The 56060-nt window shown below is 72.3% G+C and carries 52 protein-coding genes (2 of these 52 cut by a window edge); 18 read left to right on the forward strand and 34 right to left on the reverse strand.

Annotated features, from left to right (window positions below; all coding sequences use genetic code 11):
- The 3 genes from OG522_RS05240 to OG522_RS05250 all read left to right on the forward strand — a co-directional run.
- Positions 1-979, forward strand: partial view of an excinuclease ABC subunit UvrA gene (locus OG522_RS05240; RefSeq protein WP_329461741.1) — the 3' portion only. The gene continues 1364 nt to the left of window position 1, outside the view; the window shows 979 of its 2343 coding nt (coding positions 1365-2343); its start codon lies off the left edge, out of view; its stop codon occupies positions 977-979.
- A gap of 154 nt (positions 980-1133) precedes the next feature.
- Positions 1134-2882, forward strand: a complete 1749-nt coding sequence (locus tag OG522_RS05245) for a carbohydrate binding domain-containing protein (protein ID WP_329461742.1) — start codon at positions 1134-1136, stop codon at positions 2880-2882.
- A 264-nt stretch (positions 2883-3146) separates the two neighbouring features.
- Entirely contained in the window at positions 3147-3824 is a 678-nt protein-coding gene (locus OG522_RS05250) for a hypothetical protein (RefSeq protein WP_329461743.1), read from the forward strand.
- A 63-nt stretch (positions 3825-3887) separates the two neighbouring features.
- Here OG522_RS05250 and OG522_RS05255 read toward each other — a convergent pair whose 3' ends face one another.
- The 3 genes from OG522_RS05255 to OG522_RS05265 are packed head-to-tail and all read right to left on the reverse strand — an operon-like array spanning position 3888 to position 7296.
- The gene (locus OG522_RS05255; protein WP_329461744.1) at positions 3888-4643 is read right to left on the reverse strand and encodes a succinate dehydrogenase/fumarate reductase iron-sulfur subunit; all 756 of its coding nucleotides are present in this window, start codon (positions 4641-4643) and stop codon (positions 3888-3890) included.
- The gene (locus tag OG522_RS05260) at positions 4640-6589 is read right to left on the reverse strand and encodes a fumarate reductase/succinate dehydrogenase flavoprotein subunit (protein ID WP_329461745.1); all 1950 of its coding nucleotides are present in this window, start codon (positions 6587-6589) and stop codon (positions 4640-4642) included. Before OG522_RS05260 ends, OG522_RS05255 begins: the two co-directional genes overlap by 4 nt.
- Before the next feature lie 2 nt (positions 6590-6591).
- Positions 6592-7296: a succinate dehydrogenase gene (locus OG522_RS05265; RefSeq protein ID WP_329461746.1), complete on the reverse strand. Its 705-nt coding sequence runs from the start codon at positions 7294-7296 to the stop codon at positions 6592-6594.
- An 83-nt stretch (positions 7297-7379) separates the two neighbouring features.
- Between OG522_RS05265 and OG522_RS05270 the strand changes: the two genes are divergently transcribed.
- Positions 7380-8315, forward strand: a complete 936-nt coding sequence (locus OG522_RS05270; RefSeq protein WP_329461747.1) for a LysR family transcriptional regulator — start codon at positions 7380-7382, stop codon at positions 8313-8315.
- Between the two features lie 120 nt (positions 8316-8435).
- On the opposite strand, the gene OG522_RS05275 is transcribed toward OG522_RS05270, so the two are convergent.
- The 3 genes from OG522_RS05275 to OG522_RS05285 all read right to left on the reverse strand — a co-directional run bounded on the left by OG522_RS05275 (position 8436) and on the right by OG522_RS05285 (position 12628).
- Positions 8436-10610: a putative bifunctional diguanylate cyclase/phosphodiesterase gene (locus tag OG522_RS05275; protein ID WP_329461748.1), complete on the reverse strand. Its 2175-nt coding sequence runs from the start codon at positions 10608-10610 to the stop codon at positions 8436-8438.
- Positions 10607-11419 carry an SAM-dependent methyltransferase gene (locus OG522_RS05280; protein WP_329461749.1) on the reverse strand — a complete coding sequence of 271 codons (813 nt, stop codon included), beginning with the start codon at positions 11417-11419 and terminating at the stop codon, positions 10607-10609. Before OG522_RS05280 ends, OG522_RS05275 begins: the two co-directional genes overlap by 4 nt.
- A gap of 255 nt (positions 11420-11674) precedes the next feature.
- Positions 11675-12628 carry an SCO0930 family lipoprotein gene (locus tag OG522_RS05285; RefSeq protein WP_329461750.1) on the reverse strand — a complete coding sequence of 318 codons (954 nt, stop codon included), beginning with the start codon at positions 12626-12628 and terminating at the stop codon, positions 11675-11677.
- Positions 12629-12855: 227 nt separating this feature from the next.
- On the opposite strand from OG522_RS05285, the gene OG522_RS05290 reads away from it, so the two are divergent.
- The 3 genes from OG522_RS05290 (at position 12856) to OG522_RS05300 (ending at position 14982) form a co-directional block, all read left to right on the forward strand.
- On the forward strand, positions 12856-13440 hold the full coding sequence (locus tag OG522_RS05290; RefSeq protein ID WP_329461751.1) for a hypothetical protein: 585 nt from the start codon (positions 12856-12858) through the stop codon (positions 13438-13440).
- A gap of 24 nt (positions 13441-13464) precedes the next feature.
- Positions 13465-14226 carry a bestrophin-like domain gene (locus OG522_RS05295; RefSeq protein ID WP_329461752.1) on the forward strand — a complete coding sequence of 254 codons (762 nt, stop codon included), beginning with the start codon at positions 13465-13467 and terminating at the stop codon, positions 14224-14226.
- Between the two features lie 192 nt (positions 14227-14418).
- Positions 14419-14982, forward strand: coding sequence for a hypothetical protein (locus OG522_RS05300; RefSeq protein WP_329461753.1), 564 nt, complete (start codon positions 14419-14421; stop codon positions 14980-14982).
- 92 nt (positions 14983-15074) lie between these two features.
- On the opposite strand, the gene OG522_RS05305 is transcribed toward OG522_RS05300, so the two are convergent.
- A complete protein-coding gene (locus tag OG522_RS05305; protein ID WP_329461754.1) occupies positions 15075-15566 on the reverse strand; it encodes a hypothetical protein in 492 nt (163 codons plus the stop codon).
- 331 nt (positions 15567-15897) lie between these two features.
- On the opposite strand from OG522_RS05305, the gene OG522_RS05310 reads away from it, so the two are divergent.
- Entirely contained in the window at positions 15898-16554 is a 657-nt protein-coding gene (locus tag OG522_RS05310) for a class F sortase (RefSeq protein ID WP_329461755.1), read from the forward strand.
- A 33-nt stretch (positions 16555-16587) separates the two neighbouring features.
- On the opposite strand, the gene OG522_RS05315 is transcribed toward OG522_RS05310, so the two are convergent.
- Both OG522_RS05315 and lysX read right to left on the reverse strand, forming a co-directional pair.
- Positions 16588-17451 carry a polysaccharide deacetylase family protein gene (locus OG522_RS05315; protein ID WP_329461756.1) on the reverse strand — a complete coding sequence of 288 codons (864 nt, stop codon included), beginning with the start codon at positions 17449-17451 and terminating at the stop codon, positions 16588-16590.
- Positions 17452-17637: 186 nt separating this feature from the next.
- Entirely contained in the window at positions 17638-20910 is a 3273-nt protein-coding gene (gene lysX / locus OG522_RS05320; RefSeq protein WP_329461757.1) for a bifunctional lysylphosphatidylglycerol synthetase/lysine--tRNA ligase LysX, read from the reverse strand.
- 71 nt (positions 20911-20981) lie between these two features.
- Here lysX and OG522_RS05325 point away from each other — a divergent pair, with 71 nt between their 5' ends.
- Positions 20982-21461, forward strand: coding sequence for a universal stress protein (locus OG522_RS05325; protein ID WP_329461758.1), 480 nt, complete (start codon positions 20982-20984; stop codon positions 21459-21461).
- A 158-nt stretch (positions 21462-21619) separates the two neighbouring features.
- On the opposite strand, the gene OG522_RS05330 is transcribed toward OG522_RS05325, so the two are convergent.
- Positions 21620-22813, reverse strand: a complete 1194-nt coding sequence (locus tag OG522_RS05330; RefSeq protein WP_329461759.1) for a CapA family protein — start codon at positions 22811-22813, stop codon at positions 21620-21622.
- Positions 22814-23089: 276 nt separating this feature from the next.
- Here OG522_RS05330 and OG522_RS05335 point away from each other — a divergent pair, with 276 nt between their 5' ends.
- Positions 23090-23710: a sigma-70 family RNA polymerase sigma factor gene (locus OG522_RS05335; protein WP_329461760.1), complete on the forward strand. Its 621-nt coding sequence runs from the start codon at positions 23090-23092 to the stop codon at positions 23708-23710.
- Here the strand turns inward: OG522_RS05335 and OG522_RS41200 are convergent.
- On the reverse strand, positions 23611-23997 hold the full coding sequence (locus OG522_RS41200) for a zf-HC2 domain-containing protein (RefSeq protein WP_385517153.1): 387 nt from the start codon (positions 23995-23997) through the stop codon (positions 23611-23613). The genes OG522_RS05335 and OG522_RS41200 overlap by 100 nt on opposite strands.
- Between OG522_RS41200 and OG522_RS05345 the strand changes: the two genes are divergently transcribed.
- On the forward strand, positions 23940-24434 hold the full coding sequence (locus tag OG522_RS05345) for a hypothetical protein (protein ID WP_329461762.1): 495 nt from the start codon (positions 23940-23942) through the stop codon (positions 24432-24434). The genes OG522_RS41200 and OG522_RS05345 overlap by 58 nt on opposite strands.
- Positions 24435-24441: 7 nt before the next feature.
- On the opposite strand, the gene OG522_RS05350 is transcribed toward OG522_RS05345, so the two are convergent.
- From OG522_RS05350 to OG522_RS05365, 4 genes are read right to left on the reverse strand one after another with little or no spacing between them, the layout of a single operon-like run.
- Positions 24442-25623: a sensor histidine kinase gene (locus tag OG522_RS05350; RefSeq protein WP_329461763.1), complete on the reverse strand. Its 1182-nt coding sequence runs from the start codon at positions 25621-25623 to the stop codon at positions 24442-24444.
- Entirely contained in the window at positions 25620-27299 is a 1680-nt protein-coding gene (locus tag OG522_RS05355) for a sodium/solute symporter (protein WP_329461764.1), read from the reverse strand. The genes OG522_RS05350 and OG522_RS05355 overlap by 4 nt, the downstream gene beginning before the upstream one ends.
- Positions 27296-27673 (reverse strand): hypothetical protein, encoded by a 378-nt coding sequence (locus OG522_RS05360; RefSeq protein WP_329461765.1) that lies wholly within the window; start codon positions 27671-27673, stop codon positions 27296-27298. Before OG522_RS05360 ends, OG522_RS05355 begins: the two co-directional genes overlap by 4 nt.
- 44 nt (positions 27674-27717) lie before the next feature.
- Positions 27718-28467, reverse strand: a complete 750-nt coding sequence (locus OG522_RS05365; RefSeq protein ID WP_329461766.1) for a LytR/AlgR family response regulator transcription factor — start codon at positions 28465-28467, stop codon at positions 27718-27720.
- 71 nt (positions 28468-28538) lie between these two features.
- Between OG522_RS05365 and OG522_RS05370 the strand changes: the two genes are divergently transcribed.
- Positions 28539-29159, forward strand: coding sequence for an anti-sigma factor family protein (locus OG522_RS05370; protein WP_329461767.1), 621 nt, complete (start codon positions 28539-28541; stop codon positions 29157-29159).
- 18 nt (positions 29160-29177) lie between these two features.
- Here OG522_RS05370 and OG522_RS05375 read toward each other — a convergent pair whose 3' ends face one another.
- The 7 genes from OG522_RS05375 to OG522_RS05405 form a co-directional block, all read right to left on the reverse strand.
- A complete protein-coding gene (locus OG522_RS05375) occupies positions 29178-30038 on the reverse strand; it encodes an Fpg/Nei family DNA glycosylase (protein WP_329461768.1) in 861 nt (286 codons plus the stop codon).
- Positions 30039-30067: 29 nt separating this feature from the next.
- Positions 30068-31402: a wax ester/triacylglycerol synthase family O-acyltransferase gene (locus tag OG522_RS05380; protein ID WP_329461769.1), complete on the reverse strand. Its 1335-nt coding sequence runs from the start codon at positions 31400-31402 to the stop codon at positions 30068-30070.
- Between the two features lie 152 nt (positions 31403-31554).
- Positions 31555-33555 carry a SpoIIE family protein phosphatase gene (locus OG522_RS05385; protein ID WP_329467496.1) on the reverse strand — a complete coding sequence of 667 codons (2001 nt, stop codon included), beginning with the start codon at positions 33553-33555 and terminating at the stop codon, positions 31555-31557.
- 263 nt (positions 33556-33818) lie between these two features.
- Positions 33819-35018, reverse strand: coding sequence for a DUF6777 domain-containing protein (locus OG522_RS05390; protein WP_329461770.1), 1200 nt, complete (start codon positions 35016-35018; stop codon positions 33819-33821).
- A gap of 96 nt (positions 35019-35114) precedes the next feature.
- Positions 35115-37469 (reverse strand): alpha-L-fucosidase, encoded by a 2355-nt coding sequence (locus tag OG522_RS05395; protein ID WP_329461771.1) that lies wholly within the window; start codon positions 37467-37469, stop codon positions 35115-35117.
- A 130-nt stretch (positions 37470-37599) separates the two neighbouring features.
- Complete coding sequence (locus OG522_RS05400) at positions 37600-39621, reverse strand: S9 family peptidase (protein WP_329461772.1); 2022 nt, start codon at positions 39619-39621, stop codon at positions 37600-37602.
- Between the two features lie 207 nt (positions 39622-39828).
- Entirely contained in the window at positions 39829-40002 is a 174-nt protein-coding gene (locus tag OG522_RS05405) for a hypothetical protein (RefSeq protein WP_329461773.1), read from the reverse strand.
- Positions 40003-40342: 340 nt separating this feature from the next.
- On the opposite strand from OG522_RS05405, the gene OG522_RS05410 reads away from it, so the two are divergent.
- Positions 40343-40915, forward strand: coding sequence for an inositol oxygenase family protein (locus OG522_RS05410; protein ID WP_329461774.1), 573 nt, complete (start codon positions 40343-40345; stop codon positions 40913-40915).
- A 64-nt stretch (positions 40916-40979) separates the two neighbouring features.
- On the opposite strand, the gene OG522_RS05415 is transcribed toward OG522_RS05410, so the two are convergent.
- The 4 genes from OG522_RS05415 to OG522_RS05430 form a co-directional block, all read right to left on the reverse strand.
- Complete coding sequence (locus tag OG522_RS05415) at positions 40980-42506, reverse strand: SDR family NAD(P)-dependent oxidoreductase (RefSeq protein ID WP_329461775.1); 1527 nt, start codon at positions 42504-42506, stop codon at positions 40980-40982.
- 265 nt (positions 42507-42771) lie between these two features.
- Complete coding sequence (locus OG522_RS05420) at positions 42772-43317, reverse strand: Clp protease N-terminal domain-containing protein (protein ID WP_329461776.1); 546 nt, start codon at positions 43315-43317, stop codon at positions 42772-42774.
- A 2-nt stretch (positions 43318-43319) separates the two neighbouring features.
- Complete coding sequence (locus OG522_RS05425) at positions 43320-43562, reverse strand: hypothetical protein (RefSeq protein WP_329461777.1); 243 nt, start codon at positions 43560-43562, stop codon at positions 43320-43322.
- Positions 43563-43627: 65 nt separating this feature from the next.
- Entirely contained in the window at positions 43628-44365 is a 738-nt protein-coding gene (locus OG522_RS05430; RefSeq protein ID WP_329461778.1) for a (2Fe-2S)-binding protein, read from the reverse strand.
- Positions 44366-44680: 315 nt separating this feature from the next.
- On the opposite strand from OG522_RS05430, the gene OG522_RS05435 reads away from it, so the two are divergent.
- Entirely contained in the window at positions 44681-45610 is a 930-nt protein-coding gene (locus tag OG522_RS05435; RefSeq protein WP_329461779.1) for a DMT family transporter, read from the forward strand.
- Here OG522_RS05435 and OG522_RS05440 read toward each other — a convergent pair.
- On the reverse strand, positions 45580-46767 hold the full coding sequence (locus OG522_RS05440; protein ID WP_329461780.1) for a transglycosylase family protein: 1188 nt from the start codon (positions 46765-46767) through the stop codon (positions 45580-45582). The two genes, OG522_RS05435 and OG522_RS05440, sit on opposite strands and share 31 nt — an antisense overlap.
- Before the next feature lie 229 nt (positions 46768-46996).
- Here OG522_RS05440 and gndA point away from each other — a divergent pair, with 229 nt between their 5' ends.
- Complete coding sequence (gndA, locus tag OG522_RS05445) at positions 46997-48439, forward strand: NADP-dependent phosphogluconate dehydrogenase (protein ID WP_329461781.1); 1443 nt, start codon at positions 46997-46999, stop codon at positions 48437-48439.
- A 628-nt stretch (positions 48440-49067) separates the two neighbouring features.
- On the opposite strand, the gene OG522_RS05450 is transcribed toward gndA, so the two are convergent.
- From OG522_RS05450 to OG522_RS05470, 5 genes are all read right to left on the reverse strand, one after another.
- A complete protein-coding gene (locus OG522_RS05450; protein WP_329461782.1) occupies positions 49068-49700 on the reverse strand; it encodes an aspartate/glutamate racemase family protein in 633 nt (210 codons plus the stop codon).
- A 151-nt stretch (positions 49701-49851) separates the two neighbouring features.
- Complete coding sequence (panD, locus tag OG522_RS05455; RefSeq protein WP_329461783.1) at positions 49852-50283, reverse strand: aspartate 1-decarboxylase; 432 nt, start codon at positions 50281-50283, stop codon at positions 49852-49854.
- A gap of 204 nt (positions 50284-50487) precedes the next feature.
- Positions 50488-51018: a DoxX family protein gene (locus tag OG522_RS05460; protein WP_329461784.1), complete on the reverse strand. Its 531-nt coding sequence runs from the start codon at positions 51016-51018 to the stop codon at positions 50488-50490.
- Between the two features lie 424 nt (positions 51019-51442).
- A complete protein-coding gene (locus tag OG522_RS05465; RefSeq protein ID WP_329461785.1) occupies positions 51443-52384 on the reverse strand; it encodes a M56 family metallopeptidase in 942 nt (313 codons plus the stop codon).
- Complete coding sequence (locus OG522_RS05470; protein ID WP_443074663.1) at positions 52381-52776, reverse strand: BlaI/MecI/CopY family transcriptional regulator; 396 nt, start codon at positions 52774-52776, stop codon at positions 52381-52383. The genes OG522_RS05465 and OG522_RS05470 overlap by 4 nt, the downstream gene beginning before the upstream one ends.
- A 123-nt stretch (positions 52777-52899) precedes the next feature.
- Here OG522_RS05470 and OG522_RS05475 point away from each other — a divergent pair, with 123 nt between their 5' ends.
- From OG522_RS05475 to OG522_RS05485, 3 genes are read left to right on the forward strand one after another with little or no spacing between them, the layout of a single operon-like run.
- The gene (locus tag OG522_RS05475; RefSeq protein WP_329461786.1) at positions 52900-53574 is read left to right on the forward strand and encodes a DedA family protein; all 675 of its coding nucleotides are present in this window, start codon (positions 52900-52902) and stop codon (positions 53572-53574) included.
- Positions 53574-54155 carry a phosphatase PAP2 family protein gene (locus OG522_RS05480; RefSeq protein WP_329461787.1) on the forward strand — a complete coding sequence of 194 codons (582 nt, stop codon included), beginning with the start codon at positions 53574-53576 and terminating at the stop codon, positions 54153-54155. The genes OG522_RS05475 and OG522_RS05480 overlap by 1 nt, the downstream gene beginning before the upstream one ends.
- Positions 54152-54820, forward strand: a complete 669-nt coding sequence (locus tag OG522_RS05485; protein ID WP_329461788.1) for a phosphatase PAP2 family protein — start codon at positions 54152-54154, stop codon at positions 54818-54820. The genes OG522_RS05480 and OG522_RS05485 overlap by 4 nt, the downstream gene beginning before the upstream one ends.
- 174 nt (positions 54821-54994) lie before the next feature.
- Here the strand turns inward: OG522_RS05485 and OG522_RS05490 are convergent, their stop codons facing one another.
- Both OG522_RS05490 and OG522_RS05495 read right to left on the reverse strand, forming a co-directional pair.
- A complete protein-coding gene (locus OG522_RS05490) occupies positions 54995-55189 on the reverse strand; it encodes a hypothetical protein (RefSeq protein WP_329461789.1) in 195 nt (64 codons plus the stop codon).
- A 281-nt stretch (positions 55190-55470) separates the two neighbouring features.
- Positions 55471-56060, reverse strand: partial view of a hypothetical protein gene (locus OG522_RS05495; protein WP_329461790.1) — the 3' portion only. 646 nt of this gene lie beyond the right edge of the window; the window shows 590 of its 1236 coding nt (coding positions 647-1236); its start codon lies beyond the right edge, outside the window; its stop codon occupies positions 55471-55473.

Here is a 56060-nt window from a genome sequence, read left to right on the forward strand (position 1 = left end):
CGACCGCTCCCCCGCGCCACGGCGCACGGTCCGCGCGCCGCGCGGCCGGCTGGAGCTGACCGGGATCACCCGGCACAATCTGCGCGGCGTCGACGCGGCGTTCCCGCTCGGCGTGTTCACGGCCGTGACCGGCGTGTCCGGCTCCGGCAAGTCCACCCTGGTCGACGCCCTGAGTGAGGAACTTCCCGGCGTGGAACGGCTGGTGAGGGTGGATCAGAAACCGATCGGCCGCACTCCCCGTTCCAACCTGGCGACCTACACCGGCCTCTTCGACGTCGTACGCAGACTCTTCGCCGCGACCTCCCAGGCGCGAGAGCGCGGCTACAAGGCGGGGCGGTTCTCCTTCAACGTGGCGGGCGGGCGGTGCGAGACCTGCCAGGGCGAGGGTTTCGTGTCGGTGGAGCTCTTGTTCCTGCCGAGTACGTACACCCCCTGCCCGGACTGCCGGGGCGCGCGCTACAACCCCGAGACGCTGGAAGTCACCCTTGAGGGCCGGACCATCGCGGAGGTTCTGGACCTGACGGTGGAGACCGCGTCCGAGGTCTTCGCGGACACCCCGTCCGCCGCCCGCCCGCTGCGCGCCCTGCTCGACGTGGGGCTGGGTTATCTGCGTCTGGGCCAGCCCGCCACCGACCTCTCGGGCGGCGAGGCCCAGCGCATCAAGCTCGCCACCGAGCTCCAGCGGGTACGCCGCGACCACACGCTGTACGTCCTGGACGAGCCGACGACGGGACTGCATCCGGCCGACATCGAGATCCTGCTGCGCCAGTTGCACGGTCTGGTCGACGCGGGCCATTCGGTGATCGTCGTGGAACACGACATGACGGTGGTCGCGGGCGCCGACTGGATGCTCGACCTCGGTCCGGGCGGCGGCGACGAGGGCGGCCGCATCGTGGCGGCGGGGCCCCCGGCCGAGGTCGCCGACGCCGGGACGGGCCGCACCGCGCCCTACCTCGCGAAGGTCCTGGCCGGGAAGTGAAAACCGTCGCCGGGCTCCGACTCGCCCCGCTCTCAGGGTAGTTGGCCCGATCGGCAAACAGCGCGGAATGAATTGGCCTAGACCCTTGACCGGTTGATGGTCCAGACCAATCATGGGGCGTCCGCACTCTCACCCATCTCGCTGGGAGCCCCCGATGAGACGCCCGAGATCCGTCCGCGCCCTTCTCGCCACGCTCAGCACAGTCGCCGCGTCCGCCGGCCTCGTCATCGGGGCCGGCGGCGCCGCGCACGCCGCGGCTCCCCTCCCCGCCCACGTCTTCGCGCCGTACTTCGAGGCGTACTCCTCCGACAGCCCGGCCGACCTCGCGCAGAAGTCCGGCGCCAAGTACCTGACCATGGCCTTCGTCCAGGCGGAGGCGAAGGGCTCCTGCACCCCGTACTGGAACGGCTCGACGAGCCAGCCCATCTCCTCCGCCGTCTTCGGCGCCGACATCTCCACCATCCGCTCGCGCGGCGGGGACGTCATCCCGTCCTTGGGCGGGTACGCGGCGGACAACGGCGGCACCGAGATCGCGGACAGCTGCACCAGCGTCGACTCGATCGCGGCGGCGTACGAGAAGGTCATCACGACCTATGACATGTCCCGGCTCGACATGGACATCGAGGACAACTCGCTGACCAACCAGGCGGGCATCGACCGCCGCAACCAGGCGATCAAGAAGGTGCAGGACTGGGCGGCGGCCAACGGGCGGTCGGTGCAGTTCTCCTACACCCTGCCCACCACGACCGGCGGGCTCGCCGACAGCGGTCTCGCGGTGCTCAGGAGCGCGGTGAAGTACGGCGCGAAGGTCGACGTCGTGAACATCATGACCTTCGACTTCTACGACGGCGCCACGCACAACATGGCGAACGACACCCAGTCCGCCGCCACCGGCCTCTACAACCAGCTGGCCTCCCTCTACCCCGGCAAGACGTCCGCCCAGCTGTGGGGCACGATCGGCGTCACCGAAATGCCGGGCATAGACGACTACGGCCCGGCCGAGACCTTCACCACCGCCGACGCGACGGCCGTCTACAACTGGGCAGCCTCCAAGGGCATCAACACCCTTTCCTTCTGGGCCCTCCAGCGTGACAACGGCGGCTGCCCCGGCACCGGCGGCCAGGACACCTGCTCGGGAGTCGCCCAGGACCCCTGGTACTTCAGCCACGCCTTCGAGCCGTTCACCGGGGGTGGCGGGCCGGTCCAGGACGACTTCTCGGTGGCCGTCGCACCCGGCTCGGCGTCCGTCGCGCCCGGCGGGTCCACCTCCGCCAAGGTGAGTACGGCGGTGACCTCCGGCAGCGCCGAGCCCGTGGCGCTGACGGCGACCGGCGCGCCCGCCGGAGTGACGGCCGGCCTCAGCCCGGCCTCCGTCACCGCGGGCGGCTCGGCACAGCTCACGCTCGCCGCCTCGGCCTCGGCCGCGCCCGGCACGTACCCCATCACCGTGACGGGAACGGCCGGCACGATCAGCCACTCCACGACCTTCGCGCTCACCGTGTCAGGCCCCGGCGGCGGCACCGGCGCGCTCGTCAACGGCGGTTTCGAGAGCGGCGCCCTCGCGCCCTGGACCTGCGAGAGCGGCGCCGGCGTGGTGTCGGGTCCGGTGCACGGCGGCTCCTACGCGCTGCGGACCACACCCACCTCCGCGCAGACCGGCGAGTGCACACAGACGCTCACGCTGACCCCCAACACCCAGTACACACTGAGCGGTTGGGCGCAGGGCAGCTACGCCTACCTCGGCGTGCGGGGCGGCGCGACGGGTAGCACCTGGACCAACTCGACCGGCTGGTCCAAACTCACGGTGCCGTTCACGACGGGCGCCTCGGGCACCGTGACCGTCTATCTGCACGGCTGGTACGGACAGGGCGCGGTGTACGGAGACGACCTCTCCGTCAGCTGAGCGCCGCGCGGGTCGCCTTCGGGGTGACGTCGCCGTTCGACGTCAATATGCCTCTGAATGGCGGTAGATGACGAAGTATCAGACTGGCTCGCGGCTTGCTGACGATCTGTAGCACAACAGAGTCCGCCGACAAGCTGATGACTCGTCAAATTACTGGCGAGGAGCCCCCTTTTCGCCCTTGTGGCGCGGACCTACTCTCAAGTCACCCCCGTTCCTCCTCGCTCATCCCCCCACCATCGAATCCGTTCGACCGAGGAGCCCCCCATGGCAGTCCGCAGTTCCCGCGCGCTCGCACTACTCGCTCCGGTCGCCGCCGCGGCCCTGGTGCTCGGCAGCACGCCGGCGAGCGCCGAGTCCGCTGCCGGTCCGACCACCGTGGCCCCGGCCGGCCACTCCTTCGCGGCCCAACTGACCGGCCAGGCCACCTTCAAGGCCGGGTCCACCACCATGACCTGTACGGTCTCGGCGTCCGTCCCCACCACGGGCACCAACAACCAGATCCCTGCCGCCCCCGGCAACCACAACGACGCGGGCCAGGTGTCGGACACCATCAACCCGCCCACGTTCAGCGGCTGTTCGACCAGCATCGGCGGAGTCGGCGTCACCGCCGAGGCCAACGCGGACAACGGATCCTGGAGCATCTCCGTCCAGAACGGCGCACCCATCGCGGCCGGGCTGACCATGCCCGAGGGCGGGTTCGTCCTCAAGACCAGCGGTCTGGCCAGCTGCACGATCACCGCGTCACCGACCGGCCCCACCACCGCGCCCGGCACCTGGACCAACGGCGCGCCGTCCGCACTGGTCATCGCCGACGCGCCCGTGGCCGCCACCGTGACCGGCGGTTTCTTCTGTCCGACGGGCGACCAGAGCGCCACCTTCTCGGCCACGTACAACATCACGGACACGACCGACTCGGCACAGCAGATCACCGTGACCGGCTGACGGCAAGAGCGAGTTGGGCGCAGGGACGTGCCCCCGGGTGGCACCCGGGGGCACGGGCGCGCCTCAGCGGCCGGCCCGCTTCGCCTTCCGCGTCGCCCGCAGCCACTCCTTGTTCATGGCCGCGATCGACGGCAGGGGGATGCCCTTGGGGCAGGCCGTCGCGCACTCCCCGGTCAGGGTGCACCCGCCGAAGCCCTCGTCGTCCATCCGGCCGACCATGTCGAGGACCCGCGTCTCGCGCTCGGGCGCGCCCTGTGGCAGGACGTTGAGATGGTTGATCTTGGCCGAAGTGAACAGCATCGCCGAGCCGTTGGGGCAGGCCGCCACGCACGCGCCGCAGCCGATGCACTCGGCGTGCTCGAACGCGAAGTCGGCGTCCGGCTTCGGCACCGGGGTGGCGTGCGCCTCGGGCGCGGCTCCGGTCGGCACGCTGATGTAGCCGCCGGCCTGGATGATCCGGTCGAACGCCGAGCGGTCCACCACGAGGTCCTTGACCACCGGGAACGCCGCCGCGCGCCACGGTTCGACATCGATGGTGTCCCCGTCGCTGAAGGACCGCATGTGGAGCTGGCAGGTCGTGGTCCGCTCGGGGCCGTGCGCGTCGCCGTTGATGACGAGCGAGCACGCGCCGCAGATGCCCTCGCGGCAGTCGTGGTCGAAGGCGACTGGTTCCTCGCCCTTGAGGATGAGCTCCTCGTTTAGGGTGTCGAGCATTTCGAGGAACGACATGTCCGCCGAGATGCCCTCGACCTCGTAAGTCGCCATGGCACCGGGCGAGTTGACGTTCTTCTGGCGCCAGACGCGCAGGGTGAGCTTCATGCGTAGCTCCGCTGGGTGGGGTGGACGTACTCGAAGACGAGGTCTTCCTTGTGCAGGACGGGGGCTTCGCCGGTGGCCGCGAATTCCCAGGCGGCGGCGTACGAGAACTCCTCGTCGCGGCGTTCGGCCTCGCCGTCCGCGGTCTGGGACTCCTCGCGGAAGTGGCCGCCGCAGGATTCGGCGCGGTGCAGGGCGTCGAGGCACATCAGCTCGGCGAGCTCCAGGTAGTCGACGATGCGATTGGCCTTCTCCAGGGACTGGTTGAACTCCTCGCCGCTGCCCGGCACCTTGATCCGGCGCCAGAACTCCTCGCGGATCTGCGGGATCCGGTCGAGTGCCTTGCGCAGGCCCTCCTCGGTGCGGGCCATCCCGCAGTACTCCCACATGAGTTCGCCGATCTCGCGGTGGAAGGAGTCGGGCGTGCGGTCGCCGTCGACCGAGAGGAGCAGGTTCAGGCGGTCCTCGGTTTCGGCCACCGCATCGACAACTGCCGGATGTTCAGCGCTCATTGACTCCAGCCTCGCGTTGCGGGCCAGGTAGTCGTTGATGGTCGACGGCAGGACGAAGTAGCCGTCGGCGAGGCCCTGCATCAGCGCGGAGGCGCCGAGGCGGTTGGCGCCGTGGTCGGAGAAGTTGGCCTCGCCGATCGCGAACAGGCCCGGGACGGTGGTCTGGAGGTCGTAGTCGACCCACAGTCCGCCCATCGTGTAGTGCACCGCCGGGTAGATCCGCATCGGCGTCTCGTACGGGTTCTCGGCGGTGATCCGCGCGTACATGTCGAAGAGGTTGCCGTACTTCTCCTCGACCTTGGCGCGCCCCATCCGGGCGATGGCGTCCGCGAAGTCGAGATAGACGCCCTGGCCGCCGGGGCCGACCCCGCGGCCCTCGTCGCACACGTTCTTGGCGGCACGCGAGGCGATGTCGCGCGGGACCAGATTGCCGAACGCCGGATAGATGCGCTCCAGGTAGTAGTCGCGCTCGTCCTCGGGGATCTCGCGCGCGGGCCGCTGGTCGCCCTTGGCCTTCGGCACCCAGATGCGGCCGTCGTTGCGCAGCGACTCGCTCATCAGCGTGAGCTTGGACTGGTGCTCGCCGGTGCGCGGGATGCAGGTCGGGTGGATCTGGGTGAAGCAGGGGTTCGCGAAGTACGCACCGCGGCGGTGCGCCCGCCAGATGGCCGTGGCGTTGGAGTTCATGGCGTTGGTCGACAGATAGAAGACGTTGCCGTAGCCGCCGCTCGCGAGGACCACGGCGTCGGCGAAGTACGTGTCGATCTTCCCGGTGACGAGGTCGCGGGCGACGATGCCGCGCGCCTTGCCGTCCACCACGATCAGGTCCAGCATTTCGGTGCGGGCGTGCAACTCGACGTTGCCCGCGGCGATTTGGCGCGACAGCGCCTGGTAGGCGCCGAGCAGCAGTTGCTGGCCGGTCTGGCCCCGGGCGTAGAACGTGCGGGAGACCTGGACGCCGCCGAAGGAGCGGGTGTCGAGCAGTCCGCCGTACTCACGGGCGAACGGCACGCCCTGGGCCACGCACTGGTCGATGATCTCGACGGAGATCTGTGCGAGGCGGTGGACGTTGGACTCCCGCGCCCGGAAGTCGCCGCCCTTGACGGTGTCGTAGAACAGCCGGTGGACGGAGTCTCCGTCGTTGCGGTAGTTCTTCGCGGCGTTGATGCCGCCCTGTGCGGCGATCGAGTGGGCGCGGCGGGGCGAGTCCTGGAAGCAGAACTGCACGACGTGGTAGCCCTGTTCGGCCAGCGTCGCGCCCGCCGAGCCGCCCGCGAGCCCGGTCCCGACGACGATCACCGTGTGCTTGCGGCGATTGGCCGGGTTGACCAGCTTGGCCTCGAAGCGCCGGGTGTCCCAGCGCTCGCTGATGGGCCCCTGGGGCGCCTTGGCGTCGGCCACCGCACTGCCCACGGTGTACTCGGTGTACGAGGTCATGCTCAGCTCACCACTTTGGTCATGACGGCGACGGGTACGGAGATGAAGCCGGCGAACAGCACCAGCGCGAGGGCGTTGGCGAGGAACTTGAGGGCCCGCTCGCGCGACGCGCTGCCCACACCGAGGGTCTGGGCGGCGCTCCAGAAGCCGTGCCGGACGTGGAGTCCGAGTGCGGCCATCGCCACGATGTAGACGACGTTCCCGTACCAGGTCGAGAAGGTGTCCACGACGTTCTGGTAGGGGTGTCCGGGCCGGAAGCCGGAGTGCACGGTGCCGGTCGTCAGGTCCAGGATGTGCCAGACGATGAACAGGGCGAGGATGATGCCGCCCCAGCGCATCGTGCGGGTGGCGTAACTGGCGCCGCGCCGGCGGTGGACGTACTTGCTCGGCCGCGCCCTGATGTCGCGCCGGCTGAGCTGGTAGGCGCAGACCGCGTGTGCGACGACTGCGGCGACCAGCACCACGCGGATGAGCCACAGGGCCCACTCGTAGTGCAGGAAGGGCTCGCCGAGGGTGCGCAGCCAGTGGGCGTACGCGTTGAACTGGCCCGCCCCGAAGAAGATCTTCAGGTTGCCCATCATGTGAACGACCAGGTAGAGCAGCATGATCAGACCACTCACGGCCATGACCGTCTTCTTGCCGACGGTCGAGTCCCAGAGTGTGCGCGTCATGGACGGCCGTTTGTCCGTCCGCGTTGCCAGAGCCATGCCATAGACGCTAGGGGCGGAAGGCCTGAGAGGTCCAAGACATGGTTCAGCTCATCTTCATAGTGATGGCCTATCGTGGAGACATGCAGTTCCAGCAGCTCCTCTACTTCGTGGCGGTCGCCGAGACCCGGCACTTCACCCGGGCCGCCGAGCGCGTCCATGTCTCGCAGCCCTCGCTCTCCCAGCAGATCAAGGCGCTGGAGAACGAACTGGGCGCGGAGCTGTTCAGCCGCGCCCGCGGCAACATCGCGCTCACCGACGCGGGCGAGGCACTGCTCCCGCTGGCCCGGCGCATCCTGGCGGACGCCGACACCGCGCGGATCGAGGTCCAGGAGCTGGCCCAGCTGCGCCGCGGCCGGGTGCGGCTCGGCGCGACCCCTAGCCTGTGCACCGGTCTGCTGCCGGACGTGCTGCGCTCCTTCCACGACCGCCACCCCGGGATCCAGCTCCTCATCGAGGAGGGCGGCTCCCACGATCTGGTACGTGAACTGGCGCGCGGCGCGCTGGACTTGGCGCTCATCGTGCTGCCGCTCCCGGCTGCGTCGCCCGCCCTCACCACGATCGAGCTGCTCCAGGAGGACCTGGTGGTCGTCTCCTCACCCGCCGAACCAGCGCTCGGCTCCGGGCCCCGGGTGCGGGTCGCCGATCTGCGCGAGGCGCCGCTCGTGATGTTCCGGCACGGCTACGACCTGCGGGAGCTGACGGTGGCCGCCTGCCGCGCCGAGGGCTTCGAGCCCGCGTTCACCGTCGAGGGCGGCGAGATGGACGCGGTGCTCGGGTTCGTACGGGCCGGGCTCGGCGTGGCCGTGGTGCCGAGCATGGTGGCGGCGCGGGCCGGGGACCTGCGGGTGACCCCACTGGCCCGGCCGGGCCTGCGCCGCACGATCGCGCTGGCCCACCGCAGCGACGTGGACCCGCCACGCGCGGCCCGGGAGCTTCAGCGGGTGCTGATGAGCATTGGTACGGGGCAGCGCGGGACGAACCCGCCCGGCGCCGCTCCCGGCCCTTGCGGGGTCTGAGGAGCGGGGACTCTGGGGGGAGCGCCTTCGAACCCGGTCCGCGGACGGCCGGCACGGGCCGCGCCCGGGTGCGGCCCCCGGCGCAACGAAAGCGCCGGGTACCAGGGCCGCCCCGCGAGGTCACACCGCGTCGACCAAGGCCAGCGAGTGGATCCGGTCCGGGGCGCCCGGCCTGGCGTAGTACCAGCCCTGCGCGGTGTCGCAGCCCAGCTCCTTCAGCTGCTCGGCCTGCGCCCCCGTCTCCACGCCCTCCACCGTCACCGCGAGGGACAGGCTGTGCGCGAGGGACACAATCCCCTCCACGATCTTGATGTCCACCGGATCGGCGGGCAGTTGCTGCATGGACTGGGTGAAGGACCGGTCGAGCTTGAGCACGCTCACCGGGAGCCGCCGGAGGTTGGCGAGGTTGGAATAGCCCGTTCCGAAGTCGTCCAGGGCTATGTCGACGCCCATCTCGGCGAGCTGGCGCAGCGGCTTCAGGAGGTCGTCGTCGGCGCCGATGAGCGCCGACTCGGTGACCTCCAGGCACAGCGCGCCGGGCACCAGCCCGGTGCGCTCCAGCATCTCCACGGTGTCGGCGACGAGGCCGGGGTGGTGCAGCTGGGTCGGCGACAGGTTGACGTTGATGCGCAGCGGGCCGCCGTCGGTGGCCCCGGGGTGGGCCTCCTGCCAGGCCCTGGCCTGGCGTACGGACTCCTGCATCACCCAGCGCCCCAGCGGCACGATGAGCCCGGTGTGCTCGGCCAGCGGGATGAACCGGTCGGGCCCGAGCACTCCGTGCTGCGGATGCGACCAGCGCACCAGGGCCTCCGCGCCGTGCACGCTGCCGTCGCCGAGGTGCACCAGCGGCTGGTACTCGATGAAGAACTCGCCGCGCTCCAGGGCGGCCGGCAGCGCGTTGGTCAGCCCGTGCCGGGTGATCGCGCGGGCGTCGGCCTCCGCGTCGGCCCACTCGAAGCGGTTGCCGCCCGCCGATTTGGCCCGGTACATCGTGATGTCCGCGCTGCGCAGCACCTCGGCCGGGCTGCGCTCGCCCGCCGGGCCCTCGACAACGCCGATCGAGCCGCGCACGGTCAGTTCGCGGCCCTCGATGCGGATGGGGGTGGCGAGCGTGTTCAGGATGCGCGAGGCGAGTTCGTCGGCCTCGAACTCGGTGTCCGGGCCCGTGGTGAGCGCGACGAACTCGTCGCCGCCGAGCCGGGCCACCATTTCGCCGGGTCCGGTCGCGCAGCTCTGCAACCGGTCGGCCACCTCCACCAGGAGCCGGTCACCGGCCGAGTGGCCGAGGCTGTCGTTGACCGCCTTGAATCCGTCGAGGTCGAGGTAGCAGAGCCCGAACCGCTTGCCGTCGCCCGGGGCGAGGGCCTTTTCCAGCCGCTCGAAGAACAGGGTGCGGTTGGGCAGCCCGGTGAGGGCGTCGTGGGTGGCCTCGTAGCGTAGCCGCAGGTTGAGCAGCCGGCGTTCGGTGGTGTCCTCCATCAGCGCGAGCTGGTACTGCGGCCGCCCCTCGGCGTCGCGGAGCAGCGAGACGGTGAGGTTGGTCCACAGGACGGTGCCGTCGCCGCGGTAGTAGGGCTTCTCGACCCGGTAGTGGTCACGCTCGCCCCGGACGAGTTCCTCGTACAGCCGCCAGACCTGCGGGGCGTCCTCGGGGTGCACCCACTCGCTGACGTTGCGGCTGCGGATCTGGCCCTCGATGCCGCCGAACATCCGGGTGAGGGTCTCGTTCACCTCCAGGACGTGGCCCTCCAGGTCCGCGATGCCGATGCCGATCGCGGCGCCCTCGAAGACCGCGCGGAACCGGGTCTCGGTGGCGTGCAGGGCGTCCAGGGCGGCGCTGCGCGCCGACATCGCGGAGCGGGCGATGGCTTCCTGCTCGACCAGGGTGCGTTCGCGCAGGGCCGCCGCGAAGCCGGCCGCGAGCGCGTGCTGGAGCCGGGCGCAGCGGGCCCGTGCCTCGTCTGCGGCCAGTTCGTCGCCCGCGTGGCAGTACAGGACGAGGTAGGAGTCGACCACGCCGAGGCTGCGGCTCAGGGCGTCGGGGTCGGTGCAGTGCACGGCGACGAGGGCGGCGCCGACCTCGTGGGCGGGCGTCGGATCGAAGTGCCGCGCGTGCAGGGCGTGGATGAGGCGGCGGGCCAGCGGCACGAGGTGCTGCTCGAACTCGGGACGGGTCAGCGAGGTCGCGGTCACCGGGAATATCGCCCGGCTCCAGATCGTCGCGAACCGTCTGAGTCTGTCCTCGGGGCCGTCCGGCTCCACGTCCGGGCGCTGCGCCTGGGGCGGGATGCTCACGCCTTGCGCCCCACAGCGGCGAAGCCCGAGAAGGCGTACGGATCTTCCTGGTCGGGCTCGTTCTCCGGTCGCCACAGCGGCATCGACACCAGCCCCGGCTCCACCAGTTCGTACCCGTCGAAGAACCCGGCTATTTCCTCGCGGTCGCGCATGACCAGCGGATTCTTGATGTCGCGGTAGACGCCCACCGTGCCGCCGGCCTCTTCCTCGCTGAGCGGGATGCCCTCGTAGGAGGCGTGGGTGAGGACGAGGAGGCTGCCGGGGGCGAGCGCGTCGCGCAGTTCCGCCACGGCGGCGTAGGGGTCGTCCTGGTCCTCCACGAAGTGCAGCACGGCGACCAGGAGGAGGGCCATCGGGCGTGACAGGTCCAGGAGTTGGGCCGTCTCCGGCGCGCCGAGAATGTCCTGGGGCTTGCGCAGGTCGGCCGCGGTTATCCCCGCGCGTTCGTTGCCTTCGAGGACGGCGCGGCTGTGGGCGACCGCCACCGGGTCGTGGTCGACGTACAGCACGCGCGCCTCGGGGCTGGCGGCCTGGGCGACTTCGTGGACGTTTCCGAAGGTCGGGATTCCGGAACCGATGTCCAGGAACTGCGTGATGCCCTCGTCGACGGCGAAGCGCACGGCGCGGCGCATGAACGCGCGGTTCGCCTGCATGATCTTGGGAAGTCCCGGCATGAACCGCATGGCCTCGCGGGCCGCTTCCCGGTCGACCTCGAAATTGTGCGAACCGCCCAGGTAATAGTCGTAGATGCGGGACACGCTCGGCATCGAGATGTCGATGCCCTGAGGGGCCCAGGCGGGACGCTCCATCAATGTCTCCAACAAGTCGCCGCAGCACGGCCATGACCATGACCGTGTTCGCGCCTGAGGCTACTGATCGTCCGCCGAGAGGGCGAGTAAAAACGGAAATTGCTCGTCCGCTATTTGGTCACATGCCCTGGGCGTGTGCGCCGAATCGTACGTGCACCTGAGCCCGGATGCGCAATCGCCCCGGTGGGCGGCGCACGCATCGGCCCGCCACCGCGCGGGGGTCGCGGTGGCGGGCCGACTCCGTTGGGCCCTGGGTTACTTGGGTGCGCCGACGAGCTTCCCCTCGGGGGACACGGCGTACCACGTGCCGCCCATGCCCTGGCCATTGGTGTCGCCGGGCTTGGTGTCACCGGAGAAGGTGTAGACGGGCCAGCAGGTGATCGACTGCTGCTTGACTCCGTCGGGCCGGTTGAAGGTGACGAAGCCCTTCAGGGCGATGCCCTTGGTGTTGCTCTTGTCGACCGGGGCGACCGCCGGCCACTTCTGTAGACAGGCGCCGGTGCAGGCGGACTTCATGGGCCACGCCGAGTCCTTCTTGAACCGGTACACGGTCATGCCGCGCGCGTCCACGATGACGTCGCCGAGCTTGGGGTCCTTGCGGACGGAGAGGCCTGGCATGGACTGCGCCGGGGCCTGGTCGGCGGCCGCCGCGGCCTTCTTGCCGTCGGGTGCCGCCGCGTGCCAAGTGCCGCCCACGTTCTGCCCGTTGGTGTCGCCGGGGTTGGTGTCCTTGGCGTACCGGTACATCGGCCAGCCGCCGATGGTGAGCTGCTTGGTGCCGTCGGCGCGGGTGACCGAGCCGAGCAGCGACGCATCGGCGCCCGCGGCCGCGCTGACCCCCTCGGCCGGCACGGCGGGCCAGGCCTTGGCGCAGTCGCCGGAGCAATTGGACTGCGGCGGACTCGCGGTGTCCTTGTCGAAACGGTAGAGGGTGAATCCGGCGCTGTCGGTGACGACCTTGCCGAGTTCCTTGCTGTCGGTGACGGCGAGTTGGCCGGCCTGTTTGGCCGAGGACTCGGCGCCGCCCGCCTGGCCGTAGCCGCCGCTCGACCCGTAGCCGTTGTCGGCGGGCTGCTGGGCGGCGCTGGCGTTGCCGACCGGCTGACCGGTGCCATAGCCGCTCGCCTTGTCCTGGCCGCACCCCGTCGCGGTCAGTGCCAGTACCGCTGCCGCCGCTGCCGCGAGCGATGCGCTGCGCCAGGTACCCATGTCAACTCCCGTTGTCCGTAAGGCTGTTGAGGCGCCGTTGACGCCGGTTCATGGCCCTAAGTACGGGCGGCGGGTGATGGTGTGTTCAACGCGGCCGAAGGAATTTTCCGGACCACCCCGAACACCTGGTCAACGGGCCAAACTCGAACAGGGGGTATCTCCCCCGTTCAGGCGAATCGGTTCTACGCCGCCCATGAGGACGGTCCGACCGAACGATGATCGCCTCCGTGCAAGGACGACACCTCGCCGGACGGCTGCTCGCCGCTTCGGCCTTCACCCTGCTGCTGGCCGCCCCGGCCCCGGACGCACGGGCCGACGCCTGTGCGTACGCCGTGGTCGACGGGGACGGCTGGACCTGGGCGGTCGCGGGCGCGGGCAGCCACGTGCTGTGTCCGACGCCGGAGCCCACGCCGCCCACGCCCACGCCGCCCGTGCCCACTCCACCGCCGACTCCGACGCCCCCGCGCCCGCCGGCACCGCCCCCCGCGCCGCCGCCCGCCCCGGCGCCCAAACCACCGCCGAAGCCCGCGCCCCGGCCCACGCCGCCGCGCCAAGTGCCGCCACCGGCGCCGCTTCCCGCCGTGCACCGGCCCGCGCCGCCGCCCGCACCGCCGGTGGTTTCGCCGCCCGCGCCGTCGCCGCGTCCCGCGCCCCCGGCCGCCCGGCGGGTCGTGCTGCGCGACTACCGGACGCCGCCGCGCAAGAAGCCCGCGCCGCAGCTCTCCCCCGTCACCCTCACGCTGCTCCTCACCGCGCCCGCCGTGCTCGGCGCGGCACTGCTGCGCACCCGTTCCGGCTCCCGCTCGCGCTGAGCCCGATTCCTCTGAGAGGTCCCCGTGTCCGACTGGCTCGTCCTGGTCATCGCCATGGCTGCCGCATGCGCGGTCGTGCTCACCATCACCTTGTTCAGCAACCGGCGGCTCGCCCCGGACGACGACCCCTCCGCCACCCCGGACGTCATCGAGTACATGACGATGATGGTCGGCGTGGTGTACGCCATCGTCCTCGGCCTTGCCATCGCGGGCGTCTGGGAGGGCCGGGCGGCCGCCCAGGAGGACGTGCGGCAGGAGGCCCAGGCCCTGCACGAGATCGACCGACGGGTCCAGGTGTATCCGGCCGAGGTCCGCGACCGGACCCGGGCCGACGTCGAGGCGTACGCCTCCTACGTGGTGCACACCGAGTGGAGCTACATGGCCGAGCACGGCAACGTGGCCGCCGAGGGCGGCCGGAAGCTGGAGAAGATCCGTCGCGATGTGACCGACTACCACCCGCAGAACGACTTCGAGGGCCAGGCCTACCAACCGCTGGTCGACCAGGTGGCCGCCGTCGACGACGCCCGCACCGCCCGCGCGCAGGGCGCGAAAGCCACCATGCCGGGGGTCGTCTGGTTCGGTCTGATCGCCGGGGCACTCGTCACGGTGGGGATGATCTTCACGCTCCAGATCAGGCGCAGCTGGCGGGAGTTGCTGCTCGCCGGGCTCTTCAGTTCCCTGATCGCCTTCCTGCTCTTCCTGATCTGGGACTTCGACGCGCCCTTCGGCCGGGGCATCTCGGCGACCGCGGGCCCGTTCATCGCGTTGCTCCCGGGCCTCGGGTGACAGGTGCGAGGGGTGCGGGCCCGCCCCGAGACACGGGGCGGGCTCGGCCGGGTGGGCGACGCGGATGCCCCATTCGCCGGACCGGGATCGCGACACGCCGCGCCCACTCCTAGCGTTTCGGTCATCGAGGTGCATTTACCCCTATCTGTGGAATCGGTCCGCAGCTGCGCCTCGGGGACCGGAGGATTGACCATGGGCGCGATACGCATCGCATCCGCAGCCCTGACCGGCGCTGCCGCCCTGTCGCTCGCCGCGCCCGTCGCCATGGCGGCCGGAACCAGCACCAACGCAAGCAACACCACGTCGTTCGCCTTCAGCGTGACCCCGTCGATGAGCGCCCCCGGCGGTCAGGTCACGCTCAACGTCACGGGCTGTGCGGGCACCGCCACGGCGTCCTCCGGTGTCTTCAACACCGTCTCCATCCCTCCCGACAGTTCGAGAAACGCGACGGTCGACGTCAACGCGAAGCGCGGCGCCTCGTACACCGTGACGTTCGCGTGCGGCAGCCAGCGCGCCACCTCGCAGCTGACGATCATCGGCGGCTCGCAGCCGACCATCAGTTCCACCCTGCGGCCTCCCTCCACTCCCACCACCACTGCCCCCACCACTCCGCTCGGGGTCCGCGGCGGCCTCGGCGGCAGCGTGGACACGGCGGGCACCTGGGAGATGGCGGCCGGTGCCGCACTGGTCGCGGCGGCCGGCGGCGGCGCCCTGTTCTATCTGCGCCGGCGGGTAGCCCGGCGGCAGCGCTGGTGACCACCGTGGCGGCCACACGCCCGTCACCCCCGAGTCCTGGCCGGGACTCGGGGGCGACGGGCCGCCTGGGCCGTTCCGGGAGGTTCGTCCGGTCAGACCCGTACGACTGCGCGCCGGCGGCGGGCGACGAACACCGCACCGCCGATCGCGGCGGCGGCGACCAGGCTGCCGCCGACCGTCATCTCGGTGTCGGTGGGGCCGGCAGCGCCGCCGAGCCCGCCGTCGGCGCCGCGGCCTTCGAGGACCCTGAAGCTGCGGGTCGCCACCCGGTCGTTGTCGTTGCACTTGACCGCCAGGTTGTAGTTTCCCGGAGTCGTGTGGTCGTGGATCCTCGCCGTCGCGAAGTTGATGTCGCCCGCCGAGAGATGGACCTCGTCGAAGGCGTTCGACGTGACTCTGCCGCCCTGGCTGCAGCCCCTCGCGCTGATTCTCAGCGTGGCGCCCTGGTGGACCGAGGAGGGGTCGACATCGACGTTGGTCGGGCCGCCGCCGTTGGGCGGGCCCCCTGCGGCGGCCATGGGGGCGGCGAGCCCGACCGCGGCGCCGACGGCCAGCGCCACCGTAAGAGCGCGTGAAGCACGCATCGTTGAACCTCCATGGGAGGACGCCCCGAAGCCGTGCTCCGGGATGATCGACGAGTACGCCTCCCATGACGAACCCTCACTGCCGCTCATACAAGCCGCATTTCGGCACTGATCCACCCTGGTGAACCGGACCGTCCCCGTACGGCCCCCGAATCTGACGGACCCGCAGGTCACAGACCGTCAGATCAGTTTTGCCGCCGCGTTACCCGGATGGGTCAGGCCCGGTGGCCCACCACCCGTTCGCCACTGTCCGATCGCCGAGCGGGCACCGCGCCCTTACGGTGCTCGAAGGCGCGCTGAGGGTGGACGGCGAAGGAGATGACGAAGAGACATGGCGCAGGAAGAGAGTGGCGTGGAGCGGCGCAGACGCTCCCCGTGGGGGGCCCTGGCCCTGGTGATGCTCACCGGCCTCGCGCTGATGCGCAACGGTGCGGACGTGACGATGGGCCCGCCGCAGCCGGCCTCCGCGGCAGCGCTGACCAGCCATGCGGAGACCGTCTCCGCGCCGTCGGCCGCTCCGGTCGAGCCGCTGCCCTTCGCGCCCGCCTCGCGGATCCGGATCGGTGAGATCAAGGTGGACGCGCCGATCATGGACGTGGGCACCGACCCCCAGGGCTGGGTGCAGGCTCCCCCGCCGCAGGACCCGAACCTGGCGGGCTGGTACCAGAACGGCGTCGCCCCCGGCATGCGCGGCACCTCCGTGATCGTCGGCCACGTCGACAACCACACGGGTCCCGCGGTCTTCTACGGGCTCGGCTCGCTCCAGAAGGGCAGCCACATCGAGGTCGCGCGCTTCGACGGCCGCACCGCGGTGTTCGAGGTGTACGGCGTCGAGGTCTTCGACAAGGCCACCTTCCCCGGCACCCGGGTGTACGGCGACACCGGGCAGCCGGAGCTCCGGGTGATCACCTGCGGCGGCGGCTTCTCCAGGTCCCGGGGGTACGAGGGGAACGTCGTGGCCTTCGCCCGCCTCGTCGCCACGCAGTAGCCGGAGCAGCCGTGGAGCAGCCGCCCGCGGGACTCATCTGCGTCGCGGCGGCACCTTCAACTCGTATCCCTCGGACAGGAGTTGGGGCAGGTAGGTACGCAGGGCCGCGACGCTCTGCGAACGGTCGCCGCCCGCGTCGTGGGAGAGCACCACGACGCCGGGCGCGGCCCCGTCCAGCACCCGGCGGATGATGGTGGGGGTGCCGGGCGTGGTCCAGTCAAGGGAGTCGACGGTCCAGGCGAGCGGCTCCATGCCCATCTCGGCCTCGATCTCGAACACGTTGCGGTTCCAGGCTCCGTAGGGCGCCCGGAACCACTGCGGCGGCTCGCCGATGACCTGCTCGATGACCTCGCTGGTGCGTCCGATCTCGGAGCGGATCACGGCGGGGGCCGTCTTGTTGAGCTGCGGGTGGGTCCAGGTGTGGTTGCCGATGACGTGGCCGTCGTCCTGCATCTCGCGCAGCAGGTCGCGGTTGTCGGTGGCCATCTCGCCGCAGAGGAAGAACACCGCGCGCACGTCGTGCTCGCGCAGCGTCTTCAGGATGCCCGGGGTGTAGCGCGGGTCGGGCCCGTCGTCGAAGGTGAGCACCATCGAGCGAGGGCCCAGCTGGGGCATGCTCAGGAAGGGTCTGCGCCGCACGGGTGGCAGCGCGGTGTGATAGCGGGGCGGGGTGTAGGCGGTCATGGGTTCCAGGCGGTACGCGCTCGGCCGCAGCCGGGACGCGGGGGCGCCGGGCCCCGCCGCGGCAGGGCCGGCGGCCGGTGCGGCCGCGCGGCGGGGAGCCTGGGGGGCGACCGTGTCCTCGGCGGTCAGCATCCGGGCCGCGGCCGCGGCTCCGATGCAGGCGGCGACGCGCAACACCGTCCGCCGACTGGGGAGCATCTGATCCCTTTTCATGACATGCGGCTTTTGTTCGTCATGTCGGCAGATTAGGGCGCCGGGGTCGTCGCGGGGGCGGCGAAACGTCAGCACCCGCCTGACACCAGCACGAATGGAGTCACCGGCCGGGCGGGGCTCACAGGGACGGGCCGACACCGGCGGGCGGCGCCAAGGGGGGCGGGGCGGACATCCGGCGGGCGGGGCTCAGGTGCGGCGGACCAGGGGGAAGGGGAGGGTCTCGCGGATGGTGAGGCCGGTAAGGAACATGACGAGCCGGTCCACTCCGATGCCGAGACCACCGGTCGGCGGCATGGCGTATTCGAGCGCGTCGAGGAAGTCCTCGTCGATCTCCATCGCCTCCGGGTCGCCGCCCGCGGCGAGGAGCGACTGCGCGGTGAGCCTGCGCCGCTGCTCGACCGGATCGGTCAACTCCGAGTAGGCGGTGCCCAGTTCGGTTCCGAAGGCCACCAGGTCCCAGCGCTCGGCGAGCCGGGGGTCGGTGCGGTGCTGGCGGGTCAGCGGGGAGACCTCGGTGGGGAAGTCCTTGTAGAAGGTGGGCAGCTGCGTCTTCTCCTCGACCAGTCGCTCGTACATTTCCAGCACCACGTCGCCGCGCGAGCTGTCCGGGGCGTGCGGCACCGCGGCGCGGTCGCAGAGCCGGCGCAGCGTCCGTTCGTCGGTGTCGGCGCCGATCTCCTCGCCGAGCGCCTCGGACACCGCCCCGTACAGCGTCTTGACCGGCCACGGTCCGGAGATGTCGTACTCGACGACCGTGCCGTCGGGGCCCGCCTTGCGGGCGATCGGCGCGCCGAAGGCGGCCGTGGCGGCGCCCTGGATCAGCTCCCGGGTGAGGTCGAGCATCACGTCGTAGTCGGCGTACGCCTGGTAGGCCTCCAGCATCGTGAACTCGGGGTTGTGCTTGTAGGAGACGCCTTCGTTGCGGAAGGTGCGGCCCATCTCGAAGACCTTCTCGATGCCGCCGACGCAGAGCCGTTTCAGATACAGCTCGGGCGCGATGCGCAGATACAGGTCCAGGTCGTAGGCGTTGATGTGGGTGGTGAAGGGACGGGCGTTGGCGCCGCCGTGGATCTGCTGGAGCATCGGTGTCTCGACCTCCAGATAGCCCCGCTCCAACAGGCCCTGGCGTAGCGCCTGGACAGCGGTGGAGCGGGCCCGGACGACCTCGCGGGCCTCGGGGCTCGCCACCAGGTCGAGGTAGCGGCGGCGCACCCGGGCCTCGGGGTCGGCCAGGCCGCGCCGCTTGTCGGGCAGCGGGCGCAGGCACTTGGCGGTCATCTGCCAGTTGGTGGCGAACAGCGAGAGTTCGCCCTTGTCGCTGGTGGCGGTCGTGCCGGTGGCGGTGATGTGGTCGCCGAGGTCGACGTCCTGGGTGAACCGGCCGAGCACGGCGGCGCCCGCGCCCGCGCGGGTGAGGACCAGTTGCAGATCGCCGGACCAGTCGCGCAGGACGGCGAAGACGACACCGCCGAAGTCGCGTACGGCCATGACCCGGCCCGCCACCGTGGCCTGCTCACCCTCGCCCGCGGCCTTGAGCCGCGCGAGGGTGTGGGTGCGCGCCGGAACGACGACGGGGTAGGGATCGGTGCCGTCCGCGCGCAGCCGGTCGAGCTTGCGGTGGCGCACCCTTACCTGCTCGGGGAGTTGACGCTCCGTCAGTTCGGTGGCGCCGGGGCCCGCGAGTCCCAGGGCCTCGATGGAGGGCAGCCCTTCGGTGGTGACGGGCTTGCTGATGCCGCCCCGTGGTCGCCCCTTGCCCCAGAGTTTGCGCAGGCTCGGTACGGAGACGAAGCCCTCGGCGATGCCGGAGGCGAGTCCGACCCGGGCGAGCGAGCCGGCGTCGCCGTAGCAGAGGAAGCGGGGATACCACTGCGGCTGGTACTTCACGTTGGAGCGGTAGAGCGCCTCCAACTGCCACCACCTGGAGAAGAACAGCAGCAGTTTGCGCCACATCCGCAGCACCGGTCCGGCGCCGATCCGGGCGCCTTCCTCGAAGGCCGAGCGGAACACCGCGAAGTTGAGCGAGATCCGGCGCACCCCCACCTTCGGTGCGTACGCGCAGAGTTCGGCGACCATGAACTCCATCACGCCGTTGGGCGCGGTGCGGTCGCGCCGCATCAGGTCGAGCGAGATGCCGTCGGCGCCCCAGGGCACGAAGGAGAGCAGCGCGATCAGTGCGCCGTCGGCGTCGGAGGCCTCCACGAGCAGGCAGTCGCCGTCGGCGGGGTCGCCGAGCCGGTCCAGGGCCATGGAGAAGCCCCGCTCGGTCTCGGTGTCGCGCCAGGCGTCGGCGCGGTCGATGATCTGCTGCATCTCCTCGTCGGTGAGCGCCGAGTGGCGGCGGATCCGGGTGGTCGCGCCGGTCCGCGCGACGCGGCGGACGGCCTGGCGGGTGACGCGCATGTCGCGGCCGTCGAGGTCGAACTTGGCGACGTTCAGGATCGCCTCGTCGCCGAGCTGGATGGCGCCGAGCCCGTGCCGGGCGTAGACGGTGGCCCCCTCCTCGGAGGCGCCCATCACGGCGGGCGCCCAGGCGTACTGCCGGGCGACGTCGAGCCAGGCGTCGATGGCCGGGCCCCAGGCCGCCCGGTCGCCGACCGGATCACCGCTGGCGAGTGCCACGCCGGTCTCCACCCGGTAGGTGACGGCGGCCTTGCCGCTGGGCGAGAAGACGACCGCCTTGTCGCGGCGGGTCGCGAAGTAGCCCAGCGAGTCCCGCCCGCCGTAGGCGCCGAGCAGCGCGCGGATGCGCGGCTCCTCGTCGCCGTGCAGGGCGGCCTCCATGCGCTGCGAGCGGAAGAGGGTGGCGGCGGCGCTCAGCAGGGCGATCGCGCCGAACAGGCCGAGGACGAAGTAGAGGGGCCGCGGCGGCCTCCCGTCGAACTGGCCGTTGGAAGCCAGGCCGCCGAAGACGCGGTTGGTGGCCCACAGCAGGCGCTGGCCGCGCGGCAGCGTGTCGGGGAACAGCTCGACGAGACCCCAGCCGACCAGCACGCCCGCGGCGAGTCCGAGGAGCAGCACCCCCATCGCCCGGCGGAACGCGCCGCGCCGGGTCTCGGCGTAGAACTGGCGGCGGGCGAGGATCAGCACCACCAGTGCGGCGCCGCAGAACACGCCGTTGGAAATCCATGACCAGTCGGCGACAGTGAGCAGCAGCGCGTCGAGCAGGAACAGCAGGCCCAGGTAGCAGACGACCAGCCACCAGGCGACCTTCTTGCGGGCGCCGATCGCCGCGGCGAGCAGCAGCAGGAAGACGGCGTACGCGAGGTTGGCGCTGACCGGCACGCTGACGCGGTCGAGGAACCAGGAGATGGGGAAGAGCACCCGGCGCAGCGCGGGGATGATCGAGATGACGCCGCAGTACAGGCCGAGCGCGCCGAAGTACATCGCGAACGCTTCGGGCACCCGCCCCAGAAAGCCGGCCCGGGACGGTATCGGCGCCGTCTCGCTGACAGTCATGCTCAGCACTCTAGGGAGACCGGCGCCGGGCCGCCTGTCGGACGGGGCACCCGGCCGGTTAGCCTCAGTGCGTGACAGAGCAGCAGCCTCAGCCCCACCACCGGTCGCAGCGGTTCGAGCGCGGTACCGACGGTCCGAAGGTGATCGTCGTCGGCGTCGACGGCTCGGAATCCTCGCTCCGGGCGGCGGCGTACGCCAGTGGCCTGGCCCGGCGGCAGAACGCGCTGCTCGCCATCGTCTACGTCCAGCCGGTCCTTTCGGCGGGGGTCGCGCTCGGCGCTCCCGTCGCCGACACGACCGGCGAGATCGCCGAGGGCCTGGTCGCCGAGATCAGGGCGGCTGCGGAGCGGGTCCGGGAGATCTGGGACGTCCGCTGGGAGTTCCACACCTTCCGGGGCGACCCGTACTCCGGACTGGTGACGGCGGCCGACGAGCTGACGGCGGACGCGGTGGTGGTGGGCGCCTCGGAGTCGGCCGGGCACCGCATCGTCGGCTCGGTGGCCGTCCGCCTGGTGAAGGCGGGCCGCTGGCCGGTGACGGTAGTGCCGTAGCGCTCCGTGGGAAGGGGCGTTCGCCGGCCGCGGGCCGATGGGGGCCCACCGAGGCGCAGCCACACATGTGGAACGGGTCCAGCGGTTCGTCCTGAGCAATCCGGCGCTGTCTCGGCGCCGCTTAAGCGAGGTGGCGCACCGGACTTCCACCCGCCTGCTCAGCGCCCCATCGTCAGGCCGTCCTTCGCCGCACCGCGGCTGAGCACCGCCTCCTTGATGTGCTCCTGCGCCACGGTGTACTCGTCCCGGCCGGGCGCCTTGGCCAGGGCGTCGGGCAGGCTCATCACGCGGCCGAGGTCGACGTCGATCCACTGCGGTACGAACTCGGCCTTGGTGACCTCCCAGCGGGCGCCCGGTTTGACGGGCGGCGCGAAGGTGAAGCGGGCGATGGAACTCATGTTGCCGCGGTCGTCGCGCGCGTCCGTCTCGTTGAACATCTCGCCCGCGATCTGGTCGCCCTCCCCGTACACGATCCAGGTGCCGTTGACCTTCTCGTACGGCTGCGGGATGTGCGCGTGGGTGCCGAGGATCAGGTCGATGTCGGGGCGGCCGCCGGTCTTCGACGCGGTGAGTGCCTTGCCGAGGGTGAGCTGCTGCTCGTCGGGCTCGGTCTGCCACTCGGTGCCCCAGTGGACGCTGACCACCACGAGGTCGGCGCCCGCGGCCCTGGCCGCCCGCGCATCCGCGATGATCTTCTTCTGGTCGATGAGGTGGACCGCCCACGGCTGTCCGTCCGGCATCGGGTGGTCGTTGGTGTCGTAGGTGTACGCGAGTTGCGCGACCTTGGCGCCGCCCGCCGACAGCAGCGCGGGCCGCGCCGACTCCTGGGCGGTGCGGCCGGACCCGGTGTGGCGCAGCCCCACCTTGTCGAAGGCCTTCAGGGTGCGGGCGACGCCGTCGGCGCCGTCGTCCAGGGTGTGGTTGGAGGCCGTGGAGCAGGAGTCGTAGCCGGTGTCCTTGAGCGCGGCGGCGATCTGCGGCGGGGACTTGAACGCCGGGTATCCGGTGAAGGGGCCCTCGTCCGGTCCGTACACGGTCTCCATGTGGCAGATCGCCAGATCGGCCCGGGAGATGATCGGCTTGACCCCGGCGAGCATCGGTCTGAAGTCGTAACCCCTGCCGCCCGCATCGGAGTTGGCGCGCTCGATGGTCGAGTCGTGCGGGAGTACGTCGCCGGTGGCGACCAGGGTGAACGGCCGCTGGGCGACGGCGCCCCCGGAGGCCGGGGACCGCTGCGGGTGCGGAGGTGCGGGGGCGGGCCGGTGCCCGTCGCCGCATCCTGCTGTGGCCGCGAACAGGAGGGCCGCGACGGCCGCCGCCCTGCCTCTCGCGCGCTGGATCGGCTGCTGCATCGGTGTCGGGCTCCGTTGATCGGGGGCGGTCCTCTGTCCGAAATCCACCTCCCGAGCACGGCCCGGTCAAGCCGACAAGCCGTTCATATGACCGAAGACCGCTGGATCGGACGCATGCCCTCCCGCGTGTCGCCCCGCCCGGGGACCGCTCGCCGCACCACTCGCCGCCCGCTTCGACCGCTTGTCGCACCGTGCGGTGCGCGATCTGTCGCCTTCCGCCCGGATGCGCTCGGATACGGGCTGCGGGCGACGGCATCCGGGGAAAGGGCGTTCACGATGAGCACGACAGTCGCGGACCTGCGGCGGTACGCCCCCGAAACGGATCTGGCCGAACTCCAGCGGGCGCACGGTCCGGCGCTGCTCCGCTTCCTGCTCCGGCTGACCCTGGGCGACCGGCAGCGGGCCGAGGATCTCGCACAGGAGACCCTGGTGCGGGCCTGGCAGCATCCCGAGGCCTTCGAGGCGCCGTACCGCTCGATGCGGCCGTGGCTGTTCACGGTCGCGCGGCGGCTCGCGATCGACGCGCACCGGGGCCGGCTCGCCCGGCCCGCCGAGGTCGGCGACGAGGTGCTGCTCACCACGGCGGAGCCCGGCGACCACACGGAGCGCGCCGCCGCCGCGCTCGACGTCCGCGAGGCCGTGCGGACGCTCAGCCCCCAACACCGGGCGGTTCTCGTGCAGTTGTATTTCCGCGGCCAGAGCGTGAACGAGGCCGCGACGGCGCTCGGCATCGCGCCGGGAACCGTCAAGTCCCGTGCGTACTACGCGTTGCGTGCGTTGGCCCGGGTGCTGCCCGGCTATTCTTCCTCAGGGCCCGAAGGGCTCTGCTCAACGGGCGCCAGGTCCGTCTCGGCGAGCAGGGCGAGCAGCGACGGCGTGTCCGCGACCTCCCGGTAGGCGGTCCGGCATCCGGCACAACGGCGCAGATGCGCGGCGACGAAACGGCCCTCGCCGGGGGCGAGAGCACCGAGTACGTAAGCGCCGAGCAGCTGCCGCACATGCATGAGCACCTCGTGACTTGTGACGGATCCTGCCCTTCTGGCCACGGCGGGCACGCGCCCCCGGTTCAATGCTCCCTGGAGCTCCCCGGGAGCGCCGGGACGGTCGATGAAAGAGGCGAGACAGGATGCGTCCGGAGGGAAGTAACGGGACCAGCGGTGGCGAGCTGGTGGTGCCGATGGCATGGATGTACGCCGAGTACATCGCAGACGAGTTGTTGCGTACCGGCGATCTGATGCCGCCGACGACGCTGGAGTTCCGGGCGGGGCGCAACGCGCTGGCCCTGACGATCTTCCTGTCCGACGGGGCGGTCGGCGGGGCGCGTGTGGTGGCCCGGCTCGAAGAATGGAGTTCGCTCACCGCGGCCGGGCGGCCGTGGCGGCGCTGGGTCTGTTCGCGGCTGCGGCACCTGGTCCACGCCGCGGATCCGGGTCCCGATCTCGCGATGGCGCGGGCCGCCTGGCGGTGGCTGGAGGAGACCGAGCTGCTCGCGGCGGATCTGGACGCGGTGGTCCCGGGCGGGGTGGATCCGCGTGCGAGCGAGGAGGACGAGCCCCGGGTGTGGACACCCGCCTGGGAACTCGGGCTGCCGCTCGGCCACTTGGCGATCCACCTCTTCTGACGTCACGTCAACTATGCACACCCGCACGGTATTTGGGTATGCGGGCCGTGACTTTCATGCCCGCGCCGACGCCGGTCTCGATGACCAGGCCGTACGCGTCTCCGTACACCTGCCGCAGCCGTTCGTCGACGTTGAGCAGACCGATGCCGGTGGACGGGCCGCCGTCGCCGCGCAGGATGCGGCGCAGCCGTTGCGGATCCATGCCGACGCCGTCGTCCTCGATGACGACCTCGGCCTCGTTGCCCGCGTCCAGGGCGCTGATGGTGATGCGGCTGGTCGCGACCGCGCCTTCGATGCCGTGCTTGACGGCGTTCTCCACGAGCGGCTGGAGGCAGAGGAAGGGGAGGGCCACGGGCAGCACTTCCGGAGCCACCTGGAGGGTGACCGACAGGCGGTCGCCGAACCGGGCCCGAGCCAGGGCCAAGTACTGGTCGATGGAGTGGAGTTCGTCGGCGAGCGTGGTGAAGTCTCCATGTCTGCGGAACGAGTACCGGGTGAAGTCGGCGAATTCCAGGAGGAGTTCGCGGGCGCGCTCCGGGTCGGTCCGCACGAAGGAGGCGATGGCGGCGAGTGAGTTGAAGATGAAATGCGGTGAGATCTGGGCGCGCAGGGCCTTGATCTCGGCTTCGATCAACCGGGTGCGGGAGCGGTCGAGTTCGGCTAGCTCCAGCTGTACGGAGACCCAGCGGCCGACCTCGCCCGCCGCCCGCGCGAGCACCGCCGACTCGCGGGGCGCGCAGGCGATCAGCGTGCCGAGGACCCGGTCGTCCACCGTCAGCGGGACGGCCACCGCCCAGCGCAGCGGGCAGTCCAGGTCCTCGCAGGACAGCGGGAACGCCCGGTCGCGTCCGGTGTCGAGCAACGCCGCCATCTGATCCATGATGTGGGCGCTGTGGTGCTGCTCCCCCGCCCCGTCCCAGGTCAGGATGGTGTCGCGGTCGGTGAGGCAGAGCGCGTCGGTGCCGAGCAGCGAGCGCAGCCGGCGGGCCGATTTGCGGGCGGCCTCGGCGGTGAGGCCGGCCCGCAGCGGGGGCGCGGCCAGGGAGGCGGTGTGCAGGGTCTCGAAGGTGGCGAGCTCGACGGGTGTTCCGACGTCGCTGGGGCGCCGGGTGCGGGCGGTGCGCCGCCCGAGCAGGAATCCGGCGGCGGCGAGCAGTGGGCCGAGGAAGAGCAGTGCGGCCAGGGTCATCGGCGCACCCCTGACCCGCCGGCCAGGGCCTCGGGCAGGTGGAAGCGGGTCAGGGCGGCGTTGGTGCCGGGCGGGATCCGGGCCGGGGTGGCAAGCGACACCAGGACCATGGCGAGGAAGCCGACGGGCACCGACCACGGGGCGGGCCAGGCGAGCAGCGTGTGCGCGAGGCCGGTCGGGGCCGCCCCGAGGACGGTGACGGCGACGGCGAGCAGCGCGGAGCCGCCGCCGAGCAGCAGCCCGGCGGCCGCGCCCGGCGGGGTCAGGCGCCGCCACCAGATGCCGAGCACGAGCAGCGGGCAGAACGAGGACGCGGACACCGCGAACGCCATGCCCACCGCGTCGGCCACCGGCACCCCGCTGACCAGCAGTGCGCCGAGCAGCGGCACGGAGATGGCGAGCGGGGTCGCGAGGCGGAAGTGGCGTACGCCGCGGGAGGGGAGCACGTCCTGGGTGAGGACTCCGGCGACCGCCATGGTGAGCCCGGAGGCGGTGGACAGGAAGGCGGCGAACGCGCCGCCCGCGACGAGCGCGCCGAGCAGATCGCCGCCGGTCCCGCCGACGAGCCGCTCGGGCAGCAGCAGGACGGCCGCGTCGGCGTCACCGGTCAGCCCGAGTTCGGGTGTGTACAGGCGTCCCAGCGCGCCGTAGACGGGTGGCAGTAGGTAGAACGCGCCGATCAGGGCGAGGACGACGACGGTGGCACGGCGCGCCTCGCGGCCCCCCGGGCTGGTGTAGAAGCGGACGACGACATGGGGCAGGCCCATGGTGCCGAGGAAGGTGGCCACGATGAGGCCGTACGTGGCGTACAGCGGGTGGTCGCCGCGGCCGGTGGCCGTGGGGACGCGGGTTTCGGCGGCGAGCGCCAGCCGGGCGCCGGCCGCGATGCGGTGCTCGCCCGCCGGGAGCGTCAGCGTCTCGCCGTCGTGGCGGCGGCCGTCGACGGTGCCGGTGGCGCGGACGGAGAGGGGCTGCGCCAGGCGCAGGGTCAGGGCGTCGGCGAAGTGCACGGTCCGCTGCTGGCGCAGCGTGGCCGGTTCGTCGTAGACGGGGCGCGGAGCGCCGTCGCCCTGCCAGGCGAGGAGCAGGAAGAACACGGGGACGAGCAGCGCGGTCAGCTTCAGCCAGTACTGGAAGGCCTGGACGAAGGTGATGGAGCGCATGCCGCCCGCGGCGACCGCGAGGACCACGACGCCCGCGACGAGTACCGGACCGAGCCAGCCGGGCGCGCCGGTCAGGATCTTCAACGTCAGCCCCGCGCCCTGGAGTTGGGGCACCAGATACAGCCAGCCCGCGCCGACCACGAACACGCTCACCAGGCGCCGCACGGCCCGCGATTCGAGCCGCCCCTCCGCGAAGTCGGGCAGCGTGTAGGCGCCGGAGCGGCGCAGCGGGGCCGCGACGAAGAGCAGCAGGACGAGGTAGCCCGCCGTGTAGCCGACGGGGTACCAGAGCATGTCCGGGCCCTGGACCAGGACGAGCCCCGCGATGCCGAGGAAGGAGGCGGCGGAGAGGTATTCGCCGCTGATGGCGGCCGCGTTGAGGCCGGGACCCACTGTGCGGGAGGCGACGTAGAAGTCGGAGGTGGTGCGTGAGACACGCAGGCCGAAGCCGCCGACGAGGGCGGTCGCGAGGACGACGGAGGCCACCGCCACCACGGCGTACGTCTGGCTCACGGGGCGCGGCGCCCGTCCGTCGGCCGGTCGGCGACGAGGCGGGCGAAGTCCCGTTCGTTGCGCTCGGCGGTGCGCACGTACCACCAGGCGATCAGGCCGAGCGGCGGGTACACGGCGAAGCCGAGCACGAAGAAGGTGACCGAGTCGTCGCGCAGCGCGCCCAGGGCGAGCGGCAGGGTGGCGACGGTGAGGGCGAGCACCGCGAACCCGGTGAGGCCGGCGCGCAGTTGACCGCGCATCAGGGAGCGGACGTAGGCGCCGCCGAGTGCGGTCTGCTCGTCGATCTCGGACTGGGCGCGGTGGCGGGGCAGCGGACGGACCCTCCTCGGCTCCCCCGTGACCGTCTCGCGCCGGCCGGCCTGCTCTGCGGACATGGCGCGGAGTGTACGCAGCGCATCCCGGCTCCGGGAAGGGCAGGTCAGGGCCTGGTGCGGCGCAGCAGGCGGTCGCGTACGGTGCGCGCGTGGCGCCGGCTGACGGGGAGTTCGGCGTCACCGACCCGCACGCTCATGCTGCCCGCTTCCAGGCGGAGTTCGTCGATGCGGTCGAGGGCGACGAGATGGCTGCGGTGGACACGGACGAACCCGCGGCTGCGCCAGCGCTCCTCCAGGGTGGACAGCGGGATCCGCACGAGGTGGCTGCCGTGGGCGGTGTGCAGGCGGGCGTAGTCGCCCCGCGCTTCGGCGTAGGTGATGTCCGCGATGGCCAGGAAGCGGGTGACACCGCCGAGTTCGACGGGTATCTGGTCCCCTTCCTGGACGCTCGCCCCGCGGTCGGCGGTCAACTCGGCGACGCGGCGCACGGCTTCGGCGAGCCGCTCGCCGCGCACCGGTTTGAGGACGTAGTCGACGGCCTTGAGGTCGAAGGCCTGGACGGCGAAGTCCTCGTGGGCGGTGACGAAGACGATCAGCGGCGGGCGGGCGAATCCGGCGAGCAGGCGGGCGATGTCGAGACCGGTGAGCCCGGCCATGTGGATGTCGAGGAAGACCACGTCGACGCCCCGTTCGCCGCCGTCGGGTCCCGCGTCCAGGGCGGCCCCGATCAGCCGTAGGGCTTCGGTGGCACCGGTCGCGCCTTCGGCGGAGCGGATCCGGGGGTCGGAGCGCAGGAGGTAGAGGAGTTCTTCCAGGGCGGGGGCTTCGTCGTCGACCGCCAGTACACGCAGCATGAGGCCGGAGTTTAGGTGGGCGACGGCGGTGTGTCTTGAGTGTTCGGGCCGGTTTCTGCGTACCTGACAGCATGAGTTCGCCGCAGATCCATCAGGACGTCGGGGCCTACGCCATCGGCGTGCTCGGCGCCGCCGAGACCTTCCGGTTCGAGGAGCATCTCGCGGGGTGCGCCATGTGCAGAGGGTTGCTCGCCGAGTTCGGCGGTGTGACGGCGCTGCTCGCCGCGTACACGGCGGGCGGGGTGACCTACCCGGGTCCAGCGTCGGCCCAGATGCTGCACCGGATGCTGGGGGCGGTGGCGAGACGGCGCCGGCGCGGTCGCGTGACGCGGATCGCTCTGGTGGCCGCGGCCGCGGTACTGACGGTCGGCGGGATCGGCTTCGCCCTGCGGCCGGCGGCCCCGCCGTGGCAGCTGGCCTCGCACGCGCCCGGGGTGACGGCGTCCGTGGTGACGGCGTCCGAGGGCTGGGGCACCGATGTGGAACTCGGCCTGGCGGGCGCGCCCACGGCGTCGTGCACGCTGGTCGCGGTGGGCCGGGACGGCACGGAGCAGACGGTGGCGACCTGGGCGGACCCGGGCGGGCAGCCGGTCCGGATGCGGGGCGCGGCGGCACTGGCGCAGGGCGACATCGCCCGGTTCGAGGTGCGTACGGCCCAGGGGACTCGGCTGGCGACGATCACCCCGGCGTGAGCGGCCGCGGGGTCGGAGTCATTTGAGCAGTTTCGACAGGCGCCGGTCCGCGAGGACCTTGCCGCCCGTCTGGCAGGTGGCGCAGTACTGGAGGGAGCTGTCGGCGAAGGACACCTCGCGCACCGTGTCGCCGCAGACCGGGCAGGGCAGGCCGGTTCTGCCGTGGACGCGCAGGCCGCTCTTCTTCTCGGCCTTGAGCCGGCCCGCGGCGAGGCCCCGCGAGCGCTCCACCGCGTCGGTGAGAGTGGTGCGCAGCGCCTCGTACAGTGCGGTGATCTCCTCTTCGGTGAGGTGCGCGACCGGTTTGAACGGTGACATGCGGGCGGCGTGGAGGATTTCGTCGCTGTACGCGTTTCCGATGCCCGCGATGAGGGACTGGTCGCGCAGGGCCCCCTTGAGCTGACGGCGCTCCCCGGCGAGCAGGGCGGCCAATTCGTCGCGGCCGAAGCCGGGGGCCAGCGGGTCTGGGCCGAGCCGGGCGATGCCGGGGACCTCCTGCGGGTCGTGGACGAGGTGGGCGGCGAGGCTCTTGCGGGTGCCCGCCTCGGTGAGGTCGAAGCCGGCGCCGCCGGTCAGCGCGACGCGCAGGGCGAGCGGGCCCTTGCCGGGTTTCGGCGGGGCGGCGGGCAGGGCGTCGTGCCAGCGCAGCCAGCCCGCGCGGGCGAGGTGTACGCACAGGTGCAGCCCGTCGGCGTCGATGTCGAGGAACTTGCCGTGCCGGGCGACACCGGTGACGGTGCGCCCGGCCAGCGCGGTGTACGGCGGGTCGTAGGTCTTCAGGACGCTGATCGCGACGGGCAGGACATCCGCGATCTCCCGCCCGACCAGCTGGTCGGCCAGGAAGTCCCGCAGCGCCTCGACTTCGGGCAGTTCCGGCATACCTACCAGGGTGCCCCGGCCGGGCGGCCTCAGCGAGCCGCGCTGGCCCCGAGGAGTTCCGCCAGCTCCTGCCCGAAGCAGGCGGCGAGCCGGTCGACGTCGGGGACGGCCTTGCCGTCGGCCACCAGGCCGATGTGGACGCGGCCGTCGTACGTGGACAGGGCGACGGCCAGGGACTGGCCGCGGGCGAGCGGCGCCATCGGGTAAAGGGCACGCAGGGGGCAGCCGCCGAGCGAGAGCCGGGAGCGGGGCAGCGGCACGCTGGTGACGAGCACGTCGAAGAGGATGCGGGCCGCGCTCCCGGCCAGCGGGGCGCCGAACCGGTGGGCCAGCGACGGGAGTTGGTCGGCGAGCAGGGCGACCGCCCCGGCGCCCCGGCCCGGCCCGGCGGCCTTGTTGCGGTCCATGGCGGTGCGCACGGAGGCGAGCCTGGCCAGCGGGTCGGGCTCGGCGACCGGGAGGCCGAGCAGATAGGCGGAGAGCTTGTTGCCCGCGCCGGGCGGGGCGCCTGGGCGGCGGCGCGAGACGGGGACCAGGGCACGCGGTTCGGCGCCGGGGATCCGCGATCCGCGCTCCAGGAGCCAGCGGCGCAGCCCGCCCGCGACGACCGCGAGCAGGACGTCGTTGGCGGTGCCGCCCTCGGCCCGGCGTACGCGCTGGACGTCCTCGTGGTCGAGCACGGCGGTGGCGAGGCGGCGGGTTCCGCTGGAATCGGCGGTGAGCGCCGAGCCCGAGCCGAGCTCCAGGCGTCCGGCCCGCATCACACAGGCGCCTATGCCCACAGCCCGGGTCAGGTCGCCGACCCGCTCGCGGGCGAATCCGGCGACCTGGCCCGGCCCCGGCAGCCAGGAGCGCGGCGGTACCGTGCGGTGGCGCCGGGCACGCGGCTGGGCGAGCTGGTCGAGGATGCCCGCACCGATGGCGACCGCGCGCATGCCGTCGGCGAGCGCGTGGTGCAGCTTCACCAGGACGGCGAACGCGCCGTCGTCCTCACCGGTCAGGACGTACATCCGCCAGGGCGGCAGGCCGCGCTCCAGGGGGCGTTCCATCAACTCCCCCGCGACGCGGGCGGCTTCGGCGCCGAAGTCTCCCGCGGGCAGCCGGACGTGTTGGACGTGGCGGCGGACGTCGAAGTCCTTGTCGGCGACCCAGGCCGCGCCACCCACGGGCAGCCAGACGTCGCGTACGCACATCCGCAGCCGGCCGATGGCCGCGGCACGCTCCGCGAGGAGGTCGAGGATCTGCTCGCCGCCGGTGGCGGGCGACGCGTCGAAGTGCGCCAGCGCACCCAGATGCATGGGGTGCTCCGCCGATTCGAGGTGCCAGAACGCCAGATCAAGAGGTGCCAGCAGCTCACTGCTCAAGGGGATCCTCGGGTCGCTCGGAGGCGGACGGGCGGCGACGGTGGCGCCCGTACAGGATGAGCAGTCAAACCCCGGTGCCCGGTTACGGTCAAGTAATGAACTGTTACATATAGTTACTGCCAGGTATTGATCGGCTCACTGGCCATCACCGATCAGTACCGGTCAGGGGATTCGCGCTCCGGCACGACGAACTCGCACCACACGCACTTGCCGCTGCCGCGCGACTCCACGCCCCACACGTCGGCGAGCCGGTCGACCAGCATCAGGCCGCGCCCGGACACCCCGGAGTCGCCCGCTTCGCGACGGCGCGGCAGGGCGCTGGACCGGTCCTCGACCTCGACGCGCAGCCGGCGTTCGGCGCCGGAGAGCACCCGGATGGTGACGATCGCCCCGCCGTCGGTGTGCATGAGGGCGTTGGTGATGAGCTCGTCGGCGGCGAGTTCGATCTCGTCGGCGCGCTCCCGGGCGCCCCAGGCGCGGACCGCCGCGCGGATCATGTGCCGCGACGAGCGCAGCGCCTCCGGGTCGTTCTGCGCGACGTGCTGACGGAGCCTGCCGCCGCTCTGCGGTGCTTCCATGGCGTGACGGCGCAGGAGCAGCAGTGCCACGTCGTCGTCGCCGCCCCGCTCGTCCGTCACGTCGCAGAGCCGGTCGGCGAGCTGCTCCAGGTCCTCGGGGCCGGAGCGGACCAGGGAGGCCAGGAGCTGCATCCCGTCGTCCAGGTCGGCTCCGGGCTGCTCGACGAGTCCGTCGGTGTAGAGCAACAGGGTCTGGCCCGGGTCGAGTTCGACGGTCGACACCGGGTATTCGAGCCGCCCGAACTCGGCCGAGAGCCCGAGCGGAAGACCGCCCTCCACCGGCAGCCTGTGGCAGCTGCCGTCCACGAGGCGCACCAGTGGGTCCACGTGCCCGGCTCGCACCATCTGCACCACGCCGGTGCTCAGGTCGGCCTCCGCGTAGGTGCAGGTGGCGAACCGGTCGGTGTCCAGCTCGTGCAGGAAGACCGACGCCCGCGCCATCACGGTGGCCGGCGAGTGCCCTTCGGCGGCGTACGCGCGCAGCACGATGCGCAGCTGCCCCATCACGGCGGCGGCGTGCGTGTCGTGCCCCTGTACGTCGCCGATGGCCACGCCGACCCGGCCGCCGGGCAGCGGGATCACGTCGTACCAGTCGCCGCCGATGTCCCGGCCGAACTTGGCCGAGCGGTAGCGGACCGCGAGCTGGGCGCCGGGCACCTCGGGGATGCGGCGCGGCAGCATCGCCTGCTGGAGCCCCTCGGCGAGGTCGTGCTCCTGCTCGTACAGCATGGCCCGCTGGAGGGACTGGGCGATCGAACTGCCCAGCGTCACAAGGAGGTTGCGCTCGTCGCTGGTGAATCCGTACTTGCCGCTGTAGAGCAGCCCGAGCGCGCCGATCGGGCGGGCCTGGGCGATCAGCGGCAGATAGGCGGCGGAGGTGATGCCGAGGCCGCTGATGTTCGGCCACAGGACAGGGTAGGACGAGGCGAAGTCCTCGGGCGATTCGATGAAGCGGGGTGCGAGGGTGCGGATCACCTCGCTCATCGGGTACTCCTCGTCGATCCGGGTCCACCGGGTGCCCGGCACGAAGCTGTCCGCGGGCCCCTCGGCGATGAGGTGGATGCGGCCGGACTCCAGGAGCCCCATGACGAGGCTGGTGGCGCCGAGGTACTCGGGGCCCCGCGAGTCCTTCATGACGTCGATGACGTCCTTGACCGTCCTGGCGTGCGCCAGGGCGGCGGTGGTGGCCTCCACGACGCTGGTGGTGCGGCGCCGTTCGTCGTCGAGGCCGGCCCCGGCGGTGGATTCGGCGAGTTCCTGGGTCGCGTCGCGGACGATGCCGATGATGCGCAGCGGGCGGCCGGTCTCGTCCCGGCGCACGAAGCCCTGGGTGTGGGTCCAGCGCAGGCCGCCGTCGCGGCGCCGGATGCGGAAGTACACCCCGTAGTTGACGCTGCCGTTCTTCAGGGCCTGCGAGACGAGCGCGTCGAGCCGGACGGCCTCGGCGGGCGGCACGCGGGCGCTCAGCGTGTCGGGCTTGTTGTCGTACTCGTCGGGACGCAGGTCGAACACGCCGAGCGCCGGCTCGTCCATGTGCAGGAGACCGGTGACCAGGTCCCAGTCGAAGCTGCCCATCCGCAGGTCTGGGCCGTAGGCGTGAAGGAAACGGCACTCCGCGCCGCCGGAGAGGTCGCCGCACTGGCACGCCTCCCCCGCCCCCGCACCCCCTGTACCCGCGTCCATGGGGCCACGCTAGGCGCACCCCGGAGCGCTCGCACGTGGGAGGCGGAGAGTTGTCGGAGCCGCCCGCGCGGGACGGGGAGGGCCGCCGCGGTGGCGGACGGGAGCCCTGCCGCGCGGCGCGGCAGGGCTCCCGTCGGCCTTCGGGCCCAGCGGGCTCAGACGTTCTCCGCATCCGGTGAGGGCCCGATGATGCCGGAGTCCGGCTCGCTCGGCGGACCGGAGGGGACGCCGGTCGACGGCGAGGGCTGTGCGCTGGTCCCGCCGTCGGGCGGCTGCGGCGGAGCCGGGGTCGAGGGCGTCGCGGGCGACGGCGTCGACGGGCCCGCCACCGGGGCGGACGGCGAGGCGGTCACCGTCCGCGTCGCGGTCGGGCAGTTGCTCGGGGGCGGTTCCGGTGAGCGCGGCAGGGCGAGCGGCGGCCCGGAGCGGGGCGGCTGCGACGCGGTGGGCGTCTCGGTGACGGTGACCGTCGGCGCGGGACTGGGGCATTCGGGGCTCGGCGACGGCGGCGAGGAGCTGACGTGCGGCGAGCTGCTGGGGCTCGGGGAGGACGGCTCGGGGACGGGCGGCTTCTTCGGGTCGATCGTGATGTCGGGGCGCCGTCGGTCGTGCTGCCCGTCGTCGCCGGTCGGCCGCTCGATCCAGGTGTTGTTGGTGATGTTGACGATCACGAGGCTGTTGATGACCACCGTGGTCGGCCGGATGACGATGACCTGGCTGGGCCGGTAGCCCGGCCACGGCTTGCCCTTGTCGGTCCAGTTGCCCTGGTGGGCGTTGGGCGGCTTCAGCGGGTTCCCGCAGGCGCACCGCACGCGCGGCTCGCCGTGGTCGTCGACGAGGACCGCGGTGCCCGCTTGCAGCACCGACTGGAAACTGGTGGCCGCGCCGCCCCTGAAGCCGTGGTTGGTGACCCGGGTGTCGACCCGCAGCACCACGGGGGTCAGTCCGCGCAGGAAGGTCGGGATGTCGGCCGGGTCGATTCCGGCCGCGTCCGCGAAGGCCCGCTCCTTGGTCCGGTCGCCGACGAGGAAGGTGATCTGCTTCTCCACGTCACAGCTGGCGACCGACTGCGTACCGCCGTACAGGCCCGGTGCGGCGCCGGAGACGGGCCGCGTCATCTGGAGGCCCGGGGTCGGCGCGCTGCTCCGCGAACCGGGCGGAGCCGACGGTGTGGGGGTCGCCGTGGACTCGGCGGTGGACTCGGTGAACGGGTCCGGTCCGGCTGCCGCGATCGGCTGGAGGTCGAGGTCCTGCTGATCGTCGGCGCTGCTGGCGCCGCCGCCGCATCCGGCGGCGAAGGCGGCGAAGGACAGCACGGCGGCCGCGGCAGCGCATCTGCGCAGGGTCGAGGGCACGTGGATCTCCCACCTGTACGCCCCGAGTTGCTCCCTCATTGTGTGCCGCAGCCGCGCGCGTCCCGCAAACGGACGGGGTCCGGCCGAGTCAACGGCTCAGCGCAGCCACTCCACCTTGAACACCCAGGTGTGGCTGCCCGCCGCCCGCGCGGCGGGCGGTACGTCGATGACGAGTCCGCCGCCGGTGGTCCGCCAGGTGAGCGGCCGCCCGTGTCCGAGCATGGTGACCCGGTCGCCGGCCCGGATCGGCACGGGCGCCTCGACGGTGAGGGTGGCCCCCGGCTTGGCCAGCGAGTGGATGTAGAAGGCGCGCCCCGGCCGTACCGTGAACCGCAGATCGGCGCCGAGCTGGGGCATCCGCGCCCAGTACGTGGAACCGTAGATCGCCTCGCCGTTGGTTTTGAGCCACTGCCCCGTCTCGCGCAGCCGGCGCTGCATGACCTCGGGGATGGTGCCGTCGGCCCGCGGTCCGATGTCGAGCAGGAAGTTGCCGTTCTTGCTGACGATGTCGACGAGGGTGTGCACGACCTCCTCGGTGCTCATGTACCTGTCGTCGGGGGTGGCCTGGTTGTAGCCGTAGCTGAACGGGTCCAGGCCGCGGCTCGCCTCCCACTTCGCCGTCACCACCGTGTCGTACGTGGCGTACTCGGGCGTGGTGAAGTCGTGCGGCCCGATGCCGGAGCGGTTGTTGACGGTCACCTCGATGGGCCGGGGCCGGTTCTTGGCGTGGTTGAAGTACTCGGTGAGCACACGGTGGCTGTCGTTGGCGCCGCCGATGTCGCACCACAGGATCTCCGGGTCGTACCCCTCGACCAGCTCCAGCATCTGCGGGGCCTGGAGATCCTTGATGTAGTCCTTGCCGGGGGTGTAGCCGGTGTACGGGAGCGGCTGGAGGGTGTACGGGTTGCGCGGGCCGTGTCCCTGCCAGGGGCTGTCCGGGTTGAACCACTCCGGCATCGAGAAGTACAGGCCCCGGTGGAGTTCCGGCGCGTACCGCTTGGACGCCTCGAACAGGGCGCGGACCAGGTCCTTCTTCGGCCCCATCTGCACCGCGTTGCGGTCGGACACCTTGCTGTCCCACAGCGCGAAGCCTTCGTGGTGCTTGGAGGTGAGGACGTGGTACTGGGCGCCGGCGTCGCGGAACAGCTCGACCCAGGAGCGGGGGTCGAACCGTTCGGCGGTGAAGCGCGGGATGAAGTCGTCGTAGTTGAAGGACTCGCCGTAGGTCTGACGGTGGTAGGCGTACGTGGGGTTCTTCGGGTCCTGCATCTGGGACCAGTACCACTCGGCGTACTGCACCCCGACCGGCGCCCAGGCCGGTACGGAGTAGACGCCCCAGTGGATGAAGATGCCGAACTTGGCGTCCTGGAACCAGTAGGGCGCCTGGTGCGAGGACAGCGAGGCGTCGGTCGGTGCGAAGTCCGGTACGCCGAGGGTGAGTTGGCGGGCGACGGAGGCAGCGTCGCGCCCCCGGCCGCGCGCCACCACGTGCCCGTCGCGCACGGTGCCGGGGGCGGTTCCGGCCCGGGGCCGGATACCGATGCGGACCCTGGCCTGGTCTCCCGGATGGAGCCGGGGGATGCGGGCGGCTTCCACCGTTCGGGCGCCGTCGACCTCGACCTCGACGCTCAGCGAGTCGGAGGCGAGCAGGGTGACGGTGCCCGCGTTGACGACGGTGGCTTCGACGCTCTGGGCGCCCGAGGCGAGCGAGGTGGTGGTCGAGCGGGCATCGCGCAGGGCGATCGCGCGGCCCTCGGCGGCGGGTTGCAGGGACAGCGCGAAGACGTGCAGGGCCGGTTTGTCCGGCTGGGCGGGGTTGGTGACGGGGAGGGTGAGCGCGACGGCCTCACGGCCGGGGTCCATGGGCAGTTCGGCCGTGGCGACGACGACCGGGTGCGGGTCCTTCGACCCGTCCGGCCCGTAGCGGTAGGCGGCCGTCAACTGTCCGCTGCCTCCGTACCAGTCGGGGCCGCCGAGTGCGGCGGCCGAGGTACTGCCGTCGGCGTAGTGGACGGTCGCCTGCCCCGATGCGGCACCGTAGCTGGCGGCGACGAGGAACAGGGCGGACAGATAGCGCCCAGGCGGCAGGTCGATGCGTTGTCCGAGCGCGACGATGTTGTTCTTCGCTCCGGCGGCGGCGCCGGGGAAGACATACCGTACGCCGTCCAACTCCACGGCGCCCGTGGGTAGTTCCTCCGCGGGGTACGTGTACCCGGAGCCGTCGAAGTCGCCGCCGCGGGCGCTGGCGGTGTCGATGCCGTCGTTGTCGAACCAGCGGTCGAGGGCTACGGGGACGGCCGGGGGGACCGCCCCCCACCCGCCATCGGCGGCGGCCGCGTCGGCGGGGGTGGCCAGGGGGCTCGCATCGGCCGTGGCCGGCGAGAGAAGGGCGGCGCCGACTGCCGCCCCCGCCGTCATTCCGAGTACGTGACGTCTGGGAAGTTCGGTCATGACATCCGATGATTGAAGCGAATCAGGGACATGTCAATGCCTCAAACATGCCTGGAATAGGCATGCTTCACGAACTCATCCGACCTCTGAGCCGCTGAGTCACCTGATGGATCGTCACCATCCGGACGTGTCACAGCAGTTCGGGACGCCGCCACTCCTGGCCGAGCACATGGTGGTCCAGGAAGTTCAGGAGGGCCGAATACCACAGGCGGGCGTGGGCGGGGGTGAGGATCCAGTGGCCCTCGTCGGGGAAGTACAGGAATTTCGCCGGGACTTCGCGGCGCTGGAGCTCCTGGAACAGGGCCATGCCCTGGCCGACCGGGACCCGGTAGTCCTTCGCTCCGTGCACCACCAGCATGGGCGTGCGGATGCGGTCCGCCGCGAAGGACGGGGAGTTCTCCTCGTGGCGCTCCGGCCGGGTCAGCGGGTCGCCGAAGATCCGCCGGTGGTAGGCCGAGGCGTCCGTGACGGCCTGGTGCGAGGGCAGGTCCCACAGGCCCGCGTGCGAGACGATCGCCTTGAAGCGGTCCGTCAGCGTCGCGATCCGGTTGGCCATGTAGCCGCCGTAGGAGGCACCCGCGAGTCCGGTGCGCGTCGCGTCGATGTCCGGGCGGGCCTCGGCGGTGTCCGTCATCGCCATCAGGTCCCGGTAGGGCGTGCCGCCCCACTGCCCCCAGCCGCGCTCGTGCATCCGGGGCCCGTACCCGGACGACATCGCCGGATCGGGCAGCAGCACCGCGTAGCCGCGCGCCGTGAAGGGCCACGGGTTCCAGCGCCAGGTCCAGGCGTTCCACGAGCTGTGCGGGCCGCCGTGCGGGACGAGGACCAGTGGCGCGGGCCGCTCGGCGGACGCCCCTTCCGGCAGCACCAGCCAGGCGCGCAGCGGGAATCCGTCGTCGCCCGCCGTGTGCACCTCGGTCAGGGTGCCCGGCAGTCGGCCCACCCCGCCGGGCGCCTTGAGCTCGGCCGGTTCCTGGTCGGGTTCGGCGGCGTCGAGGCGGACCGGGGTGGGCGGCGCGTCCACAGAGCTGCGCAGCGCGTACAGCGTGCGTCCGTCGGGCGCGACGCAGAGCGAGGTGTACGCGCCGGAGACGGTGAGGCGGGTGACGGTGCCGTCGGGGTCGCGCCGGAAGACGGGGCGGTGGCCGAGTTCGTCGGCGGTGAACCACAAGGTGGCCTGGTCGGGACGCGGCGACACGACGGCGCCGGCCGGCCAGTTCGGGAAGTCCGGCATCAGCTCGCTCTCCGCGCCGCTCGCCAGGTCGATGCGGACGAGCGTCCAGCTGTACGGCTCCTGGTAGGTCTCCCTGAGCTGGCGCGCGCAGATCAGACCGGTGCCGTCGGCGGTGAACAGCGGGGCGCCGTAGGCGTATCCGGCGCGGTCGACGACGTGCAGCCGTTCGCCGGTCGTCGCGTCGGCGACCACGACGACGGTGCGGTTGTCGTCCGGCACCCGGCCGTGCTCGAAGCGGGTGTGGGCGACGCGGGTGCCGTCGGGCGACAGGGCGGTGTCGGCCTCGCTCACGAAGCCCTGCCCGCCCGCGTCGACCGCGGCGCCGTCGTCACCGGTGCGGACGAAGGTGTGCGCCTCGTCGGGGCCGAGGTCGCGGTTCCAGAACCGGGTGAGCCCGGACTCGTACAGGATCGCGGTGACCTTCGCTTCGGCGCGGTCCTTGCGGAGCTTTCCGTGCGCCTCGGCGTCGGCCGCGCCGGGCAGCAGTCCGGCGGTGTAGGCGAGGGCGCCGGTGTCGCGGGCGAGGGTGAATCCGGCGATGCCGCCGGGGTGGCGGGCTATCAGCGCGGCCTCGCCGCTCGCCGGCAGGGCCCACACCGCGGAGCCCTCCGCGGTGTCCTTCGCCGCGCCGGGGTCGCTGTCCTCGCGGCCGGAGAGGAAGTAGAGCGTTCCGTCGGCGGCGAACGCGGGCGCGGACTCGCCCTTGTGGGAGCGGGTCAGCCGACGCGGCTCGCGCCCGCCCGCGGGATCGATCTCCCACAGCCCCGACACATACCGGTTGCCCTTGCCGTTGAGGCTCTGCACGGCGGCCACCAGCCGGTTGCCGTCGGGCGAGAGCGCGAGGGCGGTCACCCGCGGGGTCGCGAGGAAGGCGGACAGGTCATGGAATGCGGTGCTGTCACCGGGTGTCTCGGACATGCCGGTCATCCTGCCGCGCCGCACTCTTGGGCGACAGATCGCCCCCGGGGCGCGGCGCCTAACTCGCTTGCTGTCAGGGCGCGTTGGCCGTCATCCGCTGGGCTCGGGCATGGGTGTCCCCGTACGGAACCGGCCCGGGTAGCGGCCCCTCGCCGACCCGTGCCCCCCGGCACAGGCGGGGGGCACGGGTCGGCAGGCGGCCGCAGGTCAGTCGATGCCGGGCAGGATGTGCGGCTCCGCGAGGTCCTCTTCGTAACCCGCGAGGCGGATCGGGGCCGATCGGGCCCAGGCCTCCAGGTAGCGGAGCTTCTCGGGCCGTCCGGCCCGCTCGCCGCCGCGTTCCGGCGTCCGGTGTTCGCGTTCTGTCGTCTCTGGTGTCACCGCGCACTCCTTTGTGTCGCGTAACCCTGAAGCGTCCCGGCAAGCGTCGATCTCGACCCGGTGTCCGCCCGCAGGGCAGGGGCAAGGGAAGTTCTGACGCGGTGGCGCCGGCACTCTGTCCGCATCACGGCCACAGGTTGCGCGCCGGATCCGGAACGGGCCTCGAAGGTTGGTGGACCCGCTGTGGCTACCGTTCGGTTCAGAGTAACCAAATGAGCGCGGTCGCGCTCGATAGCGCCGCTTCCTTTGCGTCAACTTTCCTTCGCCGAGCGTTCAGCCCGGTGTTCATCCCGCCATGATCTCCTCTTGGGGTCGCTGCCGCGCGCGGGGAGGAGACCACATGGAGCTGTCGAGCAGGACCGGTCCGGCGGCGCCCGTGCGCTCGGTCGACGAGCTGATGGAACTGCTCGAAGCCTGCCGCGGAGCCTGGGACACCCCGGACCGCAGCGGCGATCCGGTCGACCTGCACGATCACGCGTTGCAGACCGCCCACCTGCTGCGCCGCTCGCACCCGGCCGACAAGGAGCTCCAGGTCGCGGGGCTCGTACACGATCTCGGCCATCTGCTCCGACCGGGTGACGACGCGGGCCACGCCGACACCGTGGCGCGGGTGGTGCGGCCGCTGCTCGGCGGGCGGGTGGCCCAGCTCGTACGGCTGCACGTTCCGGCGAAGCGCTATCTGGCGGCCGTCGAGCCGGACCGCACCCTCTCGCCGCAGAGCGCGCTGACGCTGCGGGCGCAGGGCGGGGTGATGGGGCCCGAGGAGGCGGCGGCCTTCGCCCTGGACCCGCTGGCCGAGGACGCGGTGACGCTGCGGCAGGCCGACGACGCGGGCAAGGTCGTGGGGCTGGACGCGGGCGTCATGGAGGACTGGCGGCCGGTGCTTGAGCGTGTCGCCGGGGAGCTCAAGTAGCCCTCGCGCGGCGGCTGTTGAAGACAAGGGGGCGGCACTTGCGCGCCGCCCCCGAAATCGCGGACTACCAGTTGGCGGGTGCGTAGTCCTTGAGGAAGACGCTGTGCAGGTCCTCGCCGAGTTCGCCGCGCACGATCGGGTCGTAGACGCGGGCCGCGCCGTCCACGAGGTCGAGCGGGGCGTGGAAGCCCTCCTCGGCCAGGCGCAGCTTGTCGTGGTGCGGGCGCTCGTCGGTGATCCAGCCGGTGTCGACCGAGGTCATGAGGATCTTGTCGGTCTCGAACATCTCCTGGCCGCTGGTCCGGGTGACCATGTTCATGGCCGCCTTGGCGGCGTTGGTGTTGGGGTGCCCGGCGCCCTTGTAGCCGCGGCTGAAGACGCCTTCCATCGCCGAGACGTTCACCACGTAGGCACGGCCGTTCGGCGCCTTGCGGGCGGCCTCGGCCATCACCGGGCGCAGGCTGCTGATCAGGATGAACGGCGCGGTGTAGTTGCACAGCTGCGTTTCGAGCAGCTCGACCGGCGAGATCTGGTCGATGGACTGCACCCAGGTGTTGGTGTCGACGACGTCCGGGAGCAGACCCCCCGCGTCGAGGGCGGTGCCGTCCTGGTGCCGGGCGAGGCTGGCGTTGCCCGCGACCAGGGCGAGGTCGGCGACCCGCTGGGCGTCGAGACCGGAGGTGCCGGCGGGCAGCGCCGTCAGACCGTCGACCGCACCGGAGTTGAAGGCGCCGATGACGTGGCGGGCGGGGAGCTCGCCGGCGGGCAGTGCCGCGCTCTCGCCGTCGACCAGGGCGGCGTAGGCGGACGGCAGCCGGCGCACGGTCTGGGTGGCGTTGTTGATCAGGATGTCCAGCGGTCCCTGCGCCGCGGTCCGCTCGGCCAGGGCGACCGCCTGCGCCGGGTCGCGCAGGTCGATGCCGACGACTTCGAGGCGGTGCATCCAGTCCGCGGAGTCGTCCATCGCCTTGAAGCGGCGGATCGCGTCGTTCGGGAAGCGGGTCGTGATCGTGGTGTGCGCGCCGTCACGAAGGAGCCGCAGGGCGATGTACATGCCGATCTTGGCGCGGCCGCCGGTGAGCAGGGCGCGCTTGCCGGTGAGATCGGTGCGGGCGTCGCGGCGGGCCCGGTTCTCGGCGGCGCACTTCTGGCACAGCTGGTGGTAGAACGCGTCGACCTCGACGTACCGGCCCTTGCAGATGTAGCAGGACCGGGGGCGCTGGAGTATGCCCGCGATCTCGCCGGTGACGGACGAGGACGGCAACAGGCCTTCGGTCTCGTCGTCGATGCGCTCGGCGGAGCCGGTGGCGGTGGCCTCGGTGACGGCGCGGTCGTGGGCGGTCTTGGCGGCGCGGCGCTCCTGGCGACGGCGCTGCTTCACGGTCCGGTAGACGCCGGCGGTGGCGCGGCGCACGGTGATCGCGTCGGGATGGTCGACGTCGATCTGGTCGAGTTCCGCCAGCACGCTCAGGCAGAGCGCGAGCCGCTCGGGGTCGATGCCGGGCCCGAAGTCCTGGTCAACGCCCTGCTCGGGCCGCTCGTCGACACCGGGACCCTGCTCCTGGTCCTGGAAGTCCTCTGTCACCGTCATCGCCGCTGGGTTCCTCGATCATCCGTGGGTATCACGTTCCCAAAAGCGCCATGGTACGGAGCGATCGCCGTCCGGACCAAACCGCCCGCCCCCGGGGAAGCGGAAGGGCCCGCGCCCCAAAGGGGCGCGGGGAACTGCGCGACCAGCGACAACGGACCCGCAGCCGAGCACAGGGAACGCTCAGCGCCCCGCGGGCGGCGCCGCCCGTGGTGAACCAGGGTTGGGGCGCGCCCGGATCTCCGGGAGCGCCCCAACTCACCTGACCCTAGGGGTGGTTCGGGGCGACCTGGGCCAGTACCGCCGCGCGCAGCCCGGAGGGATCCGCGCCCAGTGCCGCCAGGACGTCGAGTCCTCGCCCCTCGCCGGCCGCCAGTAGACCGAGCAGCACGTGTTCCGTGCCGAACCGGTCGTGCCCGAGAGCCTTCGCCTCGCGAAGGGTGCACTCCAGGGCCTTCTTCGCGTGCGCCGTGTACGCGGGCCTCGGGTACTGGAACGCGCCGGGGCCGAAGCTGCTGTCGGCCTGGCGCTTGATCTCCTCGACATCGATGCCGATCGAGGCGAGAGCGTCCTTGGCGGGCTGCCCGCCGGTGCTCGGTACCCCGGCCGCTTCGAGGAGCCGTACGGTCTCCTCACGGGCGCGCTCCAGCCCGAGGCCCTGTGCGGTCAGCACCTCCCAGGCGGTGCTGTCCTCGGTTGCGGCGAGGCCGAGCAGGATGTGCTCCGTGCCGATGAAGTCGTGACCGAGGGCGATCGCCTCGTCCTGCGACGCGACCACCGCCCGCCTGGCGCACTCGGTGAAAAACTCGAACACCTTCAGTCCTCCTTGCCCGTGGCCTTGCGCCTGCTCGCATGCTTTTCGTGCACCGACTGCCTGCTGACCTGCAACGACGTGGCAATGCTCTGCCAGGACCAGCCCTGGTCGCGGGCGTTGTCCACGTGGACGCGCTCCAGTTCCTCCAGGAGGCGGCGCAGCGCGACGACCGCCGCGAGACCGACGGCGGGGTCCTTGTTGGTGACCTGTCCGGCCAGCGAGGCCGGTGTGTCCTCAGCTCCCATGCCTGTCAGGGTGCCCTGACAGGCATGGGACTGTCAAGGAATCCTGACACTCTTCCGCCCGGCTGCTACGGGTGCCGCCGCTCGGGCGCCGTACGCCGAGAAGAGGGCTGCGGCGGTCGCTCGAAGACGCAGTCCCCGCACAGTCCACCGCCGGGGCAGCGGTAGTAGAGACAGCAGCTGCCGCGCCGGAAGGCCCCGCCCGCCAACAGGGTTCCCGTGTCCGCGAGTTGGGGATGAGCGAGGAGTTCGGCACCCAGGGCCAGGGCCCGCTCCGCCACCTCGGGACGGTTCGTCTTCCGCGCCCAGGCGTGGAGTTCGCGCACGGCTCCGGCGAGCGCGGACCCGGCGTTTCCGCGCAGCAGCCCGTGCGAGACCGCGGTGTCCCGGCGGACCGCGTCGGCGAGCGGGGCGAGGTGACCGTCGAGCACCAGCTCCACGAGGCCTTCGACGGTGGCCTGGCGCGACCGCGCACCGGGATCGAGCAGCAGATCGTCCGGCGAGCTCCGCCCGCCGTCCCAGTACAGCCGGTCCGGCGCGAGGTCCGGCAGTACGCCGTGCAGGACGGCGGGGCCGAGGGCGATCGACCAGAGCCGGGCGGCGAGGCCCAGCTGCGCGATGGAGGCGGCCGCCCGGCGTTCGGCTGCGCCGAGTCGGGCGGCCACCGTGTCGATGCGGTCGGTGAGCGGCGCCGTCCGCCCCGCGTACAGGGAGCCGAGCGCAACGTACGAGTGGGTGGCGTGGCCCGTGCGGAGCGCGAAAAATCCGCCGACCGACGAGGTCTCCGCCCATTCCTCAGGAGTCAAGACGCTTGCCCTTCGTGGGGATCATGGCGCGTTCACGCCGGTCGGTCTGGCAGTACGTGCCAGCGTGGCACGAACCCGTCGGCGCTCGGCCGCCCGCCCCGTGCGCCCGGCGCACGGGCGATCGGCCCCAACGCCTACCCGCCCCAACCGGAGGGTGATCTTCCATGCCTCTTGACGGCCCTTTTGAGCTGCGCTTTTACTGAAAGTCCGATATCTGTGACGACTTTGGTCGTACGCCCCTACTCCTTCTGGAGTACACGGCAATCGGTGCTCAGGGACGACGACACGGGGTCCGCAACGAGACATCGTGGAGTTATGAGCGCCCTTGTCCTGGCCGTGCTGCTGTCCCTGGTCTCCGCCGTCGCCTACGCGGCCGCGGCGATCGTTCAGGAGCGCGTCGCCGCGTCCGCCCCGAGCAGCGTGTACGCCCCCGTACGCCGCCCGGCGTGGTGGGGCTCGGTCACCCTCAACGGCCTCGGCGCCGGCCTGCACGTGGCGGCCCTGGCCTGTGGCCCGCTCACGCTGGTGCAGCCGATGGGCGCGCTCACCATCGTGTTCGCACTGCCCATGTCGGCCGTACTGATCCACCGCCGGGCGGGCCCGACCGCCTGGCGCGGCGCCGTGATGGCCACCGTGGGGCTGGCCGGCTTGCTGGCGCTGACCCGGGGCGTGGACGCGGACGCGCTCGCGATGGGGCAGCGACTCGTCCTGGCGGCGGCCGGGTTCGGTGGGGTCGCCGCGCTCTTCGTGGCGTCCAAGGCCCTGCGCCGGTCGGCCACCCGCTGTGTTCTGCTCGCCACCGCGGCCGGCAGCGCCTTCGCCATGGCCTCGGTGTTCACCAAGTCCGTCGCGCAGGACTGGCAGTCGGAGCCGTCACTGGCCGAGTTGCCCAGCCTCTTCGCGATAGCCGGCTTCGCGCTCTCGGGCCTGCTGCTCTCGCAGGCTTCCTACCGGGGCGCGGGTCTCGCGGCGCCGCTCGCGACGGTCACCGTCGTCAACCCGGTGGTCGCAGCGGCCATCGGCCTGACCCTGTTCGGCGAATCCTTCCGGTACGGAACGGCGGGCACCGCGATCGCCCTCGGCTTCGGCGTGGTGGCCGCGGGCGGGCTGATCCTGCTCACCACGGAACGGCTGAGCGCGGGTCGCCACGAGGGCGTCCCGGCCCAGGGCATACCCCCGGCGCCCGGCCCCGCCGAGCACCGGGCGCAGCCGGATCAGACGGTGACGCCGCCCGCCCTGAGGTAGGCCAGCGGGTCGACGTCGGACCCGTACGCCGGTCCGGTCCGGATCTCGAAGTGCAGGTGCGGCCCGGTCGCGTTGCCGGTGGACCCCGAACGCCCTATCCGCTGACCGGTGTTGACCTGCTGACCGGCCTTCACGGAGAGCGCCGAGAGGTGCGCGTACTGGCTGTACCGGCCGTCGTGGTGCCGGATCACCACCTGGTATCCGTAGGAGCCGCCCCAGCCGGCCTCGACGACCGTGCCCGAGGTGACCGCCTTGACGGTGGTGCCGGTGGAGACCGGGAAGTCGACGCCTGTGTGGTAGCCGCTCGCCCACGACGAACCCGCCTTGTGGTACGGGGTGCTCGGGCTCGCGACGACCGGGGCGGTGAAGCCGGCGGACTTGGCGGCGGGCTTCGTCGCGGGCTGCTTGGCGGACGGGGCCTTGGCGGGCGCCCGGGACGCGGGCACCGTCGGCTTCGACGGAGCCGCCGGCTTCGCGGGGGCCGCGCCGGGCACGGTCAGGTGCTGGCCGGGACGGATGAGGTCGGGGTCGGCGCCGACGACCGTGCGGTTCGCGGCGTACAACTGGGCCCAGCCGCCCCGGACCTGCTCGCTCTCGGCGATCTTGGCCAGCGAGTCGCCGTGCACGACGGTGTACGAGTGCCGCTTGCCCGGGACCTTGGTGGGGCTCGCGGCTTCGGGCTTCTTCGCGGCGGCGGGCCGGGGCGCCGGTTTCGGCGCGGCCTGGGGCTTGATCTCGGTGCGGTGCTGGGTGGTGGTGCTCAGCTGCGGGGCCGCACCGCCCCGGGTGAGACCCGCCTGGGCCGAGCAGACGGGCCACGCGCCCGGCCCCTGCCCCTTGAGGACCTTCTCGGCGATCGCGATCTGCTGGTCCCGGGTGGCCAGGTCCGCGCGCGGCGCGTACTGACGGCCGCCGTACGCCTCCCAGGTCGACTGGCTGAACTGGAGCCCGCCGTAGTAGCCGTTGCCCGAGTTGATGTGCCAGTTGTTGGTGGACTCGCAGGCCGCGACCTTGTTCCAGATGTCGACGGAAGCGGCGTCCGCGGTACCCACGGCGACCAGCGGGAGCGCGATTCCCGCACCGCCCGCCGTGACCGTCAACGATGCTCGGTTGATCCGGCTCGGCTGATACCGGCGGTGCCGGCCGCGTAAGGCCATGAGTCCCCCTCGAAGGCATCAAGAGCCGCCAAAATAGGGGCTGCGAAGAGGCCATGACAAGGGGTTGGGCAAGCGGAGGGAGGGCTTCAGCGCGGGCGGTCCCTCCAGCCCGGCGGGTCGGGACTCCCGACGCCGCGCCGTGACGTGGCGTGTTACGTACTGTGGGCGGGAGTGCGCGCCGTGGCGCACGCACATGGCCCGCGAACCCCGAGGATCCAGGAGCACACGCATGAGTGGAACAGCCCAGATCGGCGTCACCGGACTCGCGGTCATGGGCCGCAACCTCGCCCGCAACTTCGCCCGCAACGGATTCACCGTCGCCGTTCACAACCGGACGGCCGCCAAGACCCGGGCGCTGGTGGAGGAGTTCGGTGCCGAGGGCACGTTCGTGGCGGCGGAGTCGGCCGAGGATTTCGTGGCGGCCCTCGAACGCCCGCGCCGGCTGGTCGTCATGGTCAAGGCGGGCGAGCCGACGGACGCGGTGATCCAGGAGTTCGCAGCGCTCCTGGAGCCGGGCGACGTCATCATCGACGGCGGCAACGCGCACTTCGAGGACACCCGTCGGCGCGAGCGCGAACTGCGCGAGCGGGGCATCCACTTCGTGGGCGCCGGCATCTCGGGCGGCGAGGAGGGCGCACTGCACGGGCCGAGCATCATGCCGGGCGGCCCGGCCGAGTCGTACGAGTCGCTCGGCCCGCTCCTGGAGCGGATCGCGGCGAAGGCCCCGGACGGCACGCCGTGTGTCACCCATGTCGGCCCCGACGGCGCGGGCCACTTCGTGAAGATGGTGCACAACGGCATCGAGTACGCCGACATGCAGCTGATCGCGGAGGCGTACCACCTGCTCCGCGCGGTCGCGGGCTACTCCCCCGAGAAGATCGCCGAGACGTTCAAGGAGTGGAACACCGGGCGTCTCGACTCCTACCTCATCGAGATCACGGCACAGGTGCTCGCCCATGTCGACGCGGCGACCGGCAAGCCGTTCATCGACGTGGTCGAGGACCGGGCGGAGCAGAAGGGCACCGGCCGCTGGACGGTGCAGATCGCGCTCGACCTCGGCGTCCCGGTGTCGGGCATCGCCGAGGCGGTGTTCGCCCGTTCGCTCTCGGGCCACGCCGAGCTGCGCGAGGCGGCCCGCTCCCTGGCGGGGCCGACGGCCACCGCCCTGAGCGAGGCCGAGGCGACCGCCTTCGCCGCGCAGGTGGAGCAGGCGCTGTACGCCTCGAAGATCGTGTCGTACACCCAGGGCTTCCACCAGATCCAGGCGGGCAGCGAGACGTACGACTGGAACGTGGATCCGGGCACGGTCGCGGCGATCTGGCGCGCCGGGTGCATCATCCGGGCCGCGTTCCTCGACCGGATCCGGGGCGCCTACGACGCGCAGCCCGACCTGCCGAGCCTGCTCTCGGACAAGCGCTTCGCCGACGAGATCGGGGCGGCGCAGGACGACTGGCGCGCGGTGGTCGTGGCGGCGACCCGGCAGGGCGTGCCGGCGCCCGGCTTCTCGGCGGCCCTCGCGTACTACGACGCGCTGCGGGCCGAGCGCCTCCCGGCGGCGCTCACTCAGGGCCAGCGCGACTTCTTCGGCGCGCACACCTATCGGCGCACCGACCGGGAGGGGTCGTTCCACACGCTGTGGGGCGGGGACCGCTCCGAGGTCGGCGCCGGCTGATCAACGGCGGCTTCAGCGGGCCGACTCCGCCGCGCTTCAGCCGGCCGGTTCGGGCTGCGGCGGATGTGGCACGGGTTCCGGGCCGGGCGGCTGGGGCACCGGATCCGGCAGATCGGGGTCGGGCCCCGGCTTCGGCGGCACGGGGTCCGGCCCGGGTGCCGGAGGCTTGGGGTCGGGCCCGGGTGCCGGAGGCGCGGGGTCGGGCCCCGGCGGACCGGGCAGCGGCCCGGGTTCGGGGTCGGGAAGCGGCGAGGGCCACGGCGGCGTGGGCTCGGGGTGCGGGACGGAAAGGCCGGGGACGGCGAAGTGTGTGGGCTCACTGTTCGCGGCGCGGCGGGGACGGGGGTCGCGCATGGCGGGTCCCGCGGGCGGATCGTTCGTGGTCGGGTCATGCGCCACGGGCCCCGGGTACGGACCGCTCACAACGGGGTCGTGCATGGCGGGTCCCGCGTGTGGATCGCCCATGGTCGGATCGCTCGTGGTCGGGTCGTGCATGGTCGGCCTCCTGGAGTCTCCGTTCAGCTTCACCTGCGCGCGTGCCCGGCGCCCGCCGGTTCAACCCGTCCGGGTGTGACTCTCGGCGGCGGGCACAGCGGCGAGGCGGCCGACCGCTGCCCACAGCGTTCTCTCAGCGCACTGCGGCGGCCGCCGCCCGCAGCCCCGGGCGGGGGCTGGAGAGAACCGGGACCTGGGTCGTCGTCCGGGCGGCGGCGGGGGCCATCGAGGCTTGGGCGAGGACGATGACATCGACGTCCGTCAGTGCGTCCAGCGTCTCCGCGACAGCCGCGACGTAGCTGTCCGGGTCACCCGATTCGAAGTGCGCCCAGGCGTCTTCCGCGAGGACCGTACGCAACGCGACGGGCCGCTCCCCGGCCTCCTCGCGGATCAGCGCCGTCGTCGGCTCCAGGGTGGACGCCACGGTTGCCACCACCGCGATGCGGGAGCCCCGGGCTACGGCGGCCGCGGCCATCGGCCGGTCGACACGGAGCACCGGGACGCCGAGCGACACCGACGCGGCCTCGGCGACCGCGCCGATGGTGGAACACGTGCACAGCACCGCGTCCGCGCCCTGGGCCACCGCCGCCGCGAGGATGCTCTCGACGGACCCGGCCACGGCCTCCGGCCCCAACTCCCGTGCCTGGCTGAGCAGTTGCTCGTGCACCAGGTGGCGCAGTTCGAGGCCCGGGGCGTCCTCGTCGCGCAGGGCCTCGAAGACGGGAACGTGGACCGGGGAAGTGTGGAGCAGCGCGAGGACGTTCACCAGAGCTCCGGCTTCGCGTCGAGCGTGAAGCAGCCGAAGCGAGGGACCGCTTCACCGTGCTCGAACGCCTCCCGAACACCCTTGGAGCGGTCGTCTCGGAACTCTGCCATGCGTACTGGGTCCTCTCCTGCTGACGGCCGCCGCGGCCGGTTCAGCCCTGGGGGGCGGGTATCCGGGCGTGCGGGCTGCGCTGCTGGTCGCTGCCAGGTACCGGCGCGGAGGTGTCGCTGCCGAGCTCCACGATCCGGTTGTCGGCGTCCACGTGCACCACGCTGGGCCGCAGCGTGCGGGCCTCGGCGTCGTCCACCTGGGCGTAGCTGATGAGGATCACCAGGTCGCCGGGGTGCACGAGATGGGCGGCGGCACCATTGATGCCGATGACGCCGGAGCCCCGCTCGCCCTCGATGACGTACGTCTCCAGGCGGTTGCCGTTGTCGATGTCGACGATGTGCACGAGTTCACCGGGCAGCAGGTCGGCCGCCTCCATCAGCTCGGCGTCGACGGTGACCGAGCCCACGTAGTGGAGGTCGGCCTGGGTCACGGTGGCACGGTGGATCTTGGACTTGAACATGGTGCGCAGCACAGCGTCACACTCCTGCCGGACAGAGGGTCGCGGCCCAGGGCGGGGTACGCGCCAACGTCTGACAGGGTACGACTCCGGATCACCGGGGCGGCAGGCGGCCCGGCCCCGGCCCAGCGCGACATCCCGGAGGCGGCCCGGCCCGGCCCAGCGCAACAGTCCGGCAGGCGGCCCAGCCTCGACCCGGCGCGACAGTCGGGCCCCGGCTCAGTCGAAGGTTTCCACCTCGGCCTGGGCCTGTTCCCTGGCCCGGCGGCCGACCACCGCCGCGGCCGCCACGGCGCTGCCGAGGAAGGCCAGCGCGACGGTCCAGGGCTGGTCGACCACGTGGTCCGTGGCGTGGTCGAGGGAGTAGCGACCCGCGCCGGTGAGGCCGATCGCGGCCGCGGTGAAACCGAGGAACGCCGGGTATTCGAAGCCGCCGCCCTGGCTGAAGAATCCGGCCGGTGCGTGCACGGCGACGGCGCCCGCCATGGCTCCGGCCGCCGCGGCCCCGGCGGCCGGGGTGGCGAGGCCGACGGCCAGCAGGACGCCGCCGCCCATCTCGCCGAGCCCGGCCGCCATCGCGCTCTGCCTGCCGGGGCGGAAGCCCATGTGCTCCATGGCGGCGGCGGTGCCTTCGAGCCCGCTGCCGCCGAAGCAGCCGAACAGTTTCTGGGCGCCGTGCGCCATCAGCACCGCACCGGTGCCGGCCCGCAGGACGAGCAGTCCGAGGTCACGTCGGCTGAGGCAGGTCATGGCTTCTCCCGGGGCGTGGGGCAATGGGCTCGGGACCCACTCTCCGGGGCGCACGGCGCCGACCCGCAGTGTTGCTGAGCCGTACGGGTCACGGGCGCGGTCGGAGTCAGCGCCGCACGAGGCGCGGGCGCTGCCCGGGTCGGAGTGCCGTACGGGGACGCCCCGCGCCCGGGGGCCGGGCGTAGCCGGGGCCGGGCGTAGCCGGGGCCGGGCGTAGCCGGAAGCGCGTGGCCCCATTACGCGCGCCCCCGCCCGGGACCGGGCGGATCCTCCCAGCCGGGACGGCCCTGTGTGGGCTCGCCCAAGCCCGGCGCGATGGCGCGGCCGCCAAGGGGCGCGGGGAACCGCCGGTAAGGGGCGCGGGGAACCGCGCGACCGGCCACGGATCGCCCGCGGATTTCGAACCGAGCTTCCAGCGGAGCGCTTAGCGGTGGCCGGTCTCACCCTGGGCAGTCTCGATGCCGCCGTGCAGATCCGCGGCCGCCTCGATCGCCGAGGCGGCCGAGACGCACAGGCAGCCGAGGACGACGGCCGCTATCAGCCGGGCGCCGCGCCCACGGGGCAGCCTGGGTGCGGGGCGGCGGTCCAGGAGGGCGGCGACCCTGCGTGGCACCGGTCCGGCCGCCGCGGCGAGGACCGCGCGCGGGCGGCCAGGGGCGGCGACGGCCCGCGAGGCGAGGGCGGCGCGGCCGATGGCGCGCGCGGCGAGCTTGCGGTCGCCGACAGCTCCGGCGGCGTACTCGTCGGCGGACCGCTCCAGGGCGTAGGCGAGGGGATCGCGCAGCGCGCGCAGCGCGGGGTGGCAGTGCGCGGCGAGCTCGGCGGCTGCCAGGAACAGGTGGTGGCGGCCGACGAGGTGGCCCCGCTCGTGGGCGAACAGGGCTTCCCGCTCGGCGGGGTCGAGGGCGCGCAGCATCCCGGTGGTGACGACGATCCGACCGGGGCGGCCGGGCAGCGCGTACGCGTCGGGGCTCGGGTCGCGCAGTACGGCGAGCTCGCCGGTCCCGGGCGCCAACTGCCGCCGGGCGGCGCGCAGTTCGGCGAACTGACGGCGGGCGGTGCGGACCAGCGCGGTCCCCGCCACGGCGAACAGCCCGGCCGCGGTGGCCGCGGCCGGGAAGGCGAGCCAGGCCGGGAGCGCGTCCAGCGGGGCCACCAGGTTTTCCAGCGAGGCGAAGAACGGCAGTCGCAGCGCACCGGCCAGCGCGAGCAGGCCGAGGGCCGCGGTCGAGCAGGCGGCGAGTCCGGTGGCCGCGACGGCGAGCAGCCAGGCGGCGGGCCGCGGCGGCAGCGCCTCGGCGAGCCGACGGGCGGCGGGCACCGCGAGGAACGGCACGAGGAACGGGATCCAGACGAAGAAGATCATCGGCCGTCGCCTCCGGAGCCCTCCAGGAGCGCGCGCAGCAGCTGCTCGTCCGCGTCGCTGAGCTGGGAGACGAATCGGGCGAGCACCGTGGAGCGGTCCTCCTCCTTGGCCAGCTCGGTGTGCATGCGGCGGGCGGTGAGCCCCGGCGCGTCCTCGGTGGGCGTGTACGCGTAGCCGCGCCCGGCGCGCTGACGGGTGGCCGCGCCCTTCTCGTAGAGGCGGGTGAGGATCGTCGTCACGGTGGTGCGGGCCAGGTCGCCGCCGAGCGCGGACTGGACCTCGCCGGGAGTGAGCGGGGCGTCGGCCGCCCAGAGGGCCGCGAGGACACCGGCCTCCAGTCCGCCCGCGGGCCGTCGCGCGTCCCCGTGCTCGCCTTCTCCCATGGCAGTCATGGAACGCTCCTCCCGCTTCATTCGTCTACAGTGCTGTAGACCGTCTACGTCACTGTAGTCAGCCGGGCCGTGCGCATCCGCAGGACGTACGGCCCGACCACCATTATGGGAGGGCCCACTGACATGGCCGTCGTACCCCTGTTCGCAGCCGCGGCGCCGCAGGCCGTGAACGTCCTCGACGCCGGGTCGCTGCTGGCCACGTTCGGCGCGCTCGGCATCGCCGTGGTGCTCTTCGCCGAGACCGGTCTGCTCGTCGGCTTCTTCCTGCCCGGCGATTCACTGCTGTTCACCGCGGGCCTGCTGTGCGTGCCCGGCGGCAACGGGCCGGTGTCGCTCTCGCTTCCGCAGGTCCTGATCGCGTCGGTGGTGGGCGCCCTCGTCGGCGCCCAGGCCGGGTACTGGATCGGCCGCCGCGGCGGGCGGGCCCTGCTCGCCCGCAGCAAGTCCCGCAAGCTGCACGAGGGCGCCGCCCGCGCCGAGGAACTGCTCGCCAAGTACGGCCACGCGAAGGCGATCGTGCTGGCCCGCTTCGTGCCCATCGTGCGTACGGTGCTGAACCCGCTCGCGGGCGCCCTCGGCGTACCGGCCCGCGTCTTCGCTCTCTGGCAGATCGTCGGCGGGGCCGTCTGGACCTGCGCGCTCATCCTCGGCGGTTACGCGCTCGGCTCGTCCGTGCCGAACATCGACCGGTATCTGCTGCCGCTCGTCGCGCTGGTCGTGGCGGTCTCGCTCACCCCCGTCGCGCTGGAAGTCCTGCGCGCCCGCCGGGCCCGTACGACCCCCGAGGACGCCGGCTGATGCACTTCGACGACGGGCTCTACACCTGGATCACCGGCCTGGCGCACCGCGCGCCCGGCCCGCTGGACACCGCCATCTCCCTCTGGTCGGACTTCGGGCTCGCGCTGTTCGCCGTGCTGATGGTCCTCGCCTGGTGGCGGGCCCGACCGCTCGACAGCGCCCGCACCGCCCTGGCGCTCGCCGCTCCGCTGATCGTGGTGGCGGCCTACGTCGTCAACGACCTCTTCAAGGTGGCCGTCCACGAGCAGCGCCCGTGTCAGACGCTGCACACCGTGACCGTCGAGGCCTGCCCGCCGCTCGGCGACTGGTCGTTCCCCAGCAACCACGCGGCGATCGCGGCCGCCGCGGCGGTGGCGATCCTGCTCACCGACCGGACGCTGGGCACGATCGCGGTCCCCGCAGCCCTCCTGATGGGCGCGTCGCGGGTCTGGATCGGGGCGCACTATCCGCACGACGTGGTGATCGGTCTGCTGGTCGGCACGGCCGTCGCCGCCGCTCTCGCCCCGGCGGCCCGCCGGTCCGCACCCATCGTGGAAAGACTGGCCGACACCAGGCTGCGGCCGCTGGTGACCGCTCGATGACGAAGGCCCGACGCACGGGCACGGCGGCCTGCGTGCTGCTTCTCCTGCTCGCCCTGCTCACGGCACTGGTCGCCGTGCGGCACGGGGCGCCGCTGCCGGGCGACCTGGCCCTGCACCGATGGCCCCTCCAGCACCGCCCGCCGGTCGCCCTGGTCACCGCCCGCGCCGTCACGGCGACCGGCACTGGGCCCCTCCCCTACGTCCTGGCCGCCGTCGCGGGCCTGGTAGCCGGAGGTCCCGGCGCACGGCGCTGGTACACGGCTGCCGGGGCCCTCGCGGTGCTCGCCCTCGGCCAGGCACTGCGGTACGGCCTGATGGCGGCCGTCGCCCGGCCCCGCCCGGCCGCCCTCGACTGGGCGACCACGGCCTCCGGTCACTCCTTCCCCTCGGGCCACACCACCACGAGCGCGATCACCGCCGGACTGCTCGCCTGGGCGGTGCTGACCCGCTCCCGTACCTCAGCCGCGCACATGACGGTCGCGCTGCTCCTGCTCTGGGCGGCCGCCGTCGGCCTGTCCCGGATCTACCTCGGCGTGCACTGGGCGAGCGATGTGCTGGGCGGCTGGCTGCTCGCCTCACTCTGGCTCTGCCTCGCCGCCCTGGCCACGGCCCCTCTGATGCGTGCGCGCACGACGGAGCCCGAACGGCCGGAGCCACCCGCCTGACCCGGATGAACCACCGGAACGACCTGAACCACCAGAACCACGCGGACCACGCGGACCACGCGTCAGGTGCGCGCCGTCCGTACCTCGCGCATCAACTCCCGTGCACGGCAAGGCGGTTGACGCGACCCCGAGGTGAACCCCGCACGTGCGGGCCCGCGTTCTCAGCCGTCGGGCTCAGCAGGCCGCCATGCAGTCCTCGCAGTACCGGTCGGCGTCGGTCAGCTCGGGCTTCGTCGGCGTCGCCGCCTCCTGCCTGCCCAGAGTGCGTCCGCACAGCGTGGTGGGATCGTCGGCGCTCATGACGTGCCACAAGAGGGCGCCGCGGGCCTCCGCCGGGTCGGGAACGGCTTCCGCTCGCAGTTCACGCATGGTCTGCTCCCTCCGCCCCGGCTGCGCCGTGGGCCGCTTTCCGCTGTGAGTACTGGGGCTCCGATGGCCCAGCAGACCCCGCGCCCCGCGCGCCCGCCTCCCGGCGGCACCCGGACCGCGCCGCCACCCCCGGCGTGTTGCACTTGACGGCGTACATCGCCGCAGGGTGCGGCGGTCAGGCCGGAATCCAGGCAAAATGCGGCGCCGGGCGCCCGAACGAGTGATCGCCGGCGCCCCGGATGTCAACTCCACACCTTCGATGCCACCTTGACACCTCCGGCTCAGGCTGCCTTGAAGAAGGCGTTCCAACCGCCCGGAGGCGCCTGACCGACCTCCAGGGTGCGGAGCCTGTCGAGGACCTTCGGGTCCTGTACGTCCAGCCAGTCCACGAACTGGCGGAACGACACCAGGCGTACGTCCTTCTTTCCCGCCATCCCCTTCAGCGCCTCCTCGACCGCGTCCATGTAGATGCCGCCGTTCCACTCCTCGAAGTGATTGCCGATGCAGAAGGGCGCGCGGTTCGTCTCGTACGCGCGCCTGAAGCCCTGGAGGTACGAGGCGGTGGCCTGTTCCCGCCAGCCGGGATAGCGGTACGGCATGCCCTTGGTGGTGTTCTTCGACTGGTTGGCGAGGATGTTGTAGTCCATCGACAGGACCTCGAAGGAGTGCCCGGGGAACGGAATGCCCTGGAGCGGAAGGTCCCATACGCCCTGGCGCTTGTCGGGCCACTTCTGGCGGCCGCCTGGCGAGGAGGCGTCGTAGCGCCAGCCCAGTTCCTTCGCGGTGGGCAGCAGGTTGTCCCGGCCGAGCAGACACGGCGTACGGCCGCCGATGAGCTCTTTTCGGTAGTCGAAGGGCAGCGGGTCGGCGT

The sequence above is a fragment of the Streptomyces sp. NBC_01431 genome (assembly GCF_036231355.1).
Classification (GTDB): domain Bacteria; phylum Actinomycetota; class Actinomycetes; order Streptomycetales; family Streptomycetaceae; genus Streptomyces.

Coding starts and splice junctions, on each gene's coding strand:
- OG522_RS05415 (WP_329461775.1), bottom strand. CDS start 42,506: ATGACGGTGACAGAGGACTTCCAGGACCAGGAGCAGGGTCCCGGTGTC.
- OG522_RS05335 (WP_329461760.1), top strand. CDS start 23,090: ATGAGCACGACAGTCGCGGACCTGCGGCGGTACGCCCCCGAAACGGAT.
- OG522_RS05400 (WP_329461772.1), bottom strand. CDS start 39,621: ATGTCCGAGACACCCGGTGACAGCACCGCATTCCATGACCTGTCCGCC.
- OG522_RS05315 (WP_329461756.1), bottom strand. CDS start 17,451: ATGAAAAGGGATCAGATGCTCCCCAGTCGGCGGACGGTGTTGCGCGTC.
- OG522_RS05395 (WP_329461771.1), bottom strand. CDS start 37,469: ATGACCGAACTTCCCAGACGTCACGTACTCGGAATGACGGCGGGGGCG.
- OG522_RS05365 (WP_329461766.1), bottom strand. CDS start 28,467: ATGCTGCGTGTACTGGCGGTCGACGACGAAGCCCCCGCCCTGGAAGAA.
- OG522_RS05255 (WP_329461744.1), bottom strand. CDS start 4,643: ATGAAGCTCACCCTGCGCGTCTGGCGCCAGAAGAACGTCAACTCGCCC.
- OG522_RS05260 (WP_329461745.1), bottom strand. CDS start 6,589: ATGACCTCGTACACCGAGTACACCGTGGGCAGTGCGGTGGCCGACGCC.
- lysX (WP_329461757.1), bottom strand. CDS start 20,910: ATGACTGTCAGCGAGACGGCGCCGATACCGTCCCGGGCCGGCTTTCTG.
- OG522_RS05410 (WP_329461774.1), top strand. CDS start 40,343: ATGGAGCTGTCGAGCAGGACCGGTCCGGCGGCGCCCGTGCGCTCGGTC.
- OG522_RS05310 (WP_329461755.1), top strand. CDS start 15,898: ATGGCGCAGGAAGAGAGTGGCGTGGAGCGGCGCAGACGCTCCCCGTGG.
- OG522_RS05475 (WP_329461786.1), top strand. CDS start 52,900: ATGGCCGTCGTACCCCTGTTCGCAGCCGCGGCGCCGCAGGCCGTGAAC.
- OG522_RS05345 (WP_329461762.1), top strand. CDS start 23,940: ATGCGTCCGGAGGGAAGTAACGGGACCAGCGGTGGCGAGCTGGTGGTG.
- OG522_RS05425 (WP_329461777.1), bottom strand. CDS start 43,562: ATGGGAGCTGAGGACACACCGGCCTCGCTGGCCGGACAGGTCACCAAC.
- OG522_RS05280 (WP_329461749.1), bottom strand. CDS start 11,419: ATGGAGCGTCCCGCCTGGGCCCCTCAGGGCATCGACATCTCGATGCCG.
- OG522_RS05465 (WP_329461785.1), bottom strand. CDS start 52,384: ATGATCTTCTTCGTCTGGATCCCGTTCCTCGTGCCGTTCCTCGCGGTG.
- OG522_RS05285 (WP_329461750.1), bottom strand. CDS start 12,628: ATGGGTACCTGGCGCAGCGCATCGCTCGCGGCAGCGGCGGCAGCGGTA.
- OG522_RS05485 (WP_329461788.1), top strand. CDS start 54,152: ATGACGAAGGCCCGACGCACGGGCACGGCGGCCTGCGTGCTGCTTCTC.
- OG522_RS05435 (WP_329461779.1), top strand. CDS start 44,681: ATGAGCGCCCTTGTCCTGGCCGTGCTGCTGTCCCTGGTCTCCGCCGTC.
- OG522_RS05350 (WP_329461763.1), bottom strand. CDS start 25,623: ATGACCCTGGCCGCACTGCTCTTCCTCGGCCCACTGCTCGCCGCCGCC.
- OG522_RS05490 (WP_329461789.1), bottom strand. CDS start 55,189: ATGCGTGAACTGCGAGCGGAAGCCGTTCCCGACCCGGCGGAGGCCCGC.
- OG522_RS05270 (WP_329461747.1), top strand. CDS start 7,380: ATGCAGTTCCAGCAGCTCCTCTACTTCGTGGCGGTCGCCGAGACCCGG.
- OG522_RS41200 (WP_385517153.1), bottom strand. CDS start 23,997: ATGCCATCGGCACCACCAGCTCGCCACCGCTGGTCCCGTTACTTCCCT.
- OG522_RS05460 (WP_329461784.1), bottom strand. CDS start 51,018: ATGACCTGCCTCAGCCGACGTGACCTCGGACTGCTCGTCCTGCGGGCC.
- OG522_RS05370 (WP_329461767.1), top strand. CDS start 28,539: ATGAGTTCGCCGCAGATCCATCAGGACGTCGGGGCCTACGCCATCGGC.
- OG522_RS05265 (WP_329461746.1), bottom strand. CDS start 7,296: ATGGCTCTGGCAACGCGGACGGACAAACGGCCGTCCATGACGCGCACA.
- OG522_RS05330 (WP_329461759.1), bottom strand. CDS start 22,813: ATGCAGCAGCCGATCCAGCGCGCGAGAGGCAGGGCGGCGGCCGTCGCG.
- OG522_RS05375 (WP_329461768.1), bottom strand. CDS start 30,038: ATGCCGGAACTGCCCGAAGTCGAGGCGCTGCGGGACTTCCTGGCCGAC.
- OG522_RS05480 (WP_329461787.1), top strand. CDS start 53,574: ATGCACTTCGACGACGGGCTCTACACCTGGATCACCGGCCTGGCGCAC.
- gndA (WP_329461781.1), top strand. CDS start 46,997: ATGAGTGGAACAGCCCAGATCGGCGTCACCGGACTCGCGGTCATGGGC.
- OG522_RS05385 (WP_329467496.1), bottom strand. CDS start 33,555: ATGGGCAGCTTCGACTGGGACCTGGTCACCGGTCTCCTGCACATGGAC.
- OG522_RS05470 (WP_443074663.1), bottom strand. CDS start 52,776: ATGACTGCCATGGGAGAAGGCGAGCACGGGGACGCGCGACGGCCCGCG.
- OG522_RS05245 (WP_329461742.1), top strand. CDS start 1,134: ATGAGACGCCCGAGATCCGTCCGCGCCCTTCTCGCCACGCTCAGCACA.
- OG522_RS05360 (WP_329461765.1), bottom strand. CDS start 27,673: ATGTCCGCAGAGCAGGCCGGCCGGCGCGAGACGGTCACGGGGGAGCCG.
- OG522_RS05440 (WP_329461780.1), bottom strand. CDS start 46,767: ATGGCCTTACGCGGCCGGCACCGCCGGTATCAGCCGAGCCGGATCAAC.
- OG522_RS05250 (WP_329461743.1), top strand. CDS start 3,147: ATGGCAGTCCGCAGTTCCCGCGCGCTCGCACTACTCGCTCCGGTCGCC.
- OG522_RS05300 (WP_329461753.1), top strand. CDS start 14,419: ATGGGCGCGATACGCATCGCATCCGCAGCCCTGACCGGCGCTGCCGCC.
- OG522_RS05305 (WP_329461754.1), bottom strand. CDS start 15,566: ATGCGTGCTTCACGCGCTCTTACGGTGGCGCTGGCCGTCGGCGCCGCG.